Annotated in this window: 40 protein-coding genes and 8 pseudogenes (1 of these 48 running past the window's edge); 19 read left to right on the forward strand and 29 right to left on the reverse strand. The window is 68.8% G+C overall.

The window, feature by feature from the left end:
- A pseudogene (locus ACFYRY_RS00005) lies at nt 1–362 on the forward strand (transposase); the annotation flags it as partial.
- Nucleotides 363–641: 279 nt separating this feature from the next.
- Here the strand turns inward: ACFYRY_RS00005 and ACFYRY_RS00010 are convergent.
- The 3 genes from ACFYRY_RS00010 to ACFYRY_RS00020 form a co-directional block, all read right to left on the reverse strand.
- Entirely contained in the window at nt 642–956 is a 315-nt protein-coding gene (locus tag ACFYRY_RS00010) for a hypothetical protein (RefSeq protein ID WP_389138345.1), read from the reverse strand.
- A complete protein-coding gene (locus ACFYRY_RS00015; RefSeq protein WP_389140974.1) occupies nt 928–1089 on the reverse strand; it encodes a transposase in 162 nt (53 codons plus the stop codon). The genes ACFYRY_RS00010 and ACFYRY_RS00015 overlap by 29 nt, the downstream gene beginning before the upstream one ends.
- Nucleotides 1090–1191: 102 nt before the next feature.
- Nucleotides 1192–1581 carry a RidA family protein gene (locus ACFYRY_RS00020; protein ID WP_389138347.1) on the reverse strand — a complete coding sequence of 130 codons (390 nt, stop codon included), beginning with the start codon at nt 1579–1581 and terminating at the stop codon, nt 1192–1194.
- 72 nt (nt 1582–1653) lie between these two features.
- On the opposite strand from ACFYRY_RS00020, the gene ACFYRY_RS00025 reads away from it, so the two are divergent.
- The 3 genes and pseudogenes from ACFYRY_RS00025 (at nt 1654) to ACFYRY_RS00035 (ending at nt 3245) form a co-directional block, all read left to right on the forward strand.
- Nucleotides 1654–2562: a LysR family transcriptional regulator gene (locus ACFYRY_RS00025; RefSeq protein WP_389138350.1), complete on the forward strand. Its 909-nt coding sequence runs from the start codon at nt 1654–1656 to the stop codon at nt 2560–2562.
- A pseudogene (locus ACFYRY_RS00030) lies at nt 2537–2704 on the forward strand (Type 1 glutamine amidotransferase-like domain-containing protein); the annotation flags it as partial. The gene ACFYRY_RS00025 and the pseudogene ACFYRY_RS00030, both read left to right, overlap by 26 nt.
- Nucleotides 2705–2768: 64 nt before the next feature.
- On the forward strand, nt 2769–3245 hold the full coding sequence (locus ACFYRY_RS00035; protein WP_389138353.1) for a hypothetical protein: 477 nt from the start codon (nt 2769–2771) through the stop codon (nt 3243–3245).
- Nucleotides 3246–3263: 18 nt separating this feature from the next.
- Here ACFYRY_RS00035 and ACFYRY_RS00040 read toward each other — a convergent pair.
- The 13 genes and pseudogenes from ACFYRY_RS00040 to ACFYRY_RS00100 form a co-directional block, all read right to left on the reverse strand.
- Nucleotides 3264–3946: pseudogene (locus ACFYRY_RS00040) on the reverse strand (IS5 family transposase); the annotation flags it as partial.
- Between the two features lie 90 nt (nt 3947–4036).
- Complete coding sequence (locus tag ACFYRY_RS00045) at nt 4037–5104, reverse strand: acetamidase/formamidase family protein (RefSeq protein WP_389138356.1); 1068 nt, start codon at nt 5102–5104, stop codon at nt 4037–4039.
- Nucleotides 5101–5871 (reverse strand): cysteine hydrolase family protein, encoded by a 771-nt coding sequence (locus ACFYRY_RS00050; RefSeq protein WP_389138358.1) that lies wholly within the window; start codon nt 5869–5871, stop codon nt 5101–5103. Before ACFYRY_RS00050 ends, ACFYRY_RS00045 begins: the two co-directional genes overlap by 4 nt.
- Nucleotides 5864–7447 carry an amidase gene (locus tag ACFYRY_RS00055; RefSeq protein WP_389138361.1) on the reverse strand — a complete coding sequence of 528 codons (1584 nt, stop codon included), beginning with the start codon at nt 7445–7447 and terminating at the stop codon, nt 5864–5866. The genes ACFYRY_RS00050 and ACFYRY_RS00055 overlap by 8 nt, the downstream gene beginning before the upstream one ends.
- Entirely contained in the window at nt 7444–7875 is a 432-nt protein-coding gene (locus tag ACFYRY_RS00060; protein ID WP_389138364.1) for a cupin domain-containing protein, read from the reverse strand. The genes ACFYRY_RS00055 and ACFYRY_RS00060 overlap by 4 nt, the downstream gene beginning before the upstream one ends.
- A gap of 11 nt (nt 7876–7886) precedes the next feature.
- Nucleotides 7887–8672, reverse strand: coding sequence for a creatininase family protein (locus ACFYRY_RS00065; protein WP_389138366.1), 786 nt, complete (start codon nt 8670–8672; stop codon nt 7887–7889).
- Entirely contained in the window at nt 8669–10045 is a 1377-nt protein-coding gene (locus ACFYRY_RS00070; RefSeq protein ID WP_389138369.1) for an FAD-binding oxidoreductase, read from the reverse strand. Before ACFYRY_RS00070 ends, ACFYRY_RS00065 begins: the two co-directional genes overlap by 4 nt.
- Nucleotides 10045–11214, reverse strand: coding sequence for a hypothetical protein (locus ACFYRY_RS00075; RefSeq protein WP_389138371.1), 1170 nt, complete (start codon nt 11212–11214; stop codon nt 10045–10047). Before ACFYRY_RS00075 ends, ACFYRY_RS00070 begins: the two co-directional genes overlap by 1 nt.
- Nucleotides 11215–11260: 46 nt before the next feature.
- On the reverse strand, nt 11261–12142 hold the full coding sequence (locus ACFYRY_RS00080; RefSeq protein WP_389138374.1) for an ABC transporter permease: 882 nt from the start codon (nt 12140–12142) through the stop codon (nt 11261–11263).
- Nucleotides 12139–12897, reverse strand: coding sequence for an ABC transporter ATP-binding protein (locus ACFYRY_RS00085; protein WP_389138376.1), 759 nt, complete (start codon nt 12895–12897; stop codon nt 12139–12141). The genes ACFYRY_RS00080 and ACFYRY_RS00085 overlap by 4 nt, the downstream gene beginning before the upstream one ends.
- A gap of 120 nt (nt 12898–13017) precedes the next feature.
- On the reverse strand, nt 13018–14238 hold the full coding sequence (locus tag ACFYRY_RS00090) for an amidohydrolase family protein (RefSeq protein ID WP_389138379.1): 1221 nt from the start codon (nt 14236–14238) through the stop codon (nt 13018–13020).
- 2 nt (nt 14239–14240) lie between these two features.
- Nucleotides 14241–15125, reverse strand: a complete 885-nt coding sequence (locus ACFYRY_RS00095) for an MBL fold metallo-hydrolase (protein WP_389138382.1) — start codon at nt 15123–15125, stop codon at nt 14241–14243.
- Nucleotides 15122–15643: a flavin reductase family protein gene (locus ACFYRY_RS00100; protein WP_389138385.1), complete on the reverse strand. Its 522-nt coding sequence runs from the start codon at nt 15641–15643 to the stop codon at nt 15122–15124. The genes ACFYRY_RS00095 and ACFYRY_RS00100 overlap by 4 nt, the downstream gene beginning before the upstream one ends.
- Before the next feature lie 193 nt (nt 15644–15836).
- On the opposite strand from ACFYRY_RS00100, the gene ACFYRY_RS00105 reads away from it, so the two are divergent.
- Together ACFYRY_RS00105 and ACFYRY_RS00110 are read left to right on the forward strand one after the other, a co-directional pair.
- Nucleotides 15837–16478 (forward strand): helix-turn-helix domain-containing protein, encoded by a 642-nt coding sequence (locus tag ACFYRY_RS00105; RefSeq protein ID WP_389138388.1) that lies wholly within the window; start codon nt 15837–15839, stop codon nt 16476–16478.
- 722 nt (nt 16479–17200) lie between these two features.
- The gene (locus ACFYRY_RS00110) at nt 17201–18961 is read left to right on the forward strand and encodes a S8 family serine peptidase (protein ID WP_389138391.1); all 1761 of its coding nucleotides are present in this window, start codon (nt 17201–17203) and stop codon (nt 18959–18961) included.
- Here the strand turns inward: ACFYRY_RS00110 and ACFYRY_RS00115 are convergent.
- From ACFYRY_RS00115 to ACFYRY_RS00135, 5 genes and pseudogenes are all read right to left on the reverse strand, one after another.
- On the reverse strand, nt 18958–19230 hold the full coding sequence (locus ACFYRY_RS00115; protein WP_389138394.1) for a hypothetical protein: 273 nt from the start codon (nt 19228–19230) through the stop codon (nt 18958–18960). The two genes, ACFYRY_RS00110 and ACFYRY_RS00115, sit on opposite strands and share 4 nt — an antisense overlap.
- A 324-nt stretch (nt 19231–19554) precedes the next feature.
- Nucleotides 19555–20802: an MFS transporter gene (locus ACFYRY_RS00120; RefSeq protein ID WP_389138397.1), complete on the reverse strand. Its 1248-nt coding sequence runs from the start codon at nt 20800–20802 to the stop codon at nt 19555–19557.
- Nucleotides 20803–20813: 11 nt separating this feature from the next.
- Entirely contained in the window at nt 20814–21707 is an 894-nt protein-coding gene (locus ACFYRY_RS00125; RefSeq protein WP_389138400.1) for a dihydrodipicolinate synthase family protein, read from the reverse strand.
- A 40-nt stretch (nt 21708–21747) separates the two neighbouring features.
- Nucleotides 21748–23064 carry an aminotransferase class I/II-fold pyridoxal phosphate-dependent enzyme gene (locus tag ACFYRY_RS00130; RefSeq protein ID WP_389138403.1) on the reverse strand — a complete coding sequence of 439 codons (1317 nt, stop codon included), beginning with the start codon at nt 23062–23064 and terminating at the stop codon, nt 21748–21750.
- A gap of 116 nt (nt 23065–23180) precedes the next feature.
- Nucleotides 23181–23808: pseudogene (locus ACFYRY_RS00135) on the reverse strand (flavin reductase family protein).
- Between the two features lie 114 nt (nt 23809–23922).
- On the opposite strand from ACFYRY_RS00135, the gene ACFYRY_RS00140 reads away from it, so the two are divergent.
- Complete coding sequence (locus ACFYRY_RS00140) at nt 23923–24276, forward strand: hypothetical protein (RefSeq protein ID WP_389138406.1); 354 nt, start codon at nt 23923–23925, stop codon at nt 24274–24276.
- A gap of 25 nt (nt 24277–24301) precedes the next feature.
- Here the strand turns inward: ACFYRY_RS00140 and ACFYRY_RS00145 are convergent, their stop codons facing one another.
- The 4 genes and pseudogenes from ACFYRY_RS00145 to istA all read right to left on the reverse strand — a co-directional run bounded on the left by ACFYRY_RS00145 (nt 24302) and on the right by istA (nt 26875).
- Entirely contained in the window at nt 24302–24547 is a 246-nt protein-coding gene (locus ACFYRY_RS00145) for a hypothetical protein (protein WP_389140976.1), read from the reverse strand.
- Nucleotides 24548–24659: 112 nt separating this feature from the next.
- Nucleotides 24660–25135, reverse strand: a pseudogene (locus ACFYRY_RS00150) (ATP-binding protein); the annotation flags it as partial.
- Between the two features lie 18 nt (nt 25136–25153).
- Nucleotides 25154–25282, reverse strand: coding sequence for a hypothetical protein (locus ACFYRY_RS00155; RefSeq protein WP_389141130.1), 129 nt, complete (start codon nt 25280–25282; stop codon nt 25154–25156).
- Nucleotides 25279–26875: pseudogene (istA, locus tag ACFYRY_RS00160) on the reverse strand (IS21 family transposase). The gene ACFYRY_RS00155 and the pseudogene istA overlap by 4 nt, the downstream one beginning before the upstream one ends.
- Nucleotides 26876–27103: 228 nt before the next feature.
- Here istA and ACFYRY_RS00165 point away from each other — a divergent pair.
- Nucleotides 27104–27616, forward strand: coding sequence for an NUDIX domain-containing protein (locus tag ACFYRY_RS00165; RefSeq protein ID WP_389138409.1), 513 nt, complete (start codon nt 27104–27106; stop codon nt 27614–27616).
- A 546-nt stretch (nt 27617–28162) separates the two neighbouring features.
- Here ACFYRY_RS00165 and ACFYRY_RS00170 read toward each other — a convergent pair.
- The gene (locus tag ACFYRY_RS00170) at nt 28163–28330 is read right to left on the reverse strand and encodes a hypothetical protein (RefSeq protein ID WP_389138412.1); all 168 of its coding nucleotides are present in this window, start codon (nt 28328–28330) and stop codon (nt 28163–28165) included.
- A 737-nt stretch (nt 28331–29067) separates the two neighbouring features.
- Here ACFYRY_RS00170 and ACFYRY_RS00175 point away from each other — a divergent pair.
- The 4 genes and pseudogenes from ACFYRY_RS00175 to ACFYRY_RS00190 form a co-directional block, all read left to right on the forward strand.
- A pseudogene (locus tag ACFYRY_RS00175) lies at nt 29068–29160 on the forward strand (alpha/beta fold hydrolase); the annotation flags it as partial.
- A 326-nt stretch (nt 29161–29486) separates the two neighbouring features.
- Entirely contained in the window at nt 29487–32717 is a 3231-nt protein-coding gene (locus tag ACFYRY_RS00180; protein WP_389138415.1) for a condensation domain-containing protein, read from the forward strand.
- A 53-nt stretch (nt 32718–32770) separates the two neighbouring features.
- Nucleotides 32771–33496 (forward strand): thioesterase II family protein, encoded by a 726-nt coding sequence (locus ACFYRY_RS00185; protein WP_389140978.1) that lies wholly within the window; start codon nt 32771–32773, stop codon nt 33494–33496.
- Between the two features lie 465 nt (nt 33497–33961).
- Nucleotides 33962–34474: a transposase gene (locus tag ACFYRY_RS00190; RefSeq protein ID WP_389138418.1), complete on the forward strand. Its 513-nt coding sequence runs from the start codon at nt 33962–33964 to the stop codon at nt 34472–34474.
- A 41-nt stretch (nt 34475–34515) separates the two neighbouring features.
- On the opposite strand, the pseudogene ACFYRY_RS00195 reads toward ACFYRY_RS00190, so the two are convergent.
- A pseudogene (locus ACFYRY_RS00195) lies at nt 34516–34677 on the reverse strand (hypothetical protein); the annotation flags it as partial.
- Nucleotides 34678–35135: 458 nt separating this feature from the next.
- Nucleotides 35136–36188 carry a MupA/Atu3671 family FMN-dependent luciferase-like monooxygenase gene (locus ACFYRY_RS00200; RefSeq protein ID WP_389140980.1) on the reverse strand — a complete coding sequence of 351 codons (1053 nt, stop codon included), beginning with the start codon at nt 36186–36188 and terminating at the stop codon, nt 35136–35138.
- Nucleotides 36189–36794: 606 nt separating this feature from the next.
- Here ACFYRY_RS00200 and ACFYRY_RS00205 point away from each other — a divergent pair.
- From ACFYRY_RS00205 to ACFYRY_RS00235, 7 genes are read left to right on the forward strand one after another with little or no spacing between them, the layout of a single operon-like run.
- Nucleotides 36795–38150: a class I adenylate-forming enzyme family protein gene (locus ACFYRY_RS00205; RefSeq protein WP_389138420.1), complete on the forward strand. Its 1356-nt coding sequence runs from the start codon at nt 36795–36797 to the stop codon at nt 38148–38150.
- Complete coding sequence (locus ACFYRY_RS00210; protein WP_389138423.1) at nt 38147–38893, forward strand: SDR family NAD(P)-dependent oxidoreductase; 747 nt, start codon at nt 38147–38149, stop codon at nt 38891–38893. The genes ACFYRY_RS00205 and ACFYRY_RS00210 overlap by 4 nt, the downstream gene beginning before the upstream one ends.
- A gap of 46 nt (nt 38894–38939) precedes the next feature.
- Complete coding sequence (locus ACFYRY_RS00215; protein ID WP_389138425.1) at nt 38940–39215, forward strand: acyl carrier protein; 276 nt, start codon at nt 38940–38942, stop codon at nt 39213–39215.
- Nucleotides 39212–44590 (forward strand): type I polyketide synthase, encoded by a 5379-nt coding sequence (locus ACFYRY_RS00220; protein WP_389138428.1) that lies wholly within the window; start codon nt 39212–39214, stop codon nt 44588–44590. Before ACFYRY_RS00215 ends, ACFYRY_RS00220 begins: the two co-directional genes overlap by 4 nt.
- On the forward strand, nt 44587–46452 hold the full coding sequence (locus ACFYRY_RS00225; RefSeq protein WP_389138430.1) for a condensation domain-containing protein: 1866 nt from the start codon (nt 44587–44589) through the stop codon (nt 46450–46452). The genes ACFYRY_RS00220 and ACFYRY_RS00225 overlap by 4 nt, the downstream gene beginning before the upstream one ends.
- The gene (locus ACFYRY_RS00230) at nt 46445–50533 is read left to right on the forward strand and encodes an SDR family oxidoreductase (RefSeq protein ID WP_389138433.1); all 4089 of its coding nucleotides are present in this window, start codon (nt 46445–46447) and stop codon (nt 50531–50533) included. The genes ACFYRY_RS00225 and ACFYRY_RS00230 overlap by 8 nt, the downstream gene beginning before the upstream one ends.
- Nucleotides 50533–53922 (forward strand): aminotransferase class III-fold pyridoxal phosphate-dependent enzyme, encoded by a 3390-nt coding sequence (locus ACFYRY_RS00235; protein WP_389138436.1) that lies wholly within the window; start codon nt 50533–50535, stop codon nt 53920–53922. The genes ACFYRY_RS00230 and ACFYRY_RS00235 overlap by 1 nt, the downstream gene beginning before the upstream one ends.
- A gap of 72 nt (nt 53923–53994) precedes the next feature.
- Here the strand turns inward: ACFYRY_RS00235 and ACFYRY_RS00240 are convergent, their stop codons facing one another.
- Nucleotides 53995–57671 carry the 3' portion of an amino acid adenylation domain-containing protein gene (locus ACFYRY_RS00240; protein WP_389138439.1) on the reverse strand. 682 nt of this gene lie beyond the right edge of the window, so only the last 3677 of its 4359 coding nucleotides appear in the window; its start codon lies beyond the right edge, outside the window; its stop codon occupies nt 53995–53997.

A 57671-nucleotide genomic window follows, 5' to 3' on the forward strand; every position in this document is an offset into this window, starting at 1 on the left:
GGTCCTGCTGACCGCCGGCAACCGCAACGACGTCACTGCTCGACGCGATCCCACCGGTCCGCGGCCGCACCGGCCGTCCCCGACGCAAGCCGGACCCGCTGTTCGCTGACCGGGGCTACGCCCATGACATCTACCGTCACCAGGTCCGCGCCCGGGGCATCGTGCCCGCGATCGCCAGACGCGGCACCCTGCACGGCACGGGACCGGGCACCTACCGCTGGGTCGTGGAGAGGAATTTCGCGTGGCTGCACGGCTTCCGCCCTCTGCGCATCCGATGGGAACGCAGGGCCGACATCCATGAAGCGTTCCTCAAACTCGCCTGCTGTCTCATCACTCACCGACAACTCGGCTCATTGTGTTAGCCCTTGTAAGACCGTGGGCGCATCCCTGCGTCCATCCGCGAGGCTTACGAGGTATCTCAGAGGTGAGCACCAGCTCTGGCTGGGCCGGTCAACGTCCATCGGTAGGTCACAGCCATTCGTTGACCGCAGCAATGAGGACGGTGGCCTCGAAGCGGACCGCGAGTTCGTCGAAGCGACAGGCCGCTGCCCGGTTGCGCTGAGCCGGTTGATTCCGCACTCGACTGCGTGCCGGGCCTTGTAGTCATCCTTCCAGGACTGCCGCGAACTGGGGACTGTCAGTCACAGCTGGCCTGCGGTCACCACCAAAGACAGCGGCCGTTGGCCCTGCTCGCAGGCGAGATGGACCTTGGTCGTGAAGCCTCCCCGGGACCGTCCCAAGCCGTGATCTCCAGGCTCGGTGCGGGTTCCGCCCGGTGGTTCCTTCTGGGTTTGCCCGTCGCGGCGGGCGCCTGCGGCATGCTGATGGGCTCGGCAGATCGTGGAGTCGACGTTGACCTCCCACGTGATCAGCCCTGCCGCATCCGCCCGGGACTGCAGTTGGGTCAGCAGTTCGGACCAGGTGCCGTCACGTTGCCAGCGGCGGAAGAAGCCCATAGACCGTCTGCCACGGACCGTAGTCCGACGGCAGATCCCTCCACGGAGCACCGGTACGAACGCGCCATCGGATCCCATCGGTCAACCTCCTCCGCCCCACCGTCGGCCTGCCCCGCAACGAGACCGGCAGCATCCGCTCCAGCACGGCCCACTGATCGTCAGATAGATCCCCTCGCCCCACACCGCGATCATGACGGCGCAGGACGAATGGTGAAGTCCATTTCCAAAACACGACCTAGGCGGTGGTCAGCCGGGCGTACACCTCGATCTCAATCTTCATCCGGGGATCGGCAAGACCGCACATGAGCATGGTGGCGGCCGGTCGTACCTCACCGAACGCGCGACGCAGCGCCGGCCAGCAGGGCTCGAAGTCGGCCCGGTCGGGCAGCAGATAACGCACCCGCACCACGTCGGCGAAGGTGCACTTCGCCTCGGTCAGGGCAGCCTCGATGTTGCGCAGGCACTGCTCGGCCTGCTCCACCACGTCGTCGGAGATCGTCATGGTGGTGTAGTCGAATCCGGTCGTCCCGGACACATGGACCCAGTCGCCGTCGATCACCGCGCGGGCATAGCCGATCTGTTCCTCGAACGTCGAGCCGCTGAGGATGGAACGTCGCTCTGTCATGCGCCGAACGCTAAGTGACCAGCACCGATACGTCTAATACGACTTCAGGCACAGAGTGATATCTCTAGGCGTATGGAGCGCCCCGACCTTCCCCTGCCGCAGCTGCACGCCTTCGTAGTGCTCGCCGAGGAACTCCACTTCGGCCGCGCCGCCACCCGCCTGGGCATCGCTCAGCCTCCGCTGAGCCAGCAGATCCGCCGCCTGGAGTCCAAGGTCGGCTACGCGCTGTTCAGCCGCGAACCCGGACGCATCGGCCTCACCCCGGCAGGGCGAGAACTCCTCCCCGCCGCCCGGCGTGCCCTCACTCACCTCGCAGAAGGGCTGACCGCAGCCCGCGATGTCGGCAGCGGCAGGGCCGGCCGCCTGCGGATCGGCTTCGCTGCCTCCCTCGCCCTCACCGTCCTCCCCAGCCTGCTGCGAACCTTCCGGGAACGGTTTCCCGCTGTGGATCTAGACATCCAGGAGATGACCACCACGCCGCAACTGGCCGCCCTGCACGAAAGGACGATCGACATCGGCCTGTTGCGGGAGCCACCAGCCCATGATTCGGAGCTCGGGTTCGAGACCGTGGTGGCCGAACCGTTCGTGGCCGTCCTGCCCGCCTCACACCCGCTCGCGGCACAACGAGCCGTCCGGGTGGAGCAGTTGGCGGACTGTCCCTTCGTGCTCCTGCCTCGTGCCGTCGGTCCGCCGCTGTACGACCAGATCGCCAATCTCTGCATCGCTGCAGGGTTCACCCCTCAGGTGACTCAGCACGCTGTGGAATGGCAGACCGTCTGCGCCTTGGTGGAAACCGGCCTGGGTGTGTCATTGGCCCCGGAGAGCATCCGCCGGATCCGCCTTAAAGGTGTTGCCTTCCGCAGGATCGATCCCGATACCGCGCGCACACGAGTCGCCGTCGCTTGGCGTAAGAACGACCCAAACCCCCTGGTCAAAGGCATCGTCGCGGCCCTCAATCAAGATCCGCCGGACAGGCCCTAACCAGGTGAGGAGCCCTCGACCCAAGGTGTGCTTCGTTCCAACTGCCAGTGGCGACGCGCCTGCATACGTTGATCAGTTCTTGAGCGCGTTCAAGTCACGCAACTGTGAGTCGTCTGTCTTGTCGTTGTTCCGGCGAGAGCTAGGGCGTGTCCGATGGGTCTTGGCTTGCTTGGGCGTCAAGGAAGCGATGCGGCGATGATGTGCGGGTGTTCTACGAAGATCTCAGCGAGTACGACTATCAGGACGAGGATGCGTTCACGGACAGGGAGTCGGGCTTCTACGCGCTCTGGTACCGCCCGGCATACACCCGCCTGAGCATCGGGTGGTTGGAAACCGGCAAGCCGTACTCGACGGGATCGGTTCCCACCGCGTTCGTGGAAAAGCTGAAGGCTGTTCAGCAGGTCCAATGGATGAACGTCTGCCTCGGGGTGCACGAGTGCGACCTGTGCCCTGCAGAGAAGGCTCCGGAAGGGACTGGCGAGGTTCGTATCCCGGGCGAGCCCGGGGTCGCTTATGCCGCTCCGTTCCTGATCACGCACTACGTCACCGATCACGGTTACCGACCGCCGCAGGTCTTCATCGATGCGGTTCTCGCCGTCGATCTCGACGTGTGGGCCGCTGCGCGATGGCCCAACGTCCCCTTCCCCTGGGTCCCGGATGATGTCGAACTCCTGCTGGAGTAGGCCCGCGCGAACCTGTGTACGCAGCCAGAGGCGGATCGAGGCGACAGTGACCGTGCCGTGAAAGAGGTAGGCCCTCTTGTCGTAACGAGTCGCGACCGCACGGAAGGTCTTCAGTCGGTTGATCGTCCGCTCCACTTCGTTGCGGCGCCAGTGGATTTCTCTGTCGAACCCGGTCGGACGGCCGCCCTTACTACCGCGCCGCCGGCGGTTGGCACGCTGGTCCTGGGGCTCCGGGATCGTGTGCTTGATCTGGCGCCGCCGCAGAGAGCGACGGTTGCGGCGCGACGAATAGGCTTTGTCGCCGCCAAGGTGATCGGGTCGAGCACGCGGGTGTCCGCCGGCCGGCCGCGGAACCCGGATCTGTTCACCTACGGGGATCAACTGTGGGGCATCACCCCACTGGCCAGGAGTCATGACGAAGGCGAGGGGGCGACGTCCACCCTCACCCGCCACATGAATTTTGCAGGTCAGGCCGCCTCTGGAACGCCCCAGGGCCTCATCGGCCCGGTGCCGGACCGGCGTGCTTCGTCTGCCGGATGCTCCAGTCAATCCGACCCTCGGCATCGGCGTCGCCCTGGACGGCCCGCAGGATCCTCTCCCACGTGCCGTCTGCTGACCACCTGCGAAGACGGTCATAAACCGTCTCCCACTTGGCGATGACACTGCCACCGCCCACCCCGCCCCACAACGACCGAAACGATCGGCCAGGGGGCAGGGCACGCAACCCATCAGACAGGCCCTAGGCCGCCGGCACCCCAACTCGGTCGGATGGTTCACCCTCGGACAGCCGTTCAGTACGCCAGGTCCGCCTTGGATATGCGGCCATGGACGCCTTTGACCATGTCGACCACCTGGGATACGTGGAAGTCGGCGGCCGCGCTGAGGTAGGCGAGGCCGACGGGGCCGGGAATGTCGAACCGGTCCGTGAGAAGCGTGAGCGCGTCGCGTACGGCGTTGCGCAGGGCCTCGTCGAGGTCGTGGTCGAGGCCCAGCACGATGTGCTCGGTGGGCGTCTCTGCGAAGGGGGCGCGCAGGCGGGCCGCCAGAGAGCGGGTGGCCGGGTCGCTGTGGACGGTGAGGCGGAGGGTAGCGCGCAGCGGGGCCTCGAAGGCGGTGAGGGCGACCTCGCCGTCGCCCTGGGAGAAGTGCGGGTCGCCGACGTAGAAGAGGGCCTCGGGGACCTGGACGGGGAGGAAGAGCCGGGTGCCGGTGCCGAGGTGGCGGACGTCGATGTTCCCGCCGTGCGGGCCCGGCGGTACGGAGTGGACGGGGGCTTCGGTGGCCGGTGCGACGCCCATGATGCCGAGGAAGGGACGCAGAGGGAAGGTGAGTTGGCGGCCGTCGCCGACCGGAAGCCGGCCCCGGCCGTCGTCTCCCACGGTCGTCACGATGCTGGCCGGCTCGCCCGGGGGTGTCTGCGGGTATTCACCGGGGAGGGCCCCCTTGCCGTGCCGGTTGCTGATCACCCCGTAGGGGGCGCGGCGGTACAGGTTCAGGACTTCGGCCTCCACAACGTCGCCGGGCCGTGCGCCGTGCAGTGCCACGGGTCCGGTGACGACGTGCGGGCCGTGTATCTCCGGCAGGTGTTCGCGTGCGGAGGCGGCTAGTTCTACGGCGTCGTGCAGGAGGCCGTTCGCCGGGATGCCGGCCGCGCCGAAGAAGGCGGCCGGGTCGCGGCCCTGGTCCTCGAGGATGCCCTCGTGGCTGATGGTGTCGAAGGTGACGGTCTCGCCCGAGCGGACGGTCAGTGCCGGCTGTGCGGTGGCGTTGGGGAGCAGGCCCCAGTGCACCCGGGAGGGGTCGGCGGGCAGGTAGTGCTCCCCGTCCAGGGGGCCGAGTCCGGGTTGGAGGAGGTTCACGTCAGGGCCTCTCGCAGGGCCTCGGAGGCGAGAGTGAATCCGAAGCACTGGCGGACGTTGTAGAGCGTGGCGGCCATGCAGTACGCGGGCGAGGTGGTGGCCACCGCGTCCTCCACCATGAGGACGTCGTAGCCGAGGTTCGCGGCGTCCATGAGGGTGGCCAGGACACACTGGTCGGCGTTGACGCCGGCGAACAGCAGGGTGTCGACCCGCAGGTTGCGCAGCACACTGTCCAACTCGGTGTCCTGGAAGCCGCTCATCCGGTACTTGGCGACCTCGATGTCACCTTCCGCCGCCTCCAGCCCGGCGACGAGCGCGGCAGAGGGGCTGCCGTGCTCCAGAACCCTGCCCGCGCCACCGGGCAGTGGGGCGCCGATGCCGCCGCCGGTGCCGTCCGGGTCGTAGACGTGCAGGACGCCGGGGGGAAGGTTGGCCCGGTCGGGGCGGTTGCCCCAGCTGAGCCAGACGACCGGGACGCCGGCCGCACGCAGCGGGGGCAGCAGGCCGGCGATGACAGGGATCGGGGCGCGGGCGGGGGTCACGTCCACGCCGATGGAGGCGAGCCACCCGTCGGGTGAGCAGAAGTCGTTCTGCATGTCGACGACGATCAGCGCGGTGGCGGCGAGGTCGGCGACCACGGTCTGCGGCAGCGCCTCGACGGTGACCGGACGCGGGTCTCGGTGCGGTCGGGCCAGGGTGACGGATCTGCTGTCCGCCCGCCAGGCGTTGCGGGGGTTGGGCCCGATCAGACCGTGGGACTCAGGCATGCGTGGGACTCCTCGATTCGGTCGAGCGGGCGGTGAGGTCCAGTAGCGCCCGGTCGGTGCCCCGGGCGCCCAGCGCGCACAGTCCGACGGGCAGTGAGCGCACCCGCAGCAGCGGCGCGACGACCGCCGGGAGCCCGGCCAGCGAGGCGAGGCAGGTCAGGCGGAGGGTGGCGGCGCGTACGGCTTCCACCTCCTCGGGCGGCGCGTCGGCGTGGAGGGCGGGGCCGCTCGTGGCGGGCAGCAGCAGGGCGCTCCCGGGCGGCGGTACGGCGTCCAGTGCCCTCCGCGCGTCGGCCAGGACGTGGTCGCCCGCCGCCCGCTCGTCCGCGCTCACCCGGCGTCCGTTCTCGAAGCGCGCCGCGACGTCCGGGGCGAGGGCGCCCGGATGACGGGTGATCCAGGCCCCGTGCCGCTCCCAGGCCTCGGCGGCCTGGACCGTACGGAAGGCGGCCAACCACTCCTCCAGGTGCTCGGCGGCTCCGGTGGCCGTGCGCACCAGGGGCAGCCCGGTGCGCAGGGAGAGCGCGCGGCAGGCGGCCTCGAAGGAGGCGCGCACCTCGGGCTCGGCGTGCGACGCCAGTTCCTCGTCCACCATGAGCTCGGCGACCGGCACAGGGTTGTCGTCCGGGGGCAGCAGAACCTCGGCCGCCGTCCGCAGCAGGGCGGGGTCGCGGGCCAGGAGGCCGGCGGTGTCGAAGGAGGGTGCCAGCGCCAGCAGGCCCCCGGTGGGGGTGGCACCGTGGGTGGGGCGCCAGCCGTACAGGCCGCAGTAGGAGGCGGGTACGCGGATCGAGCCGGCGGTGTCGGTGGCCAGTCCCAGGTCCGCCCAGCCGTGGGCCACGGCGGCGGCCGGGCCGCTGCTGGAGCCGCCGGTGATCCGGCCGGGCGCGGCGGGGTTGGCGGGGGTGCCGTAGTGCGCGTTGGTACCGGCGAGGCTGAAGGCCAGCTCGTCGGTCTGGGCCAGGCCGGTGAGTTCGGCGCCGGCGTTGAGCAGCCGTCGTACGGCGTCCGCGTGCGCGGGTTCCGGGCGGGCCTCGGCCAGCCAGGCGGGGTTGCCCGCGCCGACGCGCTGTCCGGCCACGGCGAACAGATCCTTCACGGCGGTGCGGACGTGCGCCAGCGGCCCCTGTCCGGTGGACGCCACCAGCGGCCCACCGTCCTCGTGGAGACCTGCCACGCGCCACACCGCCGGATCCGGGCGGTCATCCGGTGCCGGCACGGAGACGGCGCTCACGTGCGCGGCGGCGATCCGCCACCCGGCGTCGGTGTGCTGCCACACCTGGGTCTGCAGCCCGCGCGTCCCGTCCTGCCGCCGGGTCTCGGCGGTCACGACCGCTACCCCGGTTGCCGGCCGGACCACGTGCACCCGCTCGACGATGCGCGCCGGAGCCCCGCCCCGTTGGCGCCGGAAGTCGGCGATGGCCCTGTGGCCCACCAGCACGGTGTCGCCCTCGGCACGCAGGGTGCTCTGTGCGTCGAGGAACCAGTGGTCAAGGCCGGTCAGGTCGTTGGCGGCCAGTGCCTGTTCGTACGCCCGGAAGGCGGCGAGGAGATCTGCGTCCGGGGAGTCGGTCACGACGTTCCCGCCCGCAGTACGGCCAGGTCCTTCTCGTCGAGCGTGGCGAGCGGCCCGCGTTCGACGAGGTCGGCGAAGCCCTCGTCGGGGGACATGACGGTGAGGGTGTAGAGGCGTTCGGTGGCGGACGTGTTGACGATGCGGTGCCTGGATGCGGCGGGCAGGACCAGGACGTCGCCGGGGGCGAGGTCACGTTCGTGCTCGTCGCTGGCGGCGCGACCGTGGCCGGCGAGCACGACGAACGTCTCGACCGACTCAGGGTGCCAGTTGAGGGGCTGGGCGCCGCCCGGTTCCCAGACCTCGAAGACGACCGTGGTCGGCGAGCCGTCCCGGGGACCGGTGAGCACGGCGAGCTTGACGGTGTCGCCTGCGGTGATGTGGTGGGCGGAGATGTCACGCAGCTGAGTGTGCAGCGGGGGGTTGGCCATCGCGGGCTCCCTCAGGAGGTCAAGGGGTGGTCGGGCAGGAAGCGCGCGCACTCGCACAACGCGGCGGCGGCCGCGGCGATCGACGCGTCGATCAGTTTGCGCCCGAGTTCGGGCGTGGCTCCCGTGGGATCGCCGATGAGGCCGTTGCCGGTGGCGAAGTCGTCACTGGTCCAGCCGAAGGAGACTGGCTTGCCGAAGCCGATGTGCTCGTACGACGTGAGGTGTTCGGGGACGCTGCGGCGGGCCTGGGTCATGTCCACCAGATCCGGGTGGAGGTGAAGCATGGCAGCGGTTTCCTTGAGCCCGCCGTGCACGCCCATGCCGTACTCCGTGGCCGGGGACGTGCCGCCCTGGTCGGCGGGGAGGGAGGCGTGCAGCAGGAAGGTGCGCAGGCCGTACCGGGTGCGCAGTTCGCGCAGGGCGACGCCGAGCAGGGCGCTGTTGCCGCCGTGCGCGTTGAGGAAGGCGAGCCGGCGTACGGGGCCGGCGGCCAGGGAACGGCCGAGGTCGTCGAGGACGGACAGCAGGGTGCGGGCGCTGAGCCACAGCGTGCCCGGCGACCAGGCGTGTTCGTCGGACTTGGTGTAGGCGAGCCCCGGCAGCAGCGTGACGTCGCAGTTCTCCCCGGCAAGCCGGGCGGCGCCTTCGGCGACGGCTTCGGCCATGTAGTAGTCGGTGGCGACGGGCAGATGGGGCCCGTGCTGCTCGATCGCGCCGACGGGCAGCACGGCGACGGTGTCCTCGCTGAACCGCTCGATCTCCGGGCCGCGGAGGTCGATGAACCGGGTGAAGGTCACGGGGTCTCCTCGGATGCGGCGGGGATCTTGCCGGGGTTGAGCAGGCCGAGCGGGTCGGTGGTGCGGACCGCCTCCCTGACCAGGTCCAGGCGGCGGTCGACGTGCCAGTTGTGCGGGCTGTGCACACCGACGCCCAGGGCCTGCAGGGCGGCGATGCCGTCGTACACGGTCTGCTCGTCCTGGTAGCGGGCCATGAGCATGCCGACCGTGCCGGAGCGCATGCCCTCCAGGTGGAGCAGGGTGTCCGGGAAGACCTTCCTGATCTCGGTGGTGTCGCCGAGCAGGACGTCGCCGCCGATCTCCAGGTGGAACCAGCCGTCCTCGGCCTTCATCAGGTGGTAGGTGGGGTGGTTGAAGGACAGCGAGCTGATCAGCGCGGGGCCCTCGGGTGCGGACCGGACGTCCAGGACGCGGCCGCCGGACGCCTCGACGATCGCGCGTGCCTGGTCGACGGCCTCCTCCTCGACGATCGCGCGCAGGCTCAGGGCCGTGGGGTCCAGTGCCGGGTCCGGTCGGTAGACCCTGACGAGGCCGGCCTCGTCCAGCGAGGCCAGGCGCGGCGCCGGTTCCAGTCGGACGAGAGCCGAGAGGGCGGCGGTGGCGGACGCCCAGTCGGCGAAGGCGGCGAACAGCCCCGTCCAGGTGCGGGCCCGCTGGAGCCGTACGGTCGCGGTGGCGATGAAGCCCGTGGTGCCGTAAGCGTGGATGTAGGGCAGCGCGTCCGACTCCCGCACGGTGAAGGGCTCGGCGTCCGCCGTGCAGGGCACGACCGTCAGCTCCCGGACGAAGCCGTCGCTGTTGGTCCTGTGCACGAGTGAGCCGGTGCCGCCGCTGCCGCCGGACAGGAAGCCGCCGACAGTGGTGCCGAAGGTGGACGGGAACATCCACAGTTCCTGACCGAGTGTGCGGGCGTGGGCCTCCAGGTCGGACATTCTCGCCCCGGCCTCGGCACGGATCCAGCCGTCACCGGCGTCGAGGACCCGGCCACAGCCGGTGAGGTCCAGCACGGCACCGTCGTACAGCGGGATCGCCTGGCCGTAGTTGCCGGTGCCCTTGCCGCGCGGGGTGAGGGGAACGCGGTGGCGGTGGGCCAGGGCCAGAATGCCGGGGAGCTGCTCGTGCGAGGTGGGGCGCAGGACGGCCTCGGCGTGTCCGGCGGGGAGTTTCGCGGACAGGATGGGCGACATGTGTGCCCAGTCGGAGGAGGCCTTCTCCCGTGCGGCACGGTCGCGGATCACTCCGTCGGAGCCGAGGATTTCGGCGGCGTCGGCGCAGAATTCCTCCATGCCTGGCGTCGGTTGACGTTCCGTCATCGCCGTCGCCGGTCCTTCGTCGACGAGTTCGGTGAGTGCGGTCAGGTTTCCGGTCGTCATCACTTCAGTCCGATCGAGGTGTCGATGAAATCGTCCGTCGCCATGTCCTTGGCGGTCAGGTCCGGCTTGACCTTGGCGCCGCTCTGCTCGACGAGTGGGGTGAAGGTCTTCAGTACGGAAGCGACGCGCTTCATGTCGAAGCTCCCGATGCTGCCGTCGGACTCGTTGCCGAGGATGCCGAGCTTGACCATCTGCTTCGCGGCAAAAGTGCCGGTGCCTTCGGAGTAGACCCATCCGGTGTTGTACTGCTGCACCAGGTCGCTGATGAGCTTGACGGTCGCCGACGGCTCGGCCGCGAAGTCGACGGCCGACTGCTGCAGGACGGGGACGAGCTTCTTCAGGCAGGGGCTGAGCGACTTCACTTCGCCGCTGCGCACCGACAGGGCTTCCGGATAGACGTTGAAGCCCACGTCCGCGAGCAGCTGGTACTTGATCGGTTTCTTCCAGGCCGACACCTCGTGCTGGTAGATGTACGGCTCGGCGGTGGCGAAGCCCTGCTGGGCGATGCCCGGGTTGGACACGAAGCGGGCGGGTGCGCCGTCGTAACTCCCGTCCAGCTGGCTCTTCTTGATGAGGCCCTTCGCGACCAGCATCGAGGCGTAGGTGCTGCCGTTGACGTAGACGACCTTCTCGTTCGACTTGCCGATGTCCGCGATCGTCTTCCAGCCGGGGTGGGTGGCGGGGTCCCACATCAGGACCTGCGGGCTCTTCTTCATCAGCGCCGCCACGGCCGTGACGGGCTGCTTGGCGGACGCCGTGATCGCCACGTCGGTGGTGACCGTGCCGAGGGTGATGCTCTTGTCGACGTACATCTGCGAGGGGACGGTCTGATAGCCGATGGCGGAGCCGCCCGCCCGGATCTGGATGTCGACGCCGGTGTCCTTGCCGTCGACGACCAGCGGGCCGGTGACCCGCTTCTTCGCGGAGTCGACCGTGTAGCCGGGGCCGACCAGGTGGTAGAGGGGGCCGTGTTCGGCCTCGGGCTCCCAGTCGACCTGGACGACGACCGTCTTGGGGCAGACGCCGGCCAGGCGCTGGGCGGCGGGGGCCGCCGGGAGTTTCTCGGCGGAACCGGTCGAGGTGGAGCCACCGCCGCAGGCGGTGACCGATACCAGGGTGATTATGGAGGAAACGCCCGCGATGGCGGCACGTCTGGCGGATGAAGGCATGACTGACTCCCTGAGGGACCAGAGGGAAGGCGGGGAAAGGGCGGGGCTACGTCCGGTCGGCCGAGGCGTGCCAGGAGCCGACGGCGAGCCGCGCGACGAGGGTGAAGACGGCGAAGACCGCGACGCCGAAGAAGGAGGCGAGGATGATCGCGGCGAACAGATCCTCGGACTGCAGCCGGGAGCGGTAGACGTCGAGCAGGGTGCCGATGCCGGGCTCGCCCTGCTTGAAGAACATGTCGCCGACGATCGCGCCGATCACGGACAGGCCGGAGGAGGTCCGCAGCCCGGTGAAGACCGAGGGCAGGGCGGCAGGCAGTTCGAGCTTACGCAGCCGGGCCCAGCGGTTCGCCCGCTGGAGGGTGAACAGGTCGTGGTGGGTACGGTCCACCGACTGGATGCCGAACAGTGTGTTGGCGATCATCGGGAAGAGGGCGATCAGGACGCAGACGACCACCCGGCTGGTGAAGCCGAACCCGAACCAGAGGCCGATCAGCGGCACGATCGCGAGGATCGGCACGGTCTGCAGGATCACCGCGTACGGGTACAGGGAGCGTTCCAGCCAGCGAGCCCTGCTCATCAGCACCGCCGCCGTCACACCCAGCGCGGAGGCGATGAGCAGGCCGACGAGCGCCACCTGGGCGGTGAGCCACAGCGCCTGGAGCATCGGCTGCAGATGGGTCCAGTCGAGGAACGACACGGTGAGGACCTGCTGCGGGGGCGGGACGAGGAAGCGCCGGGCAGGGCTGAGCAGCAGATAGCTGACGGCGTACCAGATACCGACGGCCGCGCCGAGCGACCCGAGCGGCGTGAGCACCGCGACGGTCCGGGCCCGGCGTCGGCGTACGGGGGCCGGAGGCGTGGCCTGCGTGGAGTCCGTTGCCGGCAGGACGTCCTGGGACTGAGCGGTGACGGTGACGTGGGTGCTCACTGGAAGCCTCCTCGAAGCGCCGCCGAGACCTCGCCGGCGATACGGCCGAAATCGGGGTCGTAGCGCAGCTCGGACGGACGCGGATGGGCGAAGGGCACCTCGAAGGAGGCGGTGATCCGGCCGGGGCGGGCCGACATCACGACGACCCGGCCGGCCAGGAAGACGGCCTCGGTCACCGAGTGGGTGATGAACAGAGCGGCGAAGCCGGTCTCCGCGTAGATGCGCTGGAGTTCCTCCTGCATGCGCAGGCGCGTCATCTCGTCGAGGGCACCGAACGGTTCGTCGAACAGGAACAGCGACGGACGGGCCATGAGGGCGCGGGCCAGGGACACGCGCATCCGCATGCCGCCGGACAGCTGCCCCGGCAACTGCTTCTCGAAGCCCTCCAGGCCCACCAGGCGCAGGGCGTCCAGCGCTCGATCCCGCCGTTCGGCCTTCGGGGTCCCGGTGAGTTCTGCGGGGAGTTCGACGTTGGCGAGGACGGTGCGCCAGGGCAGCAGGGTCGGGTCCTGGAAGACGTAGCCGACCGAGTCGGTGGGGGCGTGGACGGTACCGCCGGTTGCGGTGTCCAGGCCTGAGGCGAGGCGGAGCAGGGTGGACTTGCCGCAGCCCGAGGGGCCGACGACGGCGACGAACTCGCCCGGGGCGATGGAGAGTTCGACTCCGGCGAGGGCGGTGGTCCCGTTGTCGAAGTGCTTGTCGACGCCCTCGAATCGCAGCGTCGCTTCGAGTGTCGCTTCGGCGGTGGTCGGCACGTCAGCTCCCTTCAGTGCCACAGTCAGGAATGTTGATAGCATGAACATTGATTGTTTCCGGCCAATGTCGTGGCCGTATCTGTTCGCCGAGAGCTGCCGGGCGGCAGACCCAGAGGATCTTCAGAAGAATTCGCGGACCACCGACGTACGGCTGACCAGCCGCCCGCCGGCGAAGACCAGCCGCTCGGGACAGGACGCGCCGAGAACCTCCGAGACGGTCTGCGCGCGCACGGCCAGCAGATCGGCGACAGCACCCTCGTGCGGTCCCGCCGCGGGCAGCCCGAGGACCGCCCGAGCTCCCCCGGTGACCGCGTACAGCGCCTCGTCCGGGGTGAGATGACCGGCCGTGACCAGGAGGGACGCCGTCTCGAGCGGATCCGCCCGGCCCACGGGGTTGAAGGGGTCCCGGATGTTGTCACCGCCGGCCGCGACCGTCACGCCCGCGTCCAGCAGGGCCCGTACGGCGGTGAGACCGCGCGGGGTGGACGACGGTCGGTCGCGGCCCTGGAGGTAGAGGTTCGTCAGCGGGAGGGTGACCACGCCGATGCCCGCAGCCGCGACTTCCTTGGCCGTGCGAGCCGCTTCGGCCGGCTCCACCACGCCCAGGCTGACGCAGTGACTCGCGGTGACGCCGGAAACGAAGCCGCGCTCCAGTACCGCACGGGCGAGCAGGCGCAGATCCCCCGCCCCCGGGTCGAGGGTCTCGTCGGCGTGCAGGTCCACACCGACCTGGTGCTCGGCGGCGATACGCAGGGTGCGCTCCACGGACGCGGCCGGGTTCGCGGACAGGTGGGGGCAGTCGCCCAGCAGGTCCGCGCCGAGGTCGAGCGCCTCGTGCAGCAGCTCGTCCGGGGCGTCGACGTGCAGGACGGCGATCTGGAGCCGTATCCGCCCGCGGAGCTGTCTGCGCAGGCGGAGGAGGGCGCGCAGGCCGCGCAAAGGATCACCGCCGCCGTAGCCGCCGTCGTCCCTCAGGAGATCCACGTGGGTCCTGACCGCCGTCACGCCGTTCGCACACAGCTCGTCGACCGCCCGCCTGGCGCGCTGGAACACTTCCTCCTCGGTGACCCGCGCGGCGTACGCACGCCAGGCGGTGACGGCGAAGAGCAGGTCCCCCGGCAGTGCGCCCGCCAGGTCCCAGGTCAAAGCCTTGTCCAGATGGGCGTGCGGTTCCGCCGGGGCGGGCAGGAGCAGGTATCCGTTCAGGTCGAGTTCGTCGGGGCCGGAAGGAAGCAGACCGGGCGGGGCGACCCGGGCGACAAGGCCGCTGTCCGTACTGACCAGGACGTCGCGGACGCCCTCGCCGGGCAGGCGCGCGCCGCGCAGCAGCAATGGTGACATGTTCAGTGGTCCGTTCCGTGCGGCGCGGTGAGCACCGCGAAACCGTCGAAGTCATGGCGACGTACGGGGACGCCGAACATGTCGGTCGACGTGGACGGACGGGTGCGTCCCTCCCGTACGGCCGCGAACGCATCGGCGACCCGGCCCACGAAGTCCGCCGACTCCCGGTGCCGCAGGTTGTGGCCGAGCAGCGCAGTGGCGACGGGCAGCTCGGCCAGGCGGCGCGTCGAGTCGGCGAAGGCGCTCACGTCGGCGCCCGGCACATGGGCGAAGAAGGTACCGCTGATCAGCGTGTCCCCGGCCAGCAGCAGCCCGGTCTCCGGCTCCCACAGGCAGACGCCGTCCGGAGAGTGACCGGGGGTGTGGAGCACCTCGAGGCGCCGACCGCCCAGGTCGAGGACGTCTCCTTCGCGCAGCAGCCGGGTGGGGCGTACCGCCTCGATCCGCCAGTCGGCCAGGTCGGGCACCGGCCGCACCTCGACGCGGGAGTCGGTGAGGAAGAACCCGTTCGTGTCCAGGACACGGAACTCCTCGTACTGCTTCCGCAGGCCGTGCGCGATGTGCGCGTACGCCTCCAGCCACTCGCGCGGAGCCGGATCCCTGTGCAGTGCGGCGCCGGTGGCGTGTACGGCGATGTCCTCGGCGTACCCGGCCACGGAGGCGTTGCCGCCGCGGTGGTCGAAGTGGTGGTGGGAGTTGACGACGAGCAGCGGCAGCCGGGTCAGCCGTCGTACCCGCTCGCCGATGTCGCCGATCCCCATGCCGGTGTCGTAGAGCAGGGCCAGTTCATCGCCGAGCACGAGGTAGCTGTTGACATGGCCGGGCTCGGCGATCACGAACGCGGCCGGGCCGGTCTCGGCGACCTGGAACCAGTCGGACCCGCTCACGCCGCACCGAGCGCGTGATAGCGGCGGTCGTGATGCACGAGTGCCGTCGGTCCGCCGGTGCCGGGCACGACGTGCTCGACGGCCGCGACGATCAGCTGGTGGTCCCCCGCCGGGAGGTCGCGCACGACGCGGCAGAGGACCGCGTACGAACTGTGCGCGAGCAGGAGGGGTAGTCCGCCGGGCTCCTCGGCCGACCACTCCAGCTCCGCGAACCGGTCCGCGGAGCGGTCGGCGAAGCGCCGGGAGACGTGCTCGCCGCCGGCGTGCAGGATGTTCAGCGCGAACCTGCGGCCGTCGAGCAGCGAGGTCAGCGTGCGGCCGCGGCGGCCCACTCCGATGGCCACCAGCTGCGGTTCGCGGCTGACGCTCATCACGGCGGTGCTGGTGAAGCCGACCGGGCGCCCGTCGGCTGCCAGGGCGGTGACGACACAGACGCCTCCGGCGAGTGCGGCCATGGCGTCGAGGAAGCCGGAGTCCGGCGGGGAGTCGACTAGACGGTCGGAGGTGGCCGCGGCCATGAGAGCTCCCTATGGGCTGGACGGGACGGGTAAGCACGTACGCCGCGTGCGACGCGATGGACTCGACAGCACCTAGAATGTTCGTGCCATCAACATTGAGCGTAGGGCCCTGGTGTTTCACCGGCGTAAAACATCTCCGCGGGCCAACCGGGGCCCGATGGCCCGCCGACCCCGACCCTTTAGGATTCCTGCCATGCCGGCCCAACCCGCCCACAGCACATCGCCCGCCGCCGGGGACGCGGACGCGCCGTTGCGCGCCGAACTCGGCAGCGCGATCCGCCAGTTGCGCAAGGAGCGGGGGCTGACTCTTGTCCAACTCGCCGAGCGCGCCGCGCTCTCCCACCCGTTCCTCAGCCAGCTGGAGCGGGGACTGACCCGGCCGAGCATGCCGTCCCTGCACCGCATCGCCCGTGCCCTCGGCACCACACAGCAGGCACTCATGGCCGCGGCGGTGGTGCCGCAGCCCGACGCCTCGGCCGACTCGGCCCACCTGGTGCGCTCCGGCGAGGGCCTGCCCGTGGACAACCCCGGCGGCACGGCGCGCATGCTCGGCGCCCCTGCCTACTCCGTCCACCCCGTGGAGTACACCGGCACTCGGGAGCGGTTCGAGGAGTACTACGACCACCCCGGCGACGAGTTCGTCTACGTCGTTGCCGGTGAGATCGAAATCGACCTGCACACAGCGGACGGGCCTCTTCTCCACGTGCTCGGTCCGGGCGACAGCATCTGCTACCCCGGAGGAACTCCCCACCGCTGGCGCGCTGTCGGTGACGGTTCACGGGTGCGGCTCCTCACCGTCCAGAACGCGACGGGCGAAGCCGACCGCCACTCTTGACTCGGACACGACCGGATCCGTTCGCAGGTCTGTCAGGCTGCTGCGCAAAGTGAAGCCGCCCGTGGCCGCAGGCTCCGCGAGCACCTCGGTCCGGGGCATGCCACCCGTCTCTGCTCCACCGCGACCGCCGCCCCGGGCGATGGCCTCCCTGCGGAACCTGGCCATCGGCGCGCTCCGCCTGGCGGGGCGGGACAACATCGCCGAGAGCCTGCGCCATCACGGCGGGGCATGGGCTGGCCGCCGGCGATCCTCGAACTCATCGCACACACCCGCCGGCATGGATACACCATGACCCGGAGGACGCTCCGGCGCCCGCGTGACAGAACCCAGGCGGGTGGCTTTGTTCACCGGTTTCGGTTCTGGCTCGCTTTTCGTGATGGGCGCACGCACCAGGGCGCGGGCGGTGTCGGTCGCCGCGCGGGTTCCGGCGCTCTGGTGCGGGCAGCGCGGCCGGCACCAGGCCGGCGGCATACGCCAGGGCGCGGTCGACGTCGCCGAGCTCCCGGTGGATCCCGACCTATTGATGCCCGGAGTACGTCTCTTTTCAGCCATGCCTCCATAACGTCCCTGCACGGAAAGGTACTTCCGTACTGGAGCATGCACCTGACATCTTGCATCCACCACTCGTTTCGTACGGCCCGGCCGCTGCCCTCAGCACGGCCGGGCCGTCTCCGGAGGACGCATTGATACCCCACATATCCAGCCGACCTAGACGCACGCTGGTGCTGGCGGCCACGCTCGGTGCCACCCTCGCGTTCGGCGCCCCGGGCGCCCTCGCGGGCACGCTCCCCGTCGTCCCCTCCACCGCGCCGGCCGCCAAGGCCCACGCTCCGGCCGCCGTGCCGGCTTCCCAGAGTGCGACCTGGGTGGCCGGCACGCGTGCCTACCTCGTGATCACCGCCCCCGGTGACAGTTCGGCGGTCCGCTCCGCGATCGCGGCCAACGGCGGCACCGTCTTCTCCAACTTCGACGCCATCGGCGTGATCGTCGCCCACTCGGCGTCCAGCGGATTCGCCGCCACCATGCGCGGCGTCGCCGGGGTGCAGCAGGTCGGTGCCACGCGTACCTCGGACGTCCCGGCCGACGCCTACAACCCGGCGCTCCCGGCAAATCCGTCCCAGGCCTCGACCCCGGCCGGAGAACCGGTCCGGGCCGACATGAGCCAGATCAAGGCCGACCTGGCCTGGGCCGTGAACCCAGGCTCCGCGTCCGTCACGGTCGGCATCCTGGACACCGGTGTGGACGACCAGCACCAGGACCTGGCGCCCAACTTCAACGCGGCCGACTCGGTCTCCTGCGCCTACGGCAAGCCCGACACCCGTGCCGGCGCCTGGCGGGACGTCGACACGCACGGCACCCACGTAGCGGGCACCATCGCCGCGGCCAAGAACGGCAAGGGCGTCGTCGGCGTGGCCCCCGGGGTGAAGATCTCCGCGGTCCGGGTCGCCGAGCCGGGCAACTCCTTCTTCTTCGCCGAGAACACCATCTGCGGCTTCGTCTGGGCCGGTGACCACGGCTTCAAGGTCACCAACAACAGCTATTACACGGACCCGTGGCAGTTCAACTGCCCGGACAACATCGACCAGGCCGCCATCATCGAGGGCGTCAAGCGCGCCCAGGAGTACGCCGAGGGCAAGGGCTCCCTCCAGATCGCCGCCGCGGGCAACGAGAACTACGACCTCGCCCACAAGACGACCGACTCCGCGAGCCCGAACGACTCGACGCCGGTCACCCGCACCATCACCAACGCCTGCCTCGACATCCCGACCGAGCTGCCGGGCGTGGTCACGGTCGCGGCCAACGGCACGGGCGTCACCAAGGCCTCGTTCTCCAACTACGGGCAGAGCGTCATCGACGTCGCGGCACCGGGCAGCAACGTGTACTCCACCGTCCCCGGCGGCGGCTACGGCAGCAAGAGCGGCACCTCGATGGCCACCCCCCACGTGGTCGGCGTGGCGGCACTCATCGCCAGCGCCAACCCGGGCATCACCCCGGCGCAGCTCCGCGCCAAGCTGGCCTCCCAGGCCAACGACATCGCCTGCCCCTCGGACAGCCGCTGCACGGGCACGACGGCCAACAACTCGTTCTTCGGCGAAGGACAGGTCGACGCCCTCAAGGCCGTCGGGACCACCCCGCCGCCCGGCACGTACTTCGAGAACCTCGCGGACTTCGCCATCAACGACAACGCGACCGTGGAGAGCCCGATCGCCGTAACCGGCGTGACCGGCAACGCCCCGGCCACCCTCAAGGTGGGTGTGGACATCAAGCACACCTACATCGGTGACCTGAAGGCCGACCTGGTGGCGCCCGACGGCACCGCCTACACCCTGCACAACCACACCGGCGGCAGCGCCGACAACATCGCCCAGACCTACACCGTGAACGCCTCCTCGGAGGTCGCGAACGGCACCTGGAAGCTGCGCGTCAACGACAACTCCGCCTCCGACACAGGCAAGATCGACGCCTGGAACCTGACCTTCTAGCGCAGGACCCGGCAACGCCCGCGTACAGCACGCACAGCGCCGACGACAGCTACCCGCCCGCGGCCGCGGACAAGGCGGGCTGCGGTCCGGTCGGCCACGGTTGCGAACTGCTGAGCGGCAAAGGGCAGATGGGCCCCGGCGGCGGTGTACGCCGCGGTCGGGGCCACCATGCCGGAGACGTTCCGGAAGGCCGCGGACGGCCTGGAGCCGGTGTCCAGCCCACCGTGCGCCTCCCTGAGGAGTTGCAGGGCCGTGTCCGCGCTGACCATACGGGCAGCGCGGACACGGCTGCGCTCGCCGCGGCCCCGAGGAGTGCCGGCCGGCTCGAGCGGCGGGCCGCCGTCCCGGCCCGGACCGCGGAGGCGGCCTCGCCGCGGGAGACCTACGCCTTGCGCACCGACTCCTGCCCGGCGGCCGCGAGTGACCCTGCGCGCGGCATCTTCCGCCGGTTCCCTGGTGGACAGCCCCTTCACCAGGCAAGGGTGTTGTCGGGATCAGAGTTGTCGGGCCGAAATCGGGCCGCCTCTGCCAGCTCTTGCCAGCTGAAGAGCGACCTGCCTGGTCTTGGACCCACCCCACCCGGCACTGCCTGCTCATCGGGTGTTCGCAAACCTCCCGTCGGCCCGCTTCTCGAACGTCGCTACCAGGACGGCTGCCGTCGTGCCGACGATGCCGAGGAGCAAAGGCAGCCGCACGTCCAGGCCCGTGAGGGAGCCGGCGAGGGCGGTGCCTGCGGATCCTGCCGTGATCTTCAGGGCGGCTACCCAGATGAAGACCTGTCCTTGGACGCCGACAGGCGCGTACTCGGTACGGGCGGCGAGAGTGGCGGCGAAGAAGAGTGCGTTGAGGGTGCCGGTGAGCGTAAACGCGGACACGGAAAAGGTGAAGCTGTGGCTCATCACGACCGTTCCGAGGCCGACGACGACGCACAGGGCGAGGCGGCGCATGAGACGGTCGGGATCGCCGGTGAGCGGAGAGACCATGACCGTCACGGAGCCGAGGAGGTTGCCGAGGCCGTAGGCGGCGGTCAGAACGGCCGCGTTGCCTGTCTCCACGCCGATGATCGTGGTCATGTGCACGGCCGTGACGGGCAGGGCCGCGACGCTGAGTGCGACGGTCGTCGTCAAGTAGGTGGTGCGCCGGAGAGGGCCGGTGCGGGCCATCAGCACGAGGGTCCGGCCCGGCTTGAGGGTCGTGCTTCTGCCGTCGCCGTGGTGCGGGGCGGTGCGGGGCAGGAGCAACACGCAGGTGGCCGCCGCGCTCGCCGCGGCTGCGAGCGCGAGCGCCGCTGCAGTGGGTGAGGCCCAGCCGACCAGGGCAGCCACCAGGGACGGGCCAGCGGTGCCGCCGATGCCGTAGGTGGCCACGTCCCAGCCCTGAGCGCGCCGCTGGGTGCGGAGCCGCGATCCGACTATGGCGGGCAGTCGGCTGCTGATGCCGCCCGTCAGGAGGGGGCCGCAGGTGCCGGCCACGGCCAGCAGCAGTGCGGTCATCAGGGCGGGCACCCGGGCGTAGGTCAGTACTCCCGTGGTCAGTGCGGTGGAGTACAGCAAGCAGGCCGTGGCGATGACCTTGCGGCCGTCTCGCGCGAGGTCCAACGGACGGGCGACGAAGGGGCCGAGCAGGTGCGGTGCGGTCACGCACGCTCCCAGCACACCCGCGAGGGTCCCAGAACCACCCGATGAGCTGACGAGCAGGACGACGGCGACAACCGCTCCCCCGTCAGCCGTGCGCGCCAGGGCCGCGGCCACGACGTAGCGGGCCAGTCCACCCTTGCGGTCGGCAGGACTTGGCGGCGCGGTCTCCGTGTTCGTTCCGGTCGCCATGTTCTGGTGATTCATGGCGGCCAGGCTCAGGCGGTGAGACCGAGTGCGTCCAGCGCTTCGACGACATCCCTATGGGCGGCGTCGTCCAGCCCACGCAGCGGACGCGGCAGGTTCGGCTCTCCTGTCAGCCCGAGGTGAGAGGCGGCGGCGCACATGACCCGCAGGCTGCCGTGGCGCCGGAACAGTGTCCACAGCGGCTCCAGCCCGTCGGACATGCCTGCGGCTGGTCCTGCATGACCGGCCTGAGCGGCGCGGGTGAGGGCGAGTGCGGTCAGCGGGAAGGTGCCGCCGATCACCGAGTACCAGGCATCACAACCGGCGTTGAGACCACGGGCGGCCATCCAGTCGCCGCTTACCCCGATGGTGACCTTGTCGGGAACCAGGGCCCTCAGTGTGTCAATCCGGGCCTTTGCCTGTGCGGGATCATCGGGCACACCCGGGATCTTGATCGAGCCGACGTTCGGCAACTGGGCGATCCGGCCGTGCAGTTCGTCGCTGAAATGCACATGCGTGGTGCCGGGGTTGTCGTACACGCACAACGACACCGACAGCTCACGGGTGACGTCCTCGTACAGCCCGAACACCTCGTCCTCGGTGAGCGGCTGGTACGTCATCGGGGCAAGCAGGACGGCGGAAGCTCCGGCCTTCTGGGCGTCCTCGGCCAGGGCGAGGACGTGCGAGGTGCGCAACGCGCCGATGCCCGCTATGACCGGGGTCCCGTGGGCGGCCTCGACCGCGATCTTCAGGGCGTGGGCTCGCTCCTCACGGGTGAGGTAGGCGTAGCTGCCGGTGGAGCCGAGCGCGCCGACGGAGTCCACGCCGGCGGCGGCGAGGCGGGCGACGAGCGCGGCGTAGGCCGTGCTGTCGATACCGTCCTCGTTGGCTGGTGTGAGCGGGAAGGCGCTGAGGCCGTGGAACATGGGGGCTCCTTCAATGGGGAGAGAGTGCGAGTCGGGATTGTCAGAGCGCGGTGCGCAAGTCGGCAACGACCGCGGCGAGTTCGGTGGCGAACGCCTCGGCCTGCGGCTCGGTGATGGTCGCGCTGGTGATACGGATCGCGCCCCGGTAGGCGGACGGATCACGGGCGAAGAGGTGGCCGGGCCGCACGGCCCAGCCCCTGTCCGCCAGGGCTTGGACCACTGATCGGCCGTCGACGTCGAGTTCGACCCATACGTTCAGCCCGTCGGGCTGGTGGGCCACCTCGATGCCGTGTGCGTGCAGCCGCTGGATGAGCAGGCCGCTGCGGTCCGCATAGGCCGCGCGGGCCTGTTCGTGGAGTTCCTGCACGCCGGGGTCGACCAGCAGCTCGTGGACGGTGTGCTGCAGGAGTCGGCTGACCCAGGTGGTGCCTGCGCTCAGCCGCACTTCCAGGCGTGTGGCACTCTCTGCGTCAGCGGCGACCAGAGCGAGACGCAGGTCTGGGCCGAGGAATTTGGAGACGGACCGCACGAGTGCCCAGCGCGCCGTGGTCGGAGGGGTGATCCGGTGGTACGGCCGTGCGGAGACGGCCGAGAAGTGGTCGTCCTCGATCACCAGAACCTGGGGGTGCTCGGTGAGGATCGCGCGCAGCTCGGCGGCCCTTTCCTCGGTCAGGCTCGCACCTGTCGGGTTGTGGGCGCGCGGTGTGCAGACGACTGCCCGGGCTCCGTCTTCGAGTGCGGCCCGCAGGGCATCGGGACGCATGCCCGCGCCATCGACCTGGACCGGTGCCGACTGGTAGCCGCTCAGCCGCAGCGTGCCGATGCTCGCCAGGAAGCAGGGGTCCTCGACCGCCACGATGTCGCCGCGGGCAAGATAGGCGTTCAGGAGACGTTCGGTGGCGTCGACCGCTCCGTGCGCGACCAGCGTCCGGAACGGCTGCTCGATGTCCTCGGCGAAGTCGGCCGAAGCCCATGCGGCCAGCTCCTTGTCGACGGCGGGCATGCCGTACAGGGGCTGGGAGTAGTGTCCGCTGCGCGCTGCGGCCAGGATGTCCGGCAGTAGCTGCGGGTCCGGGTTGCCACTGGACAGGTCGACGGAGTCGCCGCCGACGCCGACACCCTCGTGGGCGAGCTGCGGCACCGCGGCGATGACCGTGCCGCCGCGGCCCCTGGTCTCGGCCACCCCGGCTTCGACGAGTCGCCGGTACGCCAGGGCGACCGTGTTCCGGTTCACTCCCAGTTCGGCGGCGAGTGCCCGCACGGGCGGCAGCATCGCCTGTGGTGCGAGCACGCCCGATGCGACCTGGTCACGCACACTGCCGACGATCTCCGCTGCGGTGGTACCGCTGATCGGCACGTGATCACCTCCGCAACGACTCTAACACTTTGTCCTATGCCAAACTTCCGTGGCATCGCTGCAACGGTGAGTCCGATACCTCCCCAGGTGCCGGACTCACCCCCTACTGGCGCAGGTCACCCGATACGCGCGGGGACCTTGGCCGTCTCCGAGCGGAAGCCGTGGCCGACCTCGGGAGCAAGCCCGTGGTAGTGGCGGAAGTTGTAGATGAGCGGGCTCCACACTTCGGGGTCGACGTGGTGCGTGCCGGGGACGACGATGCGCTCGTGGGCGTGGACACGGAGCACCTCGCACTCGACACCGAAGAAGCGGCCCTCTCCGCCCGGGTTCAGTGCAACGGCCCTCGCCTCCAGCTGGAGTGGGGACTCGGCGACCCGGGGCGGCCGTACGAGATCGGAGGGCTTCGGGGCCAGCCCGGCGGCGGAGAACTTGTCGGGCTCATACTGGTACACCGCCCGCTTGCTCTCCGGCACCGGATCGGCGCCGGTGAGCGGTGCGAGGCGCTCGACCTCCCGCCCCAGCTCGGGCGAGGCGAGGTTGATCACTACGTCCGGCCGCTCGGCCAGGTTGCGCACCGTCTGGTTCTCCCTGCCCACGCCCAGGACGATGTTGTGCCCAGCACCCAGGCGGACGAGATGGGGGCGAGGTTGAAGGTGCCGTCCTCGTCTCCGTAGTGAGCAGGACCACCGGGGTTCCGAAGTACAGGATGCTCGGACGTATCACTCGATGCGCGTCGGTCGTCATGCGGAAGACGCTAGGGCCTGTTGCAAAAGTGCTGCCAGCGGCTGCTGTGATTGAGTAGTTCGGTTGGCCTCCGGGCGAAGGGGAGTTGTGACTAGTTGGGGTGGCGGTTCAGCTTTGACCAGCTATGCCGAGATCCGGCGGTACTGCTCAACCTCGGCTCAGGCCCTTGAACACGCGGATCTGCCGCCAGGAGAGCGGTGGGACGAAGCCGGCGGGACGGCCTTCTACTGGCCGAAGGGTGATCCGGCGCTCGGCCAGGGGCCCTGGGTGAACGGAGTCGTCGTGTTCTGGGGCACCAGAGGCGGACGTCAGGGCTGGGGTTGCGCTTCCCTTGATGCTGCGGGCAACCCTGCGCTCGATGCCGTGACATGGCTGTCCGTTGCACCCTCGATAGCTCCCGACCTGCTGGCTGAGCATCTTCGAGGTCTGTTCGCCGGAGGTATCGTGACGCCTGAGCATCAGAGCTGATGGAGCCAACAACTGCGGTGCTCAGTCACAGCCACTCGTTTAGCACTGCGACCAGCACGGTAGCTTCATAGAGGACGGCGAGTTTGTCGTATCTGGTGGCGACCGAGCGGTGGCGCTTGAGCCGGTTGATGCCGCATTCCACCGCGTGACGCTGCTTGTAGTCGGTCTTGTCGAACCGCGGTGGCCGACCACCGAGGGAGCTGAGTTTCTGCCGGTTGCGGACCCGGTCCGCAGGAACCGGAATTGTCGCCTTGATACAGCGCCGACGCAGGTAGGCGCGGTTCTTGCGAGAGTCGTATGCCTAATAGGCACTGGGGGTTGGCAGTTGTGATCACCTGGTGGCTGGTGTTGATGAGCCGGTCAAGGAGGGACTCGGCGACGACGGGGTTGGGGAAGAGGGGATACCAGTCGCTGGGCGCCCGGTTGCTGGTGATGATCAGAGACCTTCCCTGCCGCTCGGAGACGAGTTCGTAGAGGTCGTCGGCCTGGGTGGCGTTCAGCTGGCGCATCGCGAAGTCGTCGAGGATGAGGACGTCGGGGCGGACCAGTTCGCGGATCCGTTTCTGGCCGCCGGCGAGGTCTGCAGGGATGCGGCTGGTCTTGGCGAAGCGGACGTGGGCGCCCTGGCGGACGGCGAGGTGGCCGAGGGCCTGGGCGACGTGGGTCTTGCCGACGCCGACCGGCCGAAGAGGATGACCGACTCGCCGGCATGTGGCCAGCGGAGGGCGCCGAGGTCTCGCATCTGGGCTGCGGGCAGTTTCGAAGAGGCAGTGAAGTCGAACTCCTCCAGGGTGACCTGCTGCTCGAACTTCGCTCGCAGCAGCCGACGTTGGAAGGCGACGGTCTCGCGGCGGGTGATCTCGTCCTGGCAGCGGACCTAGAGGAAGTCGAGGTGGCCGAGTTCGCCGCCGTGAGCCTGGGTGAGGCGGGCGTCGAGGGTTTCGAGCCTGCCGGACAGTCGCAGGGCCTTGAGTGACTCCCGCAGGGCGGCGTCCATCACGGTCATCGGGCTTCCACCTCGGCTTCGTCGTGGACCCGGTCTTCGCGGTCGTCGTCCGTCACGCCGGGGGTCGCGACGGCGGCGAAGAGTCGGGCCGGGCCGTGAAGGAAGGCCGCGGCCCCGGCGTCTCCGCTGGTCTCGGGCTCGGGGGCGGTCTCGGTGCCGGCGATGAGGATGCCCTTGATGGTGCGGTAGGAGGGGTCGCCGACCGCGATGGCCCTGGCGCAGGCGGCTTCCAGCCGCGTCTCGCCGTACTTCTTCCGCAGACCGAGAACCCCCTGGGCGGCGCGGAGCCGATAGAGGACGTTGACTTCCAGCAGCTGGTCGATGACCTCGCGGCAAGCGTCGCCGATCTCGGATGCCTGACTGCGGCACCAGACCGGCGTGCGCATCTGGAAGGCGATCTTCTCCGGCGGATAGTCACTCTTGTCTGTGCGTATTCCCTAGTCGAGGGCAGTGTGGGTCTTGACGAGCTGACCGTCGTGGAAGGCCTGGACCATGGTGGAGGTGGAGCGGACGTCAACCTTGCGGCCGATCAGCTTCCACGGCACCGAGTAGAGGGTGCGGCCGGCCTTGATGTGGATGTCCGGTCCGACCGTGGCCGTCGACCAGCGGGCGAGCACGAACGGCGGCGGCAGCGGCAGCAGTTCGGCAGCCTCCAGTGCTTCGAACACGGTCATCGGGGCGGCCCCGCCCAGCTGTCGGCGCTTTCGCCGCCCGGCGACCTGCTGACTCCACGTCACGGCCTCGGCCTGCATGTGCTCGATCGAGGTGAACTCGCGTCCCCGCCAGAACGAGTCGCGGACATAGGGCATCGGCCGTTCGACCCGCGGCTTGTCCTTCGGCTTCGCTGCCCGGGCCGGATCGACCAACGCGCCGTAGTGAGTTGCCAGTTCGGCATATGCCTTGTTGATCTTCGGGTCGTAGAGATCGGGCTTGTCGACCCCGGTCTTCAGGTTGTCCGGAACGAGCCGACGAGGGGCACCACCGAAGTAGCGGAAGGCCGCGACGTGCGCTTCCGTCCACGCATGCTGGTCCAGGTGCAGCACCGGCCGGACGAACATGTGCCGCGAGCACGGCAGCACCATCACGAACGCCCAGACCCGGTGGCGCTTCCCGGACCGCGGATCGATCCACTGCCCGAGAAAACCGTAGTCGATCTGGGCCTCCGAGCCGGGCTCGATCTCGTCACGCAACACGGTGACCTGCGACTTCGTCACCTCATCCGGCAGCGTCGCATGGATCCAACGACGGAACGAGGAGATCGACACCTGCAGCTTGCGCTCATCACGAAGCCGCTGATGGATCGTCGAGACCGTCACTGTCCCGAGCAGGCTCTGGATGTAGTCACGGTGCTGGTCGATCTCCGGCCAGGTCACCTGCCTCAGCCGTCTGTCGATGAGCCCGGGGAACCACTCCTTGATCAGCTTCGACCAGTCCGCCTCGCTCAATTGACGGCCCGCCCGGGCTGATCCCGGATGCCTCCGCCGGGGCCAAGTACTTCCTGACCGTCTTGCGGTCCACCCCCAGCGACGCGGCCAGCTCGCTCTTCGAGCGGCCCGCGTACCAGTGCACGTAGATCTCAATGATGCCGACCACGACGAACGTTCTCCTCGCCATCCGGGCTGCCCATCGGCCATCCGAACCAAGGGACGAGGGGCATGAGCAGCTCCGCGACGACCAGGTCCCCCGATCCCGACCTCCGCGCTACCCATGGCCAATACGGAGAATTCATGATGATTGATTTATAATGCACAAACCGCCCAAGTTGGGGAAAATGATCCGACAGCGACGTCGCCTGTCAGCACCTCCTGACAGGATGCGCGGATGACCTCAACTGGCCACTCGCTCACCGACAATGACGCTCAGCCGCGTGCCCGCCTTCTGGAGCTGGTCGGCGCCATCGAACCCTGGGACAGCCTGGAGCGCACCCACCTGAAGACCGCCGCGCAGTGGATCTCCAGCGGAGCCCCGGTCTATCGAGTGCACAAGCCGGATGTTCCCGCGATGCACTTGGTGAGCTACTTCGTCGTCCTCGACGGCACGCGCGGTCAGCTGTTGCTCGTAGCGCACCGTAAGGCGGGCCTGTGGTTGCCGGCAGGCGGACACGTCGAGCCGGGTGAGGACCCGTGGTCCGCAGTGGTCCGTGAATGTCGTGAGGAGCTGGGCATTCACGCCACGGCATCGCCGATCACCGGCGAGCTCCCTCTCTTCCTCACCGTCACCGAAACGCGGGTCAGGGCGCACACACTGACGTCTCGCTGTGGTACCTCCTCACCGCCGACGCTGACACCATCACCTCCTACGACCAGGACGAGTTCAACGCGATCCGGTGGCTAACTGACGAGCAGGTGCTCGAGGAGTCGGACGAGCTGCTCGACCCCCACATGCACCGCTTCACCCACAAGCTGCAGCACGCCCGGGCCGGAAGGCCAACCGAGAACGACACCAGCACCGCTCACGTTCACCGTCCCCATGGGGAGTCCTGACCGCGAGGGTGGGGAATTACGTGACGCTCAGGCCGTCGGAAGTGGGGAATTGCGTGAGCGTCGACACGGGGACCGAACGCGCAGCGAGGAGACCGGAATAGCGCCCCTCAAATACTGCGTCCTCACCAGCAGGTGCGCGAGACGACCGAGGCGCCTTTGCCTGGGCCTGGGCGAGCAGGGCGAACAGAAGCGTGGCGATTTGCAGCGCCTGGTTCCGGCTGCGCTCGCTGGCCTCGTATGCATGCCTGACGACCTGCAGTTCCTGGTAAACCTCGATGGTGCGGCCCGCCCTAACCGCCAGCAATCCGTGGGCGAGTGCCAGCTTCTGCCTACTCTCCGCGACCGGTGTCGGGCTAGCCTGGGCTCGGTCCCATAACTCTCGTGCCGTCTGGAAACCCTACTCGGCACAGTCAACTGGTTCATCAGGGAAGCAGACGTCAGCCACGGCTTCGACCAGGTCCCACCCCAGCGCCTCACCGGTCAGCAGGTCACGCAGTCGGCGCAGCTCGGGCACGGCCCCGGTCACGAAGTGGGCCGGCGTGAGTAGCTGGTGGAGCTGACTCACCGATATTGCGGCCTCAACCAGCCAGGAACGCACGAGCTCAACCAACTGATTGATCTCAGCACACGATCCTCGCGGTGGTGCCCCTGGCCGACCCGGTCGCTTCTCCTTGCGCCCACACGCCCTCCCGCTCAGCGGATATCAGAAGTTGCGCAATGCCCCGCTACTGAGGCGTCAGGCGGGAGAGAGGGGTGACCCCGCAGGCCGAGGCAGTCTCTGACGGCGCCTTGGGGCCAAGTTGGGCGTAGGCTCCCTTGGCCCCAGCGACAGAGCGCACGGAATCGCGGAGCGGGCGGGTATCCAAGGGTGAGCGAAGAAGCCTTCCGACGCGCGGGCATGACTGCTGACGCCCACCAGGAGAGGGCCAGCTATCACCCGCTCGCACTGCTCGCTAACGGCGCCGGCTACTACCTGAGCGATCCGCAGGTCGACTACGACTGCCCTGACGTGACTTCGTGGCATCAGGACCGCGACGAGTGCGGCGATGTAGGTTCGACGTACAGCTCAAGGTCAGCAGTAGCCGTTACACCGTGCGAGAACTCCGTAACCGTGACTTCGCGATCAGCCTCCCCGCCGATCAGAACAGCGAACCGCGCACCCCGGGACCCGTTCCCATGAGACTCGTGGTGTTTCCTCCCTCCCGATGCGCGGGTGCCCCAGTTCGAAATCGAATCGGCCAGCATGCGGCTCGATGGCATCACGCTCTGGTCAGACCCCGACACGTGGCCTCCATGGGCGCCGAATCCATCCGCGCCAAGCGGATCATCCCCCGCGCCCGCCTGGTCCGCCTACCCGGCTGCGGCCACGTCCCGATGAACGACGACCCGGCGTAGGTGGCCCGGCTGATCCTGGACGGGAGCCGCTGAGTCGAGGGGTGGGGTGGGGGCGCAGAGGCCGCAGCTCAGGTGGCGTTGTTCACCAGCATGACCACGTCCTGTCTAGCTGGCGAGACAAGAGCCGGCCCTGTCCCGCGGTGGAATAGATAACTCTCCTTTGATGCCTGCGGCCAAATGGCTAGGATTTCCCGGGTCGGGATGGGATGCCGCCTGGTGAGTGCGGTTGATGGGGCCGCACAGGGTATGCACGTGCAAGCAGGAGAGCAAGTCCCCGTTTCCCCTTGAAGCTACGATTGATTGGTTGGCGGACTTCTATGTCTCAGATGCATCACGCGAAGGGGCAGGACGACCATCATTCGCGTATGGTTCGCGCCTCATCCGCCCAGCGGAGAATGTATTTCTCCTCAATTGTGCGGCCAGCCAGTTCGGCTGATACCTGGGGAACCACCCTCACAGTCGGCGGGGATCTCGACATAAGCAGGCTTGAGCGCGCCCTACAGGTGCTGCGCGGCAGACACGAAACACTGCGCACCACATTCCTGGAGCGCGACGGTGAAGTTCTCCAGGTGGTGCACGACACGAACGGTGACGTTACCCAGTCTTCGTTGCTTGACATCGTAGAGGCCGAGGGAGACTCACACAGCAAACGCTGTGACTGGGCGGAGGATGAGGCCGGGAGGCTGCTTGACATTTCCTTCGATATTTCATCAGGGCCCCTCTGGAAAGCAAGCGCGATACGAGTGTCATCCCGGCTGCACCTGATAATCTTCGTTTTTCATCACATCATTATCGACGAAATTTCCGCCCAGGTATTCGCCGAAGAACTACGCCTCGCTTACGCTGACGCAAACGCGCTTGCCGTCGCGACGCCGGCCGTTCAGTACGCGGATTTCTGCCTGGCGGAGAATGCCTCCGGGGTGGACCCTGTCGGCCTGGACTACTGGCGTGGCCAGCTGAAGGGTCTCCAGTCGCCCCAGCTGCCCGAGGACAGCAGGGAAGACCCGGGCGTGATCGTCGGATCCCGTATCCCGGTCGCCGCTCCAGGGAATGCGGTAACAGAATTCGAAGAATTCTGCAAGGACCGCTCGATCACTCCGTTCACGGGCATGCTCGCAGCGTATTTCATTCTGTTGCAGCGCTGGGCGGGATCGAGCGATACAGCAGTAGGCACGCCGGTACTCAGCCGACCGGACTCGGACTTCTTCAGAACGATCGGATTCTTCGCCAACACAGTGGTGCTGCGCTGCCCGGTAGCACCGACACTGACCTTCGATCAGTTCCTCGACCACGTGAGTGAAACGGTTCTGGACGCGCTCGACCACCAGGACGTGCCGTTCGAAGCAGTCGTAGAGGACATTGCCCCCCACCGGGACGCCGATCGCAATCCCCTCTTCCAGGCCGCTATCGGCTATGGCACTCTAGACCCGAGCGATACCTGGGCACTTGACGGCCTCCAGGTGACGCCCATGCCAGACCCCATGGAGTTGTCGCGCATCGAGTTTGACCTGCGTCTGGACATACAACGGCTGGCACACGAAACCTCACTCACTATCGAATACAATCGTCAGCGGTTTTCCGAGGCGACCATGCAGAGGTTTGCCGATACCTACGGAAACCTGCTGCAGTCGCTCAGTCGGGCACCCGATGTCCCGCTCGGAAACATCCCGGTCCTCGACCAAGTCGCCCTGAACGAAACGCTGGCGCTCGGGTCGAGTGGTGATACGCAGGACGGCCGTGCCCCCGCGGCATGCACATCCGCATGGGACCTCTTCGAATCGACGGCCGCGACTGTTCCTGAACGGGAAGCAGTCGTTGCGGATGGGGAGCGGCTCACCTTCGCCGAACTGGCCGGTCGGGCCCGGACGATGGCCACGGCATTGCGCGCCCGCGGCGTACGGTCCGGCACCATGGTGGGGATCTGCCTGGCCAGGCGCAGCGATCTGATCGTCGCGATGCTCGCCACCTGGGGTGCGGGCGGTGCCTTTCTCCTGCTGGATCCGCAGCAGGACGAGGCCCGCCGCCAACTCCTTGAGGAGGCCGGCATCGCCCTGGTCGTCTCGGACGAACGCATCGCCGAGGTGGAGACGGTCTCAGCGGCCGCGCTCCTGGCAGACGCGGCGACGGCGGTCGGGGCCGATTCCACGCACGGGGTCGATGCCGCTCCTCGCCCGGCAACTGCTCCGGCCTGCATGCTTTTCACAGCAGGTTCCACGGGACAGCCGAAGGGCGTGGTCATCGATCAGGCGAGCCTCGTCGCTCTCGCCACCACCCAACTGGCGCCGATGTACGCACGGCTGCCCGAAGGACGCCAGGTGAATGTCGGCGCGCTGAGTTCCGTGACGTTCGACGTGTTCATCAACCAGTGCCTCGGGATGATCGCCTTCGGGCACCGGCTGCTGTTGATCGACGAAGAGGAGAGGACGGATCCGCTCCGGCTCCTTGCCCGAGGGTCGGATCCTGGATCATCGATTGAAGTGTTCAACTGCAACAGCAGCCAGATGGAAAGCTTGGTCGACGCTGGTCTCCTGGCCCTTCCGTACCCGCCGAAGATGGTCGTCATCGGTGGCGAGAGCACGTCGGACCGGCTGTGGCGGCGTCTGCACGACCAGCCTGGACTCCTCGCGTTCAACACGTACGGCCTGACCGAGTGCACTGCCGATTCGGCCAGGGCAGAGATCGGCGAACACGCACACCAGGTGGCCGGGCGCGCGGTGGGCGCGGCTCAGATCTACATCGTCAACGACCAACTGCAGTTGCTGCCGCCCACGTTCGTCGGCGAGATCTGCATTGGTGGACTCGGTGTGGCCCAGGGCTACGCGGGAGAGCCCGTGTACACCAGTGAACGGTTCATAGCCGACCCGTTCAGCCGTGTCCCCGGACAGCGCATGTACCTCACCGGTGACAAGGGCCGACTGCGTCCTGATGGGCAGTTGGAGTTCTCGGGCCGTCTCGCCGACCGGGTGACAGTCCGAGGTCTGCGCGTAGAGCCGGGTGAGCTGGAGGCTCTGCTCGACAGCCATCCCGCCATCGCCCGCGCCGCCGTCATCGCGACCGACCCAGGCACGGACATGGCTCAACTGGTGGCATATGTCGTGCCGGAAGACGGAGGCCGGGACGGGCTGACGTACTCCGCCGTACGGGAACACCTTCGTGGCAAGCTCCCCTCCGCACTGTTGCCGGACCGGGTAGAGGTCCTTGAAGAGTTCCCGGTCGCCTTCAACGGCAAGCTGGATCGCAGGGCGCTGTCGGGCATCGAGACGTCGGGCACCCTGCTGGAGGCCGACCGGGGCACGACGCTGCTCGACACCTCCCGGGAACAGCGTCTGTGCGAGATCGTGGCTGAGGTGGTCGGAGCACCGCAGGCCGGCCCTGACGACAACTTCTGGGTACTCGGCGGAAATTCGCTGCTCGCCATGCAGATCATCGGTCGAGTGCGTACCGCCTTGGGCTGTGAGCTGAGCGTCAGAGCGATTTTTGAAGCCGATTCGCTCGGGGAGATGGCGGTTCAGCTGGTTGCCGTCGACGACAGCACAGAGAAAGGTGACGGCCGATGACCGCCACCGCGGAGAATTTGCTGCGCTGCCGTTCCCCTCATCCAAGCCCCGACATGCGGCTGTTCTGTCTTCCGTGGGCCGGGGCCGGGGCGCTCGGATACAGTTCCTGGAAGTTGCCCACTGACTTGGCTGCCGAAGTGTGGGCCGTCCAGCTCCCCGGACGCGAGGACCGGGCCGGGGAACCTCCGCTGCCGTCCATCACCTCGATGGTCGACGTCCTGCGGGATGCTGTGGAATCGCTGCTGGACCGACCGTTCGCGTTCTTCGGCCACAGCATGGGGGCTCTGCTGGCTTTCGAACTGGCCCGCGCGCTTCGAGCCACGGGCGCACCGGCCCCTGCCCAGCTGTTCCTTTCCGGGATGCGTTCACCCGACCTCACCCCCTGGCGCCCGGCCGCGAGCGTTCTGGGCGACGAGGCCCTGCTGCATCGGCTGAACGAGATCGCCGGTCCCTCGGTCTCGGCTGTGCGCGACCGCGATGTGCTGCTGTGGCTGGCTCCCGCGATGCGTGCCGACTTCGCGGCGTGCGAGAACTACCAGTACCGGGACGAGCCGCCGTTGGACATACCGACCTGCCTGCTCGCCGCCGGCGACGACGCCGAGGTCCGGGTGGACGAAGTGTCCGCATGGCGGCGGCACTGCGGTGCCGCCGGCCCTGTACGCGTCTTCGAGGGAGGCCATCTCTACCTGCTCGACCAGCGGGCGGAAGTGCTCTCCCTCATCGCCCAAGAACTCGCACTCGGAAGGCCCCGGTTCCGCCCGCTGAGTACCCAGGATTAACCTCGCGCTTTCGCGAGTGAGGCCGTCTGGGTCTTAATCAAAAAAGTACGACGTTGCTGCTGGGCCTCGACGGGGTGTCCGTCATGCGCATCGAGCGGCTTCAGTGCGGTGGGCGCCAGGTCCACCTGGCCAGGGCGGACGCCTCGGCCCGGACCTGCCCGGCCTACGGGGTCCTCGCCTCCCAGGTGAAGCGCTCGGCGACCACCGGTGAGGTCGTGCGCTGCCCGGCGTCGAGGTGCTGTGCATTGATGAGACCCGGCGCGGGCGGACCCGCTGGGAACAGGACCCCGACACCGGGAAGTGGAAGATGACCAGGGGCCGCTGGCACACCGGGTTCGTCGACGCCCTGGGATCCGGCGGGCTGCTCGGGCAGGTCGAGGGCCGCGCCGTCGCCGACGTGCTGGCCTGGCTTTCCACCACGCCCCTGACACCTGGAGGAAAGCCATCCGGTACGTCGCCATCGACATGTCGGCCACCTACCGGGCCGCAGTCCGCACCGGCCTGCCCGACGCGCTCTCCCTGGTCCGGCACCGCACCACCGCCGAGATCCGCGGCCGACGCGGACGTGCCAGTGATCCCGAGTGGAAGGCCCGACGCAGCCTGCTCCGCAACCGCGAAAACCTTGACCACGAACAGTTCGAACGGATGTGGAACCCGTTGCTGGACGAAGGGAAGATCGGACAGACGCTTCTGACCGGGTGGATCGCCAAGGAGAGCCTGCGCACCCTCCTCGCCCGGGCCGGCGCCGGCGCCGGCCAGAACCAACTGGGCCACGCCCGTTGGAAGTTCCTCACCTGGTGCGCGGACGCCGACCTCCCCGAAGTCCGTACCCTCGCCGCCACCGTCGACGGCTGGTGGACCGAGATCGCCGCGTTCATCGACACCGGACACAGCAACGCCAAGAGCGAAGGCATCAACCGCGGATCAAGATCGTCGCACGCAACGCGTTCGGGTTCCGAGCTGATCCGGTCAAACTGATGGGCCGAGTTCCCGAACCGGAAATACGCGGCCCATCCGCGTAGGAACGCGTTCACGTCCTCCACGATCACTTTGACCGGCCGCAACATCCTGCGCCGCTCCGTGAGTTCACGGATCCGGTCATGAGCATGCTGCACCGCCCTGTCCGAGCGCCAGCGAGCGAGGAAGGCGATCGGATGCCGCCCGCCGCGAGGCCGGGACATGACCCATCGGTGGTGGAATCCGAGGAAGTCCACTCCTGGAGTCGTACCGCTGCACTTTTTGCGTGGCAATCTTGCAGAGATGCCCGGAATGCTCAACTCCGATGGTCCTCTTGAACGGAAACTCCGAAGCGACCAGCCGTGCTCGACCTTTTCCGGAGCCGAAATCGATGAATGTCGCCTCCTCGTACTTGACTGGAACGCGCGATATCACCTCCCTTATGGTCCCGATAGGTGACGGGGAGTACCGACAGTTGTGAAACAGGTCGACCTCGCCGGCCTCGTCGATGTCCCAGGTCTCGAAGGGAGCGCTCGTTTCGACTCCGAATGAGGTGTCGCATTTTCGACCTGATCGATCTCGGCGACCTCGGCGTCGAAGGTTTCCTTGAAGTACAGGTAATCGAGGAAGTCCTGCCGCTTGTCGTCGTCGGTCACTACACCCTCCTGAAAAGTCCAGACATTCACGTACTGCTGCCGCCGACGACATCGCGCAGGCGCTGGAGGTGCGTCAAGCCCGACATCACCTCGTTCGTCGAAAGCCCGAAGTCAACAAGACAGGCGATCTCGTCCACACCGATCTCCGCGAGTCGCGCGACGACTTCCTTCGCTTTTTCGACCGAGCCGAGAAGGCCGATGTTGTCGAAGTAGTGCTCGAACGATCGCTCGACCAGGAAATCGACCTCGTCGTCTTCGAGGTTTTCGGGATCCTCCGAGCTGGAGCCGGGGTCCGAGGCCAGGATGAGATTGAGCGCGCTGCGCATGTAGGCCGACAGTGCCGGCCTGACCAGCTCACGTACCGCCTCGTTGTCCTCACCCAGGAAGGTGTGCACCATGACCACGACGTGGCCCGTCCATGCACCCTGACTCGCCTCGGCCGCAGCCTTCCGGTACTCGGAGATTTTCTCGGCCAACAGCTCGGGGCTTTGGCCGAGCAGGTGGGTCAGCAGCCCAGCGCCTATACGGCCCGCGCTCCGGAAGGTCTCGACGTCGCCGACGCTGGTGATCCAGACAGGCAATTCCTCCTGCACCGGCGGGGGAAAGGACCGCACCTTCACCGGGTTTCCCATCCCGTCAGCGAGATCGACAGTCTCGCCACGCCACAGGGCCCGTACTTGCTCGACCCGCTCGTACATCTCGGTCCGGCGGTCCGCATAGGCCGACGGGTTCAGCACAAAATCAGTGGCATGCCACCCTGAGGCAAAGGACACACCGACGCGGCCGTGTGAGATGTTGTCCACCACCGACCATTCCTCGGCGACCCGCAAGGGGTGATGGAGGGGTGCGACAACGCTACCTGCCCGAATTTTGATGCGACTGGTGATCGCGGCAATCGCCGCACTGGTCACCGACGGATTCGGATAAGTGCCTCCGTAGTGATGGAAATGACGTTCCGGCGTCCATACGGCTTGAAAGCCGTGCTCGTCCGCGAAACGAGCGCCCTCGATCAGTAGCTGGTACCGATCACCCTCGACGTTTCCACTGTCATTGGCGAAGTAGAAAAGGCTAAAATCCATCACACTCACACCCCTCATCGGTCAGCATGGAACCGGGACCAGAATGTGCCGACATCATTGACACGCATAGGCGCCATGCTATGCAGCGGTATCGAAGGCAAGTCCAGCGTTGACTTAATCGGTGCACGAGCATGTGCCACCGCTTGTCTCGCCGGCGGGACAGGCTCGGCGCACGGCTCCACGGCAGGCTCGCGGCGCATATCGGCCGGGCAATGACTGGGCGGAGGTGAAGATCGCCTTATCGCCGGACCGGATGAAACGCAGGTAATCTCCGTGATCAGTCCGCACGTAGACAGCAGATATGCGATATGTCCGATCAGCCGGAGGGCTTCTCGCGTTGGCTCCAGCTTCTTCGAGTTCGCCGGGAATTACCCGCCGGCTATGGGGGTCGTCGGTCGAGTGCGCGCTGTCCTGGGGCACGGCTTCCCTGGCCCGCCCCGAGCAGGCGAGGGCGCGCTGCCAGCGGTACTGAGCCGAGCCACGATGTCACCAACCTGCCGCGGTGTCACCGGTCTGCTGTGACGCGGAGATAGCCCGAACACCCGGCTCACCACACGATCGTGCTCCGGAGTTGGAAGCAAGCACATGACGATTGAGGGAGGCGCGATGGATTGGCTGTTGTCGCAACTTCGGGGTCGAGCCGACGCCGAGGCCATGGTCGGGCACGGCGGCAGGGTCACGTACGCCGACCTCGCGGAGCGGGCCACCGGCTGGCTGGCCGAGCTGGACCGGCTCGAAGTATCGGCCGGCGAGATCGTGGCGGTGGTCGGGAACGCCTCACCGAACACGGTCGCGCTCTTCACGGCGCTCGCCGTCCGAGGCGCTGTCGTGGTGCCCTTCGCTCCCGCCGATCCGCCGAGGGACCAGCGGGAGAGCCGGATCGCGACGGCACACGTGACCCTTGTCGTCGAGTTCAGCGGTCCTGACGAGTGGACGGTCCAGACCATCGCGGCACCGGACGCGCCACGCCCACGCCTTCTGACCGAGCTCGCCACCCTCGGGGAGGCCGGGCTGCTGCTGTTCTCCTCGGGCTCGACGGGCGAGAGCAAGGCCGCGCTGCTCTCGCTCCCTCGGCTGCTCGGTGGCTTCCGTGCGTCGTCGCGCCCCCGGCGAACGCTGCAGTTCATGGCGCTCGACCACATCGGTGGAGTCAACACGCTGTTCCGTACGCTCATCGGCGGCGGCACGGTGGTCACCGAACCGCAACGCACCCCCAAGCACGCGTGCGAGGCCATCGAGCGTCACCGCGTCCAGGTGCTACCGACCACGCCGACCTTCCTCAACATGCTGCTGGTCTCCGGCGTCTACGGGGACTACGACCTGTCCTCGCTCGAACTGATCACCTACGGCACGGAGCCCATGCGCGAGGTCACCCTCGCGCACGCGGCCACCGAGTTCCCTCGTGTGCAGTTCAAGCAGACCTACGGCCTCACCGAGACCGGCATCTTGCCCACGCGATCGATCTCGTCGGACTCGTTGCGGATGGACGTCGGAGGGCGGGGGTTCGGGACGGAGGTGCGCGACGGGGTGCTCTGGATCAAGTCGCCGAGCGCCATGCTCGGGTATCTCAACGCGCCCAGCCCGTTCGACGAGGACGGCTGGCTCAACACCGGAGACGCGGTCGAGGTGGCCGAGGACGGCACCCTCCGTGTACTCGGGCGGCTCTCGGCGCTGATCAACGTAGGCGGAGAGAAGGTGTCACCGGCCGAGGTCGAGAACGTGCTCCTCCGCGCCGGCAACGTCCGCGACGTCATCGTGACCGGACGCCCGAACGCCGTCACCGGTCACATCGTCACGGCCACGGTCGAGCTGGTCGAGCTGGAGGAGCAGCGGGCACTGAACAGGCGGCTGCGCCAGTTCTGTACCGACCACCTACCGCCGCACAAGGTTCCGGCCGTCGTCACCGTCTCGGACGTGCCGTTGCACGGCGAGCGATTCAAGCGCATGGGGGGTGCGGTGTGAACGGCACCGTGGATCAGCGTCCGGTGGCGGTCGTCAGCGGAGGCAGCCGAGGTCTGGGACTGGCGCTGGTGACCGACTTCCTGGAACGCGGTCACCGAGTGGAGACCTTCAGCCGGTCCGAGTCGGCCGAGCTCATCGCGCTGCGCAAGTCGACCGCCGCGGACACCCTGTTCTGGTCCCCGATCGACGGAACGGACGCCGAAGCCGTCGAGGGGTTCGCCCGAGCGGCCGTGCGTCGCCATCGCCGTATCGACGCGCTCGTGAACAACGCGGCGATCGGGCTGGAGGGCCTGCTGACGCTGACCGCCCCGACGGCCATCGACACCGCCCTGCGGACCAACGTGACACTGCCGGTTCTGCTCACCCGGGCCTGTCTGAAGCCCATGCTGGCCCGTCGGGCGGGTGTCGTGATCAACCTGTCCTCCATCAACGCGCTGCGCGGGCAGACCGGCGTCGCCGTGTACGGCGCGGCGAAAGCGGCGCTCGACGGGCTGACGCGAGGTCTCGCCCGTGAGGTCGGCCCTGCCGGGGTCCGCGTGGTCAGTGTCGCCCCCGGCTATTTCGACAGCGAGATGACCGCGGGTATCGACGAGGCCCAGCGCCGCCGCATCGTGCGCCGGACGCCATTGGGCCGGCTCGGCTCGATAGAGGACGTGCTCGGCGTCATCCGGTTCCTCACCTCGCCCGCGGCGAGCTTCATCACCGGCCAAACCATCACCGTCGACGGTGGCTACACCTGCTGAACCCCTACCGCGGGGGCCGGGTGCATATGAACGGAGTGTGATTCCAATGAACAAGCGGGACACGGTCAAAGCCGCACTGCTCGAGATCGTGAACGAGGTGGCCGGGCCGGTCGAGCAGCTGGACGAGGACCAGCTGCTCGTCGATCAGCTCGGTCTTGAGTCGCTGCACCTGGCGCGGCTCGTCGCCGTGCTGGAGATGGAGCTGGACACCGACCCGTTCTCCGACGACGTTCCCATCACCAGTGTGCGCACGGTCGGTGACCTGCTGCAGGCGTACGACCCGGTCGTGCTGCCCCGACTCGGTGCCGGCGAGCCGTCATGACGCAGCGCGAACCGGGCGGGGAACCCATCGCGATCGTCGGCATGGCCGCCCGTTTCCCCGGAGCCGCGGACCTGGACCGGTTCTGGGACGCGATCCTGGCCGGACGCGAAGCGATACGCGACCTCGGTGACGAGGAGTTGCTGCGCGGTGGTGTGAACCCGGAGTGGCTGACGAATCCTGATTACGTGAAGGCGACCGCGTCGATGGACGACGTCGACCTGTTCGACGCGGCATTCTTCGACATCTCCGGCCGCGAGGCCGCCGTGATGGACCCTCAGCAGCGGGTCTTCCTGGAGACGTGCTGGCACGCTCTCGAGAACGCGGGCCTGCGCACCGCGGCCGGGACGGGGACCTCGGTCGGTGTGTTCGCCGGCAGCGGCGGTGTTCTCACCAGCTACCTCCCCGAGGTGTTGAACAGCGCCGGGACACTGGAAGATCCCACGGCCTCACTCGAACAGCTCGGGACCGACAAGGACTTCCTCGCCACGCGGGTGTCGTACAAGCTCAATCTGACCGGGCCCAGTCTGACGGTGCAGACGGCGTGCTCCACTTCACTGGTCGCGGTGCACCTCGCCGTCCAGAGCCTGTTGCGCGGCGAGTGTGAAGCGGCACTGGCCGGCGGCGTGAACATCCGGCTCCCCCAGGCCACCGGGTACTGGCACCGCCGGGGCGGCATACTGTCACCGGACGGCCGCTGCCGCCCCTTCGACATCGGCTCGCAGGGAACGATTTTCGGCAGCGGCGTGGGCGCCGTCGTCCTCAAGCCCCTCGCCGACGCGCTGCGCGACGGTGACACCGTCTACGCCACCATCCTCGGAACCGCGATCAACAACGACGGCGGCGGCAAGTCGAGCTACGGCGCCGCGAGCCTGCCGGGCCAGCTGGCCGCGATGCGTCAGGCGCTCCACGTCTCTGGCGTCGATCCCGCCACGATCGGCTACATCGAGGCGCACGGCACCGGGGTACCGCTCGGCGACCCCACCGAGATCGGCGCGCTGAAGCAGGTCTTCGGACAGGACGCTCCCTGCGCCATCGGCTCGGTGAAGGCGTTGATCGGGCACATGGAGGCGGCATCGGGCATAGCGGGCCTGATCAAGGCCGCACTGTCGCTGTATCGAGGGAAGATCCCGCCCAGCCCGTACTTCAAGGAGCCGAATCCCCGGCTGAAGCTGGACGACACGGGCCTGTTCGTCAACCCGGCGCCGCTGCCCCTGCCCGGAATTCCGCGCCGGGCTGCGGTCAACTCCCTCGGCATCGGCGGCACCAACGCCTTCGCCGTGCTCGAACAAGCGCCGGAACGCACGCGGGCGGGCCATCGTCCGGGGCACGACCTCATCACGATCAGCGCCAGGAGCGCGGACGCGCTGCGGGAACTCGCGGACCGGTGGGCCAACCGCCTGCGCGAGCCGGACGCGGCCCTGACAGACCTGGCCTATACGAGTCATGTCGGTCGCCGCGCGCTGCGCCACCGGCTCAGCGTCGTCGCGGACACCGAGCACACAGCAGCCGAGCGCATCGAGTCGTGGCTGCGCGACGGAACAGGACCGGCGGACGCGGGTGAATCCGGGCGCGCGAATCCGAGGGTCGGGTTCCTCTTCCCCGGTCAGAGCTCCGAGTACGCCGGCATGGCGGTCGACCTCTACCGCGAGCATCCGACCTTCCGCGCGGCACTGGACCGGCACGTGGACACCTTCCGCCGCCTCACCGGGGTCGGCCCCCTCGAGGTGTTCGCCGACCCCGTTGCCCAGACGCGGGCCGAGCTGCTCCAGCCGGCGGTCTTCCTCCTACAGGTCACGCTGGCGGAGTTCTGGTCCGCCTGCGGAGTGCGGCCGGACGCGGTGGTCGGTCACAGCCTCGGCGAGTACGCGGCCGCCTGCGTGGCCGGCGTGTTCGGCGTCGAGGAGGGGCTCGAACTGGTCTGCGCACGCGGCCGCGCCTTCGCGGCTGTTCCCGGTGGCGGCCGGATGGTCGCCGTCGGCTGCACCGACGTGGCCGAGCTGGAACGACTGGTCGAGGCCAAGGGCGGTTCGGCGGCAGTCGCCGCGTACAACGCGCCGGAACGGATCACGGTCTCCGGCTCGGACACCGAGATGAGCACGCTGGAAGCGGAGTTCCGACAGCGGGGCTGGGCCACGATCCCTCTGGAGACGACGCACGCCTTCCACTCACCGTTGGTCGCCCCGGCCGTCCCCGCACTCGTCCAGGCCGCGAACCGGATCACCCACCGGCAGCCTGTCGTGCCAATGGCGCTGAACGTCACCGGCACCTGGGCGGGCCGTGCCGAGCCCGGTGCGGAGTACTGGGGACGGCAACTCACCTCACCGGTCAGGTTCGCGCCCGGCATCGGCGAACTGCTCGGCGGGGGATGCACGGTTTTCCTCGAGGTGGGCCCGGGCCGGACCCTCACCACCGCCGGGCGCGTCCAATCCGACGACGGTATCGTCTGGCTGCCCGGCCTCGCCCCCAGGACCCCGGACCCGATCACCGTGCTCAATCACCTGGCACGCCTGGACAGGGCGGGGATACCGGTCGACTGGGCGGCGTACTACGCCCCGATGAAGGCGGGCAAGACTTCCGCTCCGCTCTATCCCTTCGCCCGGACCCGGCACTGGACCGCACCGGCACTCCCCCATGCCGCCGCGGCGTCTTCCGGCGCCGAGCTGTCCGCTCAACCGACCGGGAATCTGCCCGAACTGAGCCGGCTGGCGCTGCCGCAGTCCACGCAGCGGCGCTACGAGACCACGGTGGCCGCGACGGTTCCGCGGGCGCTCGCCGATCACGAGATTTCCGGCCGCCTCGTCGTGCCGGGGGCTTACCACACTGCCTGCCTGGTGGAGGCTGTGGCCGGCGACGACTCCGCTGTGGTCATCGAGGATCTGGTGTTCCCGCGAGCACTGGAGGTCGACAAGGCGCAACGCCGACTCCAGCTTGTGCTCACCCCGGCCGGGGACCACCGGTTCGTCGCCCAGTCGCTCAGCCTGACCAACGCGGAGGACCCGCTGGCCGACGAGTCCTGGCAGGTGCACGCGGAGGGGCGGATCCAACGGACTGACGCCCTCGCACAAGCAACGGATCCGTCGGCCCACCTCGCCGGCCGGCCGGTTTCCCCAGCTGAGCTCTACCCGCTGTTCGAGGCGGCGGGCTTCCGGTTCGGTCCGGCGTTCCAGTGGATCGAAGAGCTGCGTCTGGACGGTGAGGACAGCTCCGGCGACCTCGGCTTCGCGGCGGACTCGCCGCGAGAGCGGACCATGGCACTGCTTGACTCCTGCGTTCAGCTGGCGATCGCGGCACGGATCGTCCGCGCGGCCCCTGCGGACGGCGTGCTGTTGCCGTTCCGGATCGAGCGGGCCGTGTTCCACCCCTCCGACCACGCCGTGGCATCAGGTGTCGCGCTCGTCCGACACCGCGAGGCCGATGCATCTGGAGCACTAGCCGACGTCTCACTGACCGACCGCGAAGGCAACCCGCTGGTCGAGCTCATCGGCCTCCAGCTGAGAGCGGTCTCCTTCCGTTCGTCCGAGGCCGCGATCTACGCCGACACCTGGGAGTTGGCCGAGGCGACCGATGACACGTCGCCCGCGACCGGCACATGGATCGTGCTCGCCGACCGTCAGGGGCACTGGCGGCACGCGGTCACAGCGCTGGAGGCAAGCGGCAGCCGGTGCGTGATCGCCGAGGTGGGCACGACCTTCACCCGCCTCGACGATCATCGATTCGCGCTGGATCCCACCGACGCGGATCACCTGGTCCAGCTGTTTGGCGAGACCGGGCCGGCGAGCGTGCTGCACTGCCTCGGCCTGGACGCCCGGAACACCCGCACCGCCGTCGGCAGCGTGCCCGCGCTCGTGCAGGCCACCGAGCGCACGGACTGGACGCCCGATTCCGTGGTGCTGCTGACCCGCGGTGCGGTGTCCGTACGCGAGCCCGTCGAGGTCGGCGACCCCTACGGGTCGATGCTGTGGGGCCTTGGCCGGAGTGCGGCGCTGGAAGCACCTCAGCTAAACGTGCAGCTGCTGGACGTGGACCCACGGGACGTCACCGGCGCGCTGAGCGTGCCGTCCGCATGGCCCGGCGCTGAAGCCGCGATCCGCAACGGGCTGCTCTACCGGCCCACGCTGCACCGCGAGTCGGGGCTGCCGACCAGTCCTGGCCGACTGAGCGGCCACGGGTGCTACCTGATCACCGGGGGGACCGGAGCGCTCGGTCTGCGTACCGCGGCGTGGCTGGGCAGACGCGGGGTGCGACACGTCGTACTCGCGTCACGGCGTGCCGACGAGGCACGGGTCGAGGAGCAGGTCCGCGAGCTGGAGCAGTCCGGGCTGAAGGTCACTTTGGCCTGCCTGGACGTCACGGACGAGGCCGCGGTCAAACAGCTGGTCGAGCGGGCGCAGCGGGAGTGGGGCGGCCTCAAGGGCGTCGTCCACGCGGCCGGCGTACTCGATGACGCGGTGCTGTCGCAGCTGCGCTGGGACCGCTTCCAGTCGGTCCTGGACCCGAAGGTCGCCGGTGGTTGGCACCTGCACCGCGCCACCCTGGATCTCGACCTTGAGCACTTCATCCTGTTCTCCTCCACGGCCGCGCTGCTCGGGGCCCCGGGGCAGGCCCATTACGCGGCCGCCAACGCCTTCCTCGACGGGCTCGCCCACTATCGGCGCGGGTTGGGACTACCCGCCCTCAGTGTCGGCTGGGGGCCGTGGGAGGCGGGCATGGTGGCACAACTGAGCGAACGGCTCCAATCCCGGCTGTTGGAGGGTGGGTTCACCCCACTGGAAGCCGATCCGGCATTCGCCGCGCTCGACCGGCTCCTGGCCGGGCCCGGTGCTCAGTACGGGGTCTTCTCCGTGGACTGGTCCCGCTACCTGGACCGGTTCCCCACCGGTCGCGCGGTCGCCATGCGTGAGGGAACGCCTGCCGGGGACGGGACGGAGGCGGTCAGGCGGCTGCGGCGGGACTGGCTCGGCGCCACGCCGGAACATCGCCGCGAGCTGGTGCTCGCCTACCTGCGCGCCATGCTGGCCACGCGACTTGGCCTGGCCGAGGCCGCCATCGACGAGGACCTCTCGCTCCACGAAGCTGGGCTCGACTCGCTGGTGGCGGTCGAAGTACGCGGCCAGATCTTCCGCGACCTGGACGTCGACCTGCCACTCACCGGTCTTCTCCAAGGCAAGGCCCTGCGTCTGCTCATCGATGAGCTGTCGGAGCGCCTGATGCTCGACGCCCCGACCCAGGCCGCCGCGTCCACGGCGGCGCCGACCGCCGTGGAGCCCTTCTCACCGGAGGAGGCCGAACGCCTCCTGGCCAACCTCGACTCGCTGACTGAGGACCAGATCCAGGCGCTGCTGCCCTGGCTGGCCGACCAGGACGGAACCTCATGACCGCCGACGACATTCAAAAAGACGACCTTCAGCAATGGGCGATACGGAAGAAGCTGGAGGCGGCTCTCCGAGCACGCGCCGGCCAGGCGCGGACCGAGCACCCGCTCTCGTACGCCCAGCGCCCGCTTCTGCTGCTGCATCGGATGAATCCGGACAGCGCGTCCTACAACGTCGGGTTCACTGCCCGGTTCACCGGCGGATTCGACTCCGCCGCGTTCCGCAGCGCGGTGTCGTCGCTCGTCGGACGGCACGCGGCCCTGCGTACGACCTTCCACGGCACCGACCACCAGACAGTGCACGGGTGGCTCGAACCCGACTTCGCCGACGTGGACGCGAGCCAGTGGGACGAGCAGCAGATCGAGGACGCGGTGCGCCACGCCCATCGCGAACCGTTCGCCTTCTCGACCGGGCCGCTGGTCCGCGTACGGACGTATTCGGTGGCGCCGGGAGAGGCAGTGATACTGCTGGCCGTGCACCATGTGGTGTGCGACTTCTGGTCGCTCGGTGTCATCGTGGCGGAGCTCGAAGAGCTCTACCTTGCGGAGACCGAACGGCGTCCGTCGCAGCTGCCCGGACGCAACATCCCCTACAGCGACTTCGTCGCTCACCAGCGGGAGCTGATCCAGGGCGAGAAGGGCAGCGAGGCTCGCGCCTACTGGCACTCTCAACTCTCCGGCCGACTTGAGCCCGCCGAATGGCCCCGCTTCGAACTCGATCCGGGTGCCGACGCGGGCGGATCGATCCCGTTCCCCATCAGCGCGGAACTCGCCGACCGCGTGTTCCAGCTGGCCAAGGAAGAAGGGGTCACTCCTTACGCCGTGTTGCTGACTGCCTTTCAGGTCCTGGTCAGTCGCTACACCGGCCGGCGTGACGTCCTGGTGGGGTCCCCCTTCGCGGGCCGGACCAGTCCGACGATGGCCGAGTGCGTCGGAAACTTCGTCAACCCCGTCGTTCTGCGCGCCGATCTGAGCGACGCGGTGTCGTTCCGGGAGCAGTTGGGGCGAACGCGCCGTACCGTCATCGAGGCGCTGGAGCACCAGGACTACCCGTTCGAGCTGCTGGTCGGCGAGCTGGCGCCGCGCCGGGTGGACGACCGTAACCCGATCTTCCAGGCGATGTTCAGCTACCAGAAACCCAACAGGTACCCGGCGCTGGCGGGCCTGTACGTGGCTGACGACGGCGCGGCGCCGGCCGCCTGGGCCGGGCTGACCGCGGTGCCGTTCCGCCTGGACCAGCAGGACGACCAGCTTGAGCTCGTGCTGGAGGTCGTGCACGACGGCGACCGGCTCGTCGGGCTGCTCAAGTACCGCAAGTCCGTCTTCTCGGCCCTGGCGGCTCGTCAGGTGATCGGGAACTGTCTGGCGCTGCTGCGGGCCGCGCTCGCGGACCCCGATCGTGGTGTGGCGGAGTTGCCGATGGCGAGCGAAGTCACCCCCGGCATCAGCCGGCGCACCGCGGTGCCCGAGTCCGTCGGCACGACTCCGCGGAGCGGCACCGCACTGCGGGGTATCGAGCAGCGCGTGACGGCCGTCTGGCGGCAGGTGCTGGGGCGCGAGGGTGTGGGGCCGGATGACAACTTCTTCGATCTCGGTGGCAATTCGATGCTGCTGATGCGGGTGCACGAGATGCTCGCCGACGAAGCCGCGGATACGCCGCTGAAGGTCAACGAGATGTTCCGCTATCCGACCGTGGCCGGTCTGGCCCGGCGCCTCGGCCAGACCGGCCCCGGGGCCGACACGGACTCTGGCCGGGGCCGGGCGTCCAGCAGACGGGCCCAGTTGGCGGGCGGAACGGCCCGCAGCGCTCGTCTGCGTGCGCGGGAGCGTCGTGTCCAGGACAGCGATGGGGGCAACGATGTCTGACGGTGGCATGGCCGTTCCGACGGCTCGGCAGAATGACGTGGCCGTGATCGGCATGTGCGGTCGGTTCCCCGGCGCCGGGGATCTGGCTCAGTTCTGGAACCGGCTGCGTGCCGGGGACGACATGCTGACCACCTTCACGGACGCCGAACTCGCGGCTGCCGGGGCGCCGGAGCAGGTGCTTCGCGATCCCGCCTATGTCAAACGGGCCGCGGTCCTGCCGGACGCGTTCGACTTCGACCACGAGTTCTTCGGCTTCACCAAGCGCGAGGCGAAACTGCTCGATCCGCAGCAGCGCATCCTGCTTGAGGTCGCGTGGGAGCTGCTGGAGACAATCGGCTACTCGGGTGGAGCGGACGATCAGGCCGTCGGCGTGTTCGCCGGTGCGTCGATGAACACGTACCTGACGAATGTCGTGGCTCGTTCCTGTGACCCGCTGGGCTACGCCGGCACCGAGCTGATGATCGCCAACGACAAGGACTACCTGACCACCAGGATCTCGTACAAGCTGGATCTCAACGGGCCGAGCATCAACGTGCAGACCGCCTGTTCGACGTCGCTGGTCGCTGTGCATCTGGCCGTGCAGAGCCTGCTCACAGGTGAGTGCGACATCGCCCTGGCGGGCGGGGTGTCGGTCATCGCCAACAGCTATCCGGGCTACGTCTTCAGCGAGGGGATGATCCTCTCCCCGGACGGGCGATGCCGGCCGTTCGACGCCGACGGAGCAGGGACGACCTTCGGTGACGGGGTGGGGCTTGTCGCCCTGAAGCGGCTGGCCGAGGCCATCGAGGACGGCGATCAGATCCTCGCGGTGGTGAAGGGCTCGGCGATCAACAACGACGGCTCCGACAAGATCGGCTACACCGCTCCGAGCATCGGCGGGCAACGGGCCGTGATCACCGAGGCGCAGGCGGTGGCGGAGGTGGACGCCGACACCATCACGTACGTCGAGGCGCACGGCACCGCCACGGTGCTGGGCGACCCCATCGAGTTCGCCGCGCTGAGCGAGGCCTTCGCCGACGGCGGTGCCCGGCCGGGCCAGTGCGCCCTGGGCTCGGTCAAGGCGAATGTCGGGCACCTCGCCGCCGCGGCGGGAATCGCCGGCTTCATCAAGGCGGTGCTGGCGCTGCGGCACCAGGAGATCCCGGGTCACCCGGCATTCGACCGACCCAACCCCCAGATCGATCTCGTGGGCAGCCCGTTCCACATCAACACCCTGCCGATGGCCTGGCCGTCGAGCGAGACCCCCCGCCGGGCCGGAGTGAGTTCGTTCGGTATCGGCGGGACGAACGCTCATGTCGTCCTGGAGGAGGCACCCCCGCTCCCCGGCCGGCCGGCGACGACCGGCGGGCCGCAGACGCTTGCGGTGAGTGCCCCGAGCGACTTGGCGCTGCGAGAGCTGGCTGGTCGGCTGGCCGATGTACTGGAGGCACCGGAGGCACCCGAGCTCGTCGACGTGGCGTTCACACTGCGCCAGGGCCGACGCGGCCATGCACATCGTTACGCCGTCACTGCGGTGGACCACGCCACCGCCGCGGCCGGATTGCGTGCGCTCACCAAGGGCGAGAGCGCGGGCGGGAGGGTGGCGGAGACCACCCCGGCCGTGTCGTTCCTCTTCGGCGACGTCCCGGCCGAGGAGTTCCGTGCGTTGCTTGCACAGTTGCCCGCCGTCGCCGACATCGCGAAGCGGTCTTCCGGGGGTGCCGGGGGTGCCGTCCCGAGTGGGGACGACCCGTCGGCGGCTCTGGTGACCGCGAGCCAGGTGCTCGCGACGCTGTGGAGGGAGTCCGGCGTCCGGCCGGCGGCGGTCGGAGGGGCTGGGGTGGGCGAACTCCTCGCGGCCTGTTACGCCGGCGTCCTCGAACCGTCCGAGGCACTGGCACTGCTGTGCTGGCGAGCAGGACTGACCGACCAGGCCCCTGAGGTGCGCCCGAGAGTTCCGGACATTCCTCTCCTGTCGGCCGTCGTGGGCGGTGAACTGCCGCAGGAACGGGTGCTCGACCCGCTGCACTGGACCCGGGACGTCTGGGAGGGCGACCGGCTGGCCGAGGCGTTCACCGGCCGCGCGGCGGACGGTGCGGCCGTGGTGGCTGTCGGCAACCCTCCTGTACTCCCGGCAGGCTCCGGCCTCGACGCCGAACAGGCCCTGCCGCCCGTGGCCAGGCTTCTGACCGCCGCGGCACGACTGTGGACCGAAGGCGTGCCGGTGGACTGGTCTGGCTGGTACGGCGGACAGCGGCACCGCGTCCCCCTGCCGGTGCACCCGCTGCAGCGCACCTTTCTCCGTCTCGAACCGACACTCACCGGCGGCCACACGGAGCCGAGCCGTAGTCATAACCCGGCCGAGTGGCTGTACACACCCTCATGGCAGCGCCTCGGCCCAGGACCCGGCGCGCCCGCGGAAAGCACGTTGCCCGCAGGCCCATGGCTGCTGTTCGGGGACTCCGGTGGGGTCGGCGACGCCCTCGCAAGCTCCCTGCGCGAACGAGGCGCCGCCGTGGTCGTAGTACGTCAGGGTGGTGCTTTCGGCCGAGTCGGCGCCGCGTCCTTCGTCGTCGATCCCACGGATTTCTGCGACTACGAGAAGTTGTTCGACGCGCTCGCGGTGGATGGGCTGACCCCCGAGCGGGTCGTGCATCTCTGGTCTCTCGACATCGCTCCGGGGCACCTCGCGACCGACAGTCTGAACCAGGCCTTCGACCTCGGGCTGTTCTCCGTTCTCGACGTCGCCAGGCGGCTCGCCCGTGGTCCGGGCCACGAAGGCGCGCACATCGGGGTGGTGGTCCGCGACGTGCACGACATCACGGGCGGTGAAACCCTCGCGCCCGCCGCCGCGATGACCGAAGCCGCGCTGAACCGTATGTCCCAGGAATTCGCCGGGCTCCGTTGTCGAAGCATCGACATCGGCGGGAGCACCCTCACACCGGAAGCCCTCCTCGCGGAGATCGTCGCCCCGACCGGGGTCCCGATCGCGTTCCGGCACGGGCACCGTTGGACGCGGCATCTCGTTCCCGCAGCGGCCGGCCCCGCCCCATCGGTCCCGACCAGTCGGCTGCGCCCCGGCGGTGTGTACCTCATCACCGGCGGTCTCGGGCAGATGGGTCTGACCCTCGCCGACCACCTGGCCCGCGTCGCCGGGGCCAGGCTGGTGCTCACCGAACAGTCCCCACTGCCGCGCCCCGACGCCTTCGACCGGTGGATCGCCGCGCACGGAGCAGCTGATCCGGTCAGCCGGAAGATCGAGGCCGTCCGCGGCCTCGAACGCCTCGGCGCCACCGTCATGGCGGCGTCCGTCGACGTCACCGACGCGGGTGCGATGCGGGAGCTGGTCGGCACCGCCCGTCAGCGGTTCGGCCGGATCGACGGATGGTTCCACTGCGCCGACGCGCCACACGACCAGGCCCACCGCGGGATCGACGCCACCGACCGGGCAGCCTGGCGGCAGGCCCTCGCCCCGAGGGTCCGTGGAGCGCTGGTGCTGGCCGAGATCTTCGCCGAAACGCCCGTCGATTTCGGCGTCACGATGGGCTCCCCCACGGTGCCGGGCAGCGGCGACCCGTGGCAGGCGGCGGCCGACCGCTTCCTCCATGCCCAGGCATCGGCCATGGACAGAGTGATCGACATCGACTGGGGCGACTCCCTGCCACCAGGGCAGCGTGCCAACGTCCTTGACCTTGTTCTGCGTTCCGACATGCCGTCCCTGCTCTCGGTCTTCACGACCGACCCGAACCGCCGCATCCAGCAGCCGACGGCCCTCACGGAGCCGGTGCGCCCCGCCCTCGCCTCCCCCAGGCCCAGGCAGCAGCTGAGTGGCGACGAGCTGAAAGCGGCGCTGGCGAAACTGTGGTCCGAGGTACTGCGGACCGAGATCAACCGGTACGACTTGAGCATTTTCGACGTGGGTGGCGACGAGCTGCTCGCGGTCAGGCTCGCCCGGCGCATCGAGGAAGGGCTCGGCGTGCCACTGACGGCAGTCGAACTCCTCGCGAACCCGACGATCGACCGCCTCGCGGCAAGCCTGGCCGCGGGACGAACGGCCGCGCCGTCCCATCGCCGCGTCGGCCGCCGAAGGGAAACAGCCTGATGTTCGACCACGAGGAGAGCACTGTGGAACCCCTGCTCCAGGAACTCGCCACCGTCGTCGGCGACTATTTCGACATCCAGCCCGAACAGTTGGACCCCAACCTCGCGCTCACGGAACTCGGGGACTCGATGTCGCTGCTCGGTATGTTGCAGCGGCTGGAGGACCGCTACAGCTGCAAAGTTCCGCTCCGGCAGCTTTTCGGTGACGTCCAGACGCTGCCCGACCTCGCCGCGTACCTTCTCGCGCACGCACCGGCGGAGAAGCTGCCGGGAGCGCGGACGGTCCCGCCCTCGCCTGCTGTTGTGTCCACCACCACCATGGCTGCCGTAAGTTCCATAGCCGCCGTGGCTGACACGGCACCGGTACTGGCACTGTCGCCGGTGACGCCGATCGACAGCGCGCCGACAGTCGCAGCATCATCGACCGCGTTGCCGACGCCAGGTGGTGACTCGGTGCCGGGCGTCTCGACGGCCGTGCAGGACCTGATCAAGGAACAGCTCCTGGTCATGCAGCGCCAGCTCCAACTGCTGGCGGGCAACGAAGCGACCTCCACGGCCCCCACGGCCGACCCGGCCACCGGGCCCGCGTCCGGAGCCGGCGCGTCGGCGCCCGTGGCGCTCTCCCCTGCGCGGCCGGCACCGGCGAGGTCGGTGGTGCCGCTCGCACCCGGCGCACGGAGCAGCGCGATCAGCCCCGTGGAGACGCCGGAGCGCGCCCGCTACCTGAAGGAGCTCGCCGACCGTCTCGGCGCTCGGACCAAGGGCTCCAAGGAATTCGCCCAACGGTTCCGGACGATGGTCGCCGACAGTCGGTCCACTGTCGGCTTTCGCCCCTCGACCAAGGAGATGCTGTACCCGATCGTCGCCGAGCGCGGGCAGGGCTCACGGCTGTGGGACATCGACGGGAACGAGTACGTCGACCTCACCCTGGGATACGGCGTCCACCTCCTCGGGCACAATCCACCCGTCGTCATGTCGGCCATCCGCGAGCGGCTGGACGTCGGTTTCAGCCTGGGGCCGCGCACCCAGTTGGTCGAGGAAGTCGCCGCCGGAATACTCGAACTCACCGGCATGGAGCGCGTCGCCTTCCTCAACAGCGGCACGGAAGCGGTCATGACCGCGGTCCGGCTCGCACGGGCGGCGACCGGCCGCGACAAGATCGTGGTCTTTTCCACCGCGTACCACGGCCACTTCGACAGCGTGCTCGCCGTGCCCTCCCATGAGAACGGCGTGTTCGGCACCCGACCGCTCGCACCGGGCGTCTCGCCGCATGCCGTGGAGAACGTGTACGTGCTCGAGTTCGGCTCCGACGACGCTCTCGACTTCATCAACAAGCACGGAGCGGAACTCGCCGCGGTTCTGACCGAGCCGGTGACGCTGCGCACTCCTGGCGTGCAGAAGCCCGATTTCCTGCGCGCGGTCCGGGAGATCACCAGGAGGCACGGTACGAAGCTCATCTTCGACGAGATGGTCACGGGTTTCCGTTGTCATCCGGCGGGCGTCCAGGGGCTGTACGGCATCGAGGCCGACCTGGCCACCTACGGCAAGATCGTCGGAGGCGGCATGCCGCTCGGTGTGATCGCCGGACGCGGTGGTGTCATGGACTCGATCGACGGCGGCGTCTGGAACTTCGGCGACGACTCGGGCCCGAGGGTGGAATCCACCTTTTTCGGCGGCACGTTCAACCAGCATCCGCTGACCATGGCGACGGCCAAGGCGGTCCTCGACCACCTCCGCGCAGAGGGACCGGAACTGCAACGGAACCTCGACCGCACGACCGCGACGTTCGCCGACCAGCTGAACGCCGACTTCCGCGAGCTCGACGTGCCGATCGAAGTCCACAGGTTCTCCTCGCTCTTCAAGTTCGAGCATCAGGCGAACATGGACCCGTTCTACTTCAACCTGCTCGACCGTGGCGTGTTCGTCTGGGAGCTGCGCAACTTCTTCCTGTCCACCGCGCACGCGCAGGCCGACCTCGACCACATCCGTACCGCGGTGCGCGAATCCATCGAGGAGCTGCGGGCCCACGGCCTACTGGGCGGCAGCCGTACGAATCCGGCCGGCCCCGTGCCTCATGCGGCAGCGCCAAGCAGTACCCGCGCGCAGCGGCAGCTGCGGGCCCTCGACCAGGGCAGCGTGCCCGCCTTCGAGATGTCCGTCGGGTTCTGGCTCGACGGCCCGCTCGACCGCGACGCACTGCGCACCGCCGTGCGGGACCTGGTCGCCCGCCACGAGACGCTGCGGACCACGTTCGGTTCGGACGGTGACACGCTGGTCGTCCGTCCCGCGTCGCAGACACCTCAGAGCGAAGTGCTGACCGAGCACACTTGCGGGGACGAGGACGAACTCAGGCGCTTCCAGCGGAGTTGGGCCGAGCGGCCGCTCGACCCGGTCGACGGGGAGGTGTTCCGCGCCGCTGTGGTGGAGGTCGACCCGCAACGGCATCTGCTGCTGGTGACGGTGCATCACGCGATCGTGGACGGCTGGTCCTACAGCGTTCTGCTCGACGACCTCGCCGCGATGTACAACGCCAGGTGCCGTGGCACGAGCCCCCAACTGCCGCCGGCCACGCAGTTCCGGGACTACCTCACCTGGCACCAGCGGGTCGCCGCCGGCCCCACCGCCGTCGAGCACCGCGACTTCTGGCGGTCCCTCCTGAAGGACGTTCCGGCGCTGAAACTGCCTTCGTCGGGGCAGCCGAGCCCGTTCCCGTACCGCGCGGTACGGCACAGCCTTCTCCTCGACCCCGAGTTCTGCGGTGAGATGCGCGATGCCGCGCGCAGCGAGGGCGTCACGGTCTTCGCCTACCTGGTGGCGGCCTGGGGGGCCCTGCTGCAGCGGCTGACGGGGCAGGACGACGTCCTGGTGCCGGTCGCGGCCGCCCGGCGTCCGCCGGAGCTGGACCAGGTGGTCGGATACTGCTCGAACCTGCTGCCGCTGCGCCTGCGCCGACCGGCGGACATGCTCGTCGCGGACTACGTGGCAGAGGTGCTCACGCAACTGGTCACCGGACTCGAGCACCAGGACTACCCGTTCGCGGACCTGATCACGGACTTCTCCCCGCCCGGAGCGGGTTTGCGCAGCGACTTGTTCACCACGTCGATGTCGTTCTACCGCCAGGTCGTGGTGCCCCCCATGGACGGGCTCACGGTCTCGGAAGCCGACCCGCTGCCGATCACCCACACCGGCAATCCACTGGCACTGAACATCGTGGACAGCACGGACGGCTTCCGGTGCGAGTTCGAGGCCGCAGCCGATCTCGTCGACTCCGACCTCGTCGAGCGCCTCCCGCAGTACTACCGGAATTTGCTCAGCGCCATGGTCGCCAACAGCGAACGGCCGTTGGACGAACTCGACCACGAAGGCCAGGAAACCGTGAACGCGAGCTAGGTACGAAGACAGGTATCTGCCTCGCCGTGAGGCAGATACCTGAGCTTCCCCGCCAGTACGTGGCGGGGATCCCTACTCCGGATGCTTCCTCTCCTGCTGCCGACGGTTCTGCCGGCGCCGCGCGGCTGTGGCGTTGCGCGCACGAGGGCTTGTGGACTGTCCGTCGAGGGAACGACTTTCCACTTCTGGTCGGAGGTTTTCAGCGAGTGCGGAGATCGTCGGGTAGGTGAAGAAGGAAGTCAGCGGGACGTCGATGCCGTGCCGGTCACGCAGTTCCTGGCGTATCCGCACCACGAGCAGTGATGTGGTGCCGGCGTCGAAGATGTTCTCCGTGACGCTGACCCGGGACACGTCCAGCACTTCGCTCCAGATCTCGTGCAGAAGATTCTGAACGGGTCCGCTGGGCAGGACATGGTCCGTGCTGAAGACCTGTTGCCGGGCGAGAGCCTTCAAGGCGTTCCGGTCGGTCTTCCCGTTCGGGGTCAGCGGCAGTGTAGGCAAGGTCAGCACCCGGTTCGGCACCATGTACTCGGGCAGGCTCTGACGCAGAAACGCCCGCGCGCTGTGCTTCAGCACTCGCAGCAGAGCGCCCTGCCTGGGGTCGTTGCTGACGGGCCCGTCGACCGCCGGCCGCTCGTGGAGGAAGTCTCCGCCCCACTGGCCGCGGCGAGTGAAGACCGTCCGGATCCGTCCTTGCTCCGGGAGGCGAGAGGACCAGGCATGGTGAGTCCCCCAGCCGTGCCGGGCCGCTACCTCGTCGAGTTCCTCCGGCGAACACGTGGAGTGGGGCGCCTCGTCACCCGCCACGAGCTGGGCGAAGCGGGCGACGCGGGCGTTCGGGATGCCGTCGACGACGACCGCGACCGAGCTCGACGTGTCGAGCAGCCCGTCCAGGCCTGCGAGGTCGGAGACCTCCTCCCAGCCGCGGTACTCGCAGGGCTGCGGCTGGTCCCGTACCTCCCCGCCGACCTTCAGGAGGACGTCATAGCGGAAGCGCGTCATTTCGTTGTCGAACCCGGAGGCCTTGAGCGAGACCTGAATTCCGGTCACCGCCGGAAGCGCGTCCTGCAGTTCCGCGAAATAGCCGGGGTCAATGAGGAGTTCGTCTTCTTCCAGTGCGTGCCGTGCGGCGAGGGCGCGCAGTTCCTCGGTGCCTAGCCGGTCGTCCGTTTGCAGCACGCCGGCGTGGAACGCCTCTGCCAGCTTCAGGCTCCGCAGGTCGCCGACGAAGATGTGACCGCCAGGAACAACGATCTTGCTCGCTTCGGTCAGGACCTCCGTGAGGTAGTCCCGGCCGGGGAAATACTGGGCTACGGAGTTGATCACCACGCAGTCGAAGAGCTCTCCGCCGGCCACGTCCCCGATCTCCGTGGCAGCGGCCGTGGCCAGCCGCACCTGGTCGGCGAGCCCTCTTCGGGCAACCGCGACCCGCACATGACCGATGGCTTCCGTGGAGAAGTCGATCCCCAGATATCGGTCGGCCGCAGGGGCCAGGCGCAGCAGCAGCAATCCGGTGCCGCAGCCGATCTCCGCGAAGGTGCGTGCGCCCGTTTCGGCGATTCGGTCGACGGTCCGCGTCACCCAGTCCCGCATGTCCGTCTTCGGTAGTGGCTGCTTCGAGTAGCTGCTCTGCCAGCCCTTCAGGTTGAAGTCGTCTTCGGCGGCGGGTTCGCCTTCGGCATAGGTGGTCTCCCAGATGGTGCACCAGTCCTCTGTGGTGCCGTCGGCCTGCTCCACCACGCTGTCCGGCGTCACGAAGGTGACCATCTGGTCCTCCCCCGCGGAGGTCGTCACGGCCAGCGTGCAGGCGTCGCGGACGCCGGGGCAGGCTCGGGCCGCGGCATCGACCTCCCCGGGTTCTACACGGTGCCCACGGATCTTCACCTGGTCGTCGAGACGTCCGAGGTACTCAAGGTTCCCGTCGGACCGCCACCTGACGAGGTCTCCCGTGCGGTAAACGGGCAGCCCTTCGACGTCGACGAACCGCTGCGCGGTCAGTTCGGGGCGGCCGAGGTAGCCCAGTGCCAGCCCCGCACCGCCGATGCACAGCTCTCCAGGTACCCCCATGGGCGCCTGGCGGCCGGCGGCGTCGAGGACGAACAGGCGGGTGTTCGCAATGGGTCGCCCGATTCCGGTGACGGTGTCGGACCGCCCCAGCACCGCACGCGTCGACCATATGGTCGTTTCCGTCGGCCCGTAGAGATTGTGCACTTCGGGCCCCATCGCGGTCAGCGCTCGGGCGAGCGAGTGCGGCAGGTGCTCTCCGCCGCTCCATATCTGCCGTAGCGCGGGCGGCGTGACGCGCTGGGACGAGGCGTAGAGCTTCCAGGTCGCCGGGGTGGCCTGCACCACCGTGATCTCCTCGTCGGAGAGCAGCTTGTGCAGGCGTTCCGGGTCGCCCCCGACACCTGGAGGCCCGATCACCAGCGTCCCGCCGGTCAGCAGTGGGAGCCAGAGCTCCAGTCCTGCGATGTCGAAGGACAGGGAGGTCAGTGCGAGCAACCGGTCGCGCGTGCCGAACCCCGACTCGGACACGAAGTCGTCCAAAAGGTTCCCGAGGCTCTTGTGGTTGACCATCACGCCCTTGGGGCGGCCGGTCGAGCCAGAGGTGTAGATCACGTAAGCCACGTCGTCGCCGCACGGCACGAAGGTCGGCTGTTCGGTCGGCAGCGGGAAGGCGGGCGGGTCCAGCAGCAGCACTTCGGTACCCGGGGGCACGGGGATGCGGTCGGCGAGGTCGCGCACGCTCAGCAGCACCTTGATGCCGGCGTCCTGCGTCATGTGTTCCAGCCGGGCGCTGGGGTACGCCGGGTCGAGCGGTACGTAGGCTCCTCCTGCGGCCCAGACGCCGAGCAGGCCCGCGGGCAGGTCGCGGCCGCGCGGGAGAGCCACACCGACCAGATCGCCCGGCCGCAGCCCACGTGCCGTCAGCCCCGCACCGATCGCCTCCGCTCGTTCGACGAGCTCCGCGTAGGTGTAGGTGCCGTCGGACGCCTTCACCGCAACGGCGTCCGGTCGGCTGTGCGCAGTCGCGGACAGCCTGATGGGAAGCGCGCGAGCGTCGACCGGACGCGTGGGGCCCGTGCCCAGTGCGGCGAGCAGGGCCCCCTCCTCCGCGTCCGCCAGGTCGACGTTCTCGACGCGGACGTCCGGGTTGGCGGCGACGACCTCCCACAGCCGCCGCAGGTGCCGGACGAACCGCTCCGCCGTGTCCTGGTCGAAGAGATCGGTCGAATACTGGAGTCGGCAGTCGAGACCGTCGCTGAGCGGAGTGACGTTGAGTACCAGGTCGAACTGTGAGGTTCCCGTCTGGTTGTCGATCAGTTCCAGTTCGGCGTCCGGCAGTTCCGTCTGACGGACGGAGCCGTCGTGGAATGCCACCATCACCTGGACCAGCGGGTTGTGGGACAGGCTGCGCTCAGGCGCGATGCCGTCGACGACTTCCTCGAAGGGGACGTTCCGCGACTCGACGCTCCGGTACACGTCACGTACACGCTCGATGTACGCGGCGAACGTTGGATCGCCGGTCATGTCCGTCGGGATCACGAGCGTGTTGGCAAAAGAACCGATCAGCTCTTCGGTGCCGACCGACGAACGGTTGGCGACAGGGGTTGCCACCAGCAGCCGTGACTGCCGCGACCAGAGACCCAGTACTGCCGAGAACGAGGCCAGAACCGTCGTCCGGAGGTTCGCACCGTGCTCCAGTGCCGCCTTCTCCAGCTCGCGAACCAGCGAGGGCGGGACGCGCC

Origin of the sequence: Streptomyces sp. NPDC005263 (assembly GCF_042872365.1) — a bacterium.
Classification (GTDB): Bacteria; Actinomycetota; Actinomycetes; order Streptomycetales; family Streptomycetaceae; genus Streptomyces.

Excerpts from the sequence above, each read along its gene's own strand:
- ACFYRY_RS00025 (WP_389138350.1), top strand. The coding sequence starts at position 1,654 with ATGGAGCGCCCCGACCTTCCCCTGCCGCAGCTGCACGCCTTCGTAGTG.
- ACFYRY_RS00165 (WP_389138409.1), top strand. The coding sequence starts at position 27,104 with ATGACCTCAACTGGCCACTCGCTCACCGACAATGACGCTCAGCCGCGT.
- ACFYRY_RS00020 (WP_389138347.1), bottom strand. The coding sequence starts at position 1,581 with ATGACAGAGCGACGTTCCATCCTCAGCGGCTCGACGTTCGAGGAACAG.
- ACFYRY_RS00225 (WP_389138430.1), top strand. The coding sequence starts at position 44,587 with ATGACCGCCGACGACATTCAAAAAGACGACCTTCAGCAATGGGCGATA.
- ACFYRY_RS00120 (WP_389138397.1), bottom strand. The coding sequence starts at position 20,802 with ATGAATCACCAGAACATGGCGACCGGAACGAACACGGAGACCGCGCCG.
- ACFYRY_RS00230 (WP_389138433.1), top strand. The coding sequence starts at position 46,445 with ATGTCTGACGGTGGCATGGCCGTTCCGACGGCTCGGCAGAATGACGTG.
- ACFYRY_RS00205 (WP_389138420.1), top strand. The coding sequence starts at position 36,795 with ATGGATTGGCTGTTGTCGCAACTTCGGGGTCGAGCCGACGCCGAGGCC.
- ACFYRY_RS00100 (WP_389138385.1), bottom strand. The coding sequence starts at position 15,643 with ATGGCCGCGGCCACCTCCGACCGTCTAGTCGACTCCCCGCCGGACTCC.
- ACFYRY_RS00015 (WP_389140974.1), bottom strand. The coding sequence starts at position 1,089 with ATGCTGCCGGTCTCGTTGCGGGGCAGGCCGACGGTGGGGCGGAGGAGG.
- ACFYRY_RS00235 (WP_389138436.1), top strand. The coding sequence starts at position 50,533 with ATGTTCGACCACGAGGAGAGCACTGTGGAACCCCTGCTCCAGGAACTC.
- ACFYRY_RS00050 (WP_389138358.1), bottom strand. The coding sequence starts at position 5,871 with ATGCCTGAGTCCCACGGTCTGATCGGGCCCAACCCCCGCAACGCCTGG.
- ACFYRY_RS00105 (WP_389138388.1), top strand. The coding sequence starts at position 15,837 with ATGCCGGCCCAACCCGCCCACAGCACATCGCCCGCCGCCGGGGACGCG.
- ACFYRY_RS00215 (WP_389138425.1), top strand. The coding sequence starts at position 38,940 with ATGAACAAGCGGGACACGGTCAAAGCCGCACTGCTCGAGATCGTGAAC.
- ACFYRY_RS00155 (WP_389141130.1), bottom strand. The coding sequence starts at position 25,282 with ATGACCGTGATGGACGCCGCCCTGCGGGAGTCACTCAAGGCCCTGCGA.
- ACFYRY_RS00115 (WP_389138394.1), bottom strand. The coding sequence starts at position 19,230 with ATGGTCAGCGCGGACACGGCCCTGCAACTCCTCAGGGAGGCGCACGGT.
- ACFYRY_RS00190 (WP_389138418.1), top strand. The coding sequence starts at position 33,962 with ATGTCGGCCACCTACCGGGCCGCAGTCCGCACCGGCCTGCCCGACGCG.
- ACFYRY_RS00185 (WP_389140978.1), top strand. The coding sequence starts at position 32,771 with ATGCGGCTGTTCTGTCTTCCGTGGGCCGGGGCCGGGGCGCTCGGATAC.
- ACFYRY_RS00090 (WP_389138379.1), bottom strand. The coding sequence starts at position 14,238 with ATGTCACCATTGCTGCTGCGCGGCGCGCGCCTGCCCGGCGAGGGCGTC.
- ACFYRY_RS00125 (WP_389138400.1), bottom strand. The coding sequence starts at position 21,707 with ATGTTCCACGGCCTCAGCGCCTTCCCGCTCACACCAGCCAACGAGGAC.
- ACFYRY_RS00075 (WP_389138371.1), bottom strand. The coding sequence starts at position 11,214 with ATGCCTTCATCCGCCAGACGTGCCGCCATCGCGGGCGTTTCCTCCATA.
- ACFYRY_RS00010 (WP_389138345.1), bottom strand. The coding sequence starts at position 956 with ATGGGCTTCTTCCGCCGCTGGCAACGTGACGGCACCTGGTCCGAACTG.
- ACFYRY_RS00200 (WP_389140980.1), bottom strand. The coding sequence starts at position 36,188 with ATGGATTTTAGCCTTTTCTACTTCGCCAATGACAGTGGAAACGTCGAG.
- ACFYRY_RS00220 (WP_389138428.1), top strand. The coding sequence starts at position 39,212 with ATGACGCAGCGCGAACCGGGCGGGGAACCCATCGCGATCGTCGGCATG.
- ACFYRY_RS00070 (WP_389138369.1), bottom strand. The coding sequence starts at position 10,045 with ATGACGACCGGAAACCTGACCGCACTCACCGAACTCGTCGACGAAGGA.
- ACFYRY_RS00180 (WP_389138415.1), top strand. The coding sequence starts at position 29,487 with ATGCATCACGCGAAGGGGCAGGACGACCATCATTCGCGTATGGTTCGC.
- ACFYRY_RS00060 (WP_389138364.1), bottom strand. The coding sequence starts at position 7,875 with ATGGCCAACCCCCCGCTGCACACTCAGCTGCGTGACATCTCCGCCCAC.